52 protein-coding genes (2 of these 52 cut by a window edge) are annotated in these 57,671 nt (G+C 63.4%); 26 read left to right on the forward strand and 26 right to left on the reverse strand.

All coding sequences use genetic code 11. The features are described from left to right. The 6 genes from D4765_RS02915 to D4765_RS02940 form a co-directional block, all read left to right on the forward strand. On the forward strand, positions 1–234 hold the end of the coding sequence (locus D4765_RS02915; RefSeq protein ID WP_136640727.1) for an ABC transporter substrate-binding protein. The gene continues 1,041 nt to the left of window position 1, outside the view; 234 of the gene's 1,275 nt are visible here — the last part of the coding sequence; its start codon lies beyond the left edge, outside the window; it ends in the stop codon at positions 232–234. Positions 235–296: 62 nt separating this feature from the next. Further along, positions 297–1,250, forward strand: a complete 954-nt coding sequence (locus tag D4765_RS02920; protein WP_136640728.1) for a carbohydrate ABC transporter permease — start codon at positions 297–299, stop codon at positions 1,248–1,250. After that, positions 1,247–2,122: a carbohydrate ABC transporter permease gene (locus D4765_RS02925; RefSeq protein ID WP_136640729.1), complete on the forward strand. Its 876-nt coding sequence runs from the start codon at positions 1,247–1,249 to the stop codon at positions 2,120–2,122. The genes D4765_RS02920 and D4765_RS02925 overlap by 4 nt, the downstream gene beginning before the upstream one ends. A 65-nt stretch (positions 2,123–2,187) precedes the next feature. After that, positions 2,188–3,459, forward strand: coding sequence for a family 1 glycosylhydrolase (locus tag D4765_RS02930; protein WP_136640730.1), 1,272 nt, complete (start codon positions 2,188–2,190; stop codon positions 3,457–3,459). A gap of 5 nt (positions 3,460–3,464) precedes the next feature. Beyond that, positions 3,465–4,994 (forward strand): arabinosylfuranosidase ArfA, encoded by a 1,530-nt coding sequence (gene arfA, locus D4765_RS02935; RefSeq protein ID WP_136640731.1) that lies wholly within the window; start codon positions 3,465–3,467, stop codon positions 4,992–4,994. Next, positions 4,994–6,682: an exo-alpha-sialidase gene (locus D4765_RS02940; RefSeq protein ID WP_136640732.1), complete on the forward strand. Its 1,689-nt coding sequence runs from the start codon at positions 4,994–4,996 to the stop codon at positions 6,680–6,682. Before arfA ends, D4765_RS02940 begins: the two co-directional genes overlap by 1 nt. 73 nt (positions 6,683–6,755) lie before the next feature. Here D4765_RS02940 and D4765_RS02945 read toward each other — a convergent pair whose 3' ends face one another. From D4765_RS02945 to D4765_RS02955, 3 genes are all read right to left on the reverse strand, one after another. After that, positions 6,756–7,850: an ABC transporter substrate-binding protein gene (locus tag D4765_RS02945; protein WP_136640733.1), complete on the reverse strand. Its 1,095-nt coding sequence runs from the start codon at positions 7,848–7,850 to the stop codon at positions 6,756–6,758. 118 nt (positions 7,851–7,968) lie between these two features. Then, a complete protein-coding gene (locus D4765_RS02950; protein WP_136640734.1) occupies positions 7,969–8,871 on the reverse strand; it encodes an ABC transporter permease in 903 nt (300 codons plus the stop codon). Continuing rightward, positions 8,868–9,725 (reverse strand): ABC transporter ATP-binding protein, encoded by an 858-nt coding sequence (locus D4765_RS02955; RefSeq protein ID WP_136640735.1) that lies wholly within the window; start codon positions 9,723–9,725, stop codon positions 8,868–8,870. Before D4765_RS02955 ends, D4765_RS02950 begins: the two co-directional genes overlap by 4 nt. 216 nt (positions 9,726–9,941) lie before the next feature. On the opposite strand from D4765_RS02955, the gene D4765_RS02960 reads away from it, so the two are divergent. Both D4765_RS02960 and D4765_RS02965 read left to right on the forward strand, forming a co-directional pair. After that, entirely contained in the window at positions 9,942–11,519 is a 1,578-nt protein-coding gene (locus D4765_RS02960; RefSeq protein ID WP_161580328.1) for a sensor histidine kinase, read from the forward strand. Continuing rightward, on the forward strand, positions 11,516–12,211 hold the full coding sequence (locus D4765_RS02965) for a response regulator (protein WP_136640737.1): 696 nt from the start codon (positions 11,516–11,518) through the stop codon (positions 12,209–12,211). The genes D4765_RS02960 and D4765_RS02965 overlap by 4 nt, the downstream gene beginning before the upstream one ends. A gap of 35 nt (positions 12,212–12,246) precedes the next feature. Here the strand turns inward: D4765_RS02965 and D4765_RS02970 are convergent, their stop codons facing one another. The 3 genes from D4765_RS02970 to D4765_RS02980 all read right to left on the reverse strand — a co-directional run bounded on the left by D4765_RS02970 (position 12,247) and on the right by D4765_RS02980 (position 14,550). Then, complete coding sequence (locus D4765_RS02970) at positions 12,247–13,629, reverse strand: protein kinase domain-containing protein (protein ID WP_136640738.1); 1,383 nt, start codon at positions 13,627–13,629, stop codon at positions 12,247–12,249. A 5-nt stretch (positions 13,630–13,634) separates the two neighbouring features. Continuing rightward, positions 13,635–13,892: a DUF6458 family protein gene (locus tag D4765_RS02975; RefSeq protein ID WP_136640739.1), complete on the reverse strand. Its 258-nt coding sequence runs from the start codon at positions 13,890–13,892 to the stop codon at positions 13,635–13,637. 133 nt (positions 13,893–14,025) lie between these two features. Beyond that, positions 14,026–14,550, reverse strand: coding sequence for a MarR family winged helix-turn-helix transcriptional regulator (locus tag D4765_RS02980; protein WP_237280223.1), 525 nt, complete (start codon positions 14,548–14,550; stop codon positions 14,026–14,028). 90 nt (positions 14,551–14,640) lie between these two features. Between D4765_RS02980 and D4765_RS02985 the strand changes: the two genes are divergently transcribed. Then, the gene (locus D4765_RS02985) at positions 14,641–16,023 is read left to right on the forward strand and encodes a serine/threonine-protein kinase (RefSeq protein WP_136640740.1); all 1,383 of its coding nucleotides are present in this window, start codon (positions 14,641–14,643) and stop codon (positions 16,021–16,023) included. A 21-nt stretch (positions 16,024–16,044) separates the two neighbouring features. On the opposite strand, the gene D4765_RS02990 is transcribed toward D4765_RS02985, so the two are convergent. From D4765_RS02990 to D4765_RS03000, 3 genes are read right to left on the reverse strand one after another with little or no spacing between them, the layout of a single operon-like run. Then, complete coding sequence (locus D4765_RS02990) at positions 16,045–16,620, reverse strand: GIY-YIG nuclease family protein (RefSeq protein ID WP_136640741.1); 576 nt, start codon at positions 16,618–16,620, stop codon at positions 16,045–16,047. A gap of 52 nt (positions 16,621–16,672) precedes the next feature. Beyond that, positions 16,673–17,488: an NAD-dependent epimerase/dehydratase family protein gene (locus D4765_RS02995; protein WP_136640742.1), complete on the reverse strand. Its 816-nt coding sequence runs from the start codon at positions 17,486–17,488 to the stop codon at positions 16,673–16,675. Beyond that, positions 17,485–17,946: a MarR family winged helix-turn-helix transcriptional regulator gene (locus D4765_RS03000; protein WP_237280224.1), complete on the reverse strand. Its 462-nt coding sequence runs from the start codon at positions 17,944–17,946 to the stop codon at positions 17,485–17,487. Before D4765_RS03000 ends, D4765_RS02995 begins: the two co-directional genes overlap by 4 nt. Before the next feature lie 107 nt (positions 17,947–18,053). Here D4765_RS03000 and arfB point away from each other — a divergent pair, with 107 nt between their 5' ends. Next, on the forward strand, positions 18,054–18,476 hold the full coding sequence (gene arfB / locus D4765_RS03005) for an alternative ribosome rescue aminoacyl-tRNA hydrolase ArfB (RefSeq protein ID WP_136640744.1): 423 nt from the start codon (positions 18,054–18,056) through the stop codon (positions 18,474–18,476). A 95-nt stretch (positions 18,477–18,571) separates the two neighbouring features. Next, positions 18,572–19,216, forward strand: coding sequence for a TenA family protein (locus D4765_RS03010; protein ID WP_136640745.1), 645 nt, complete (start codon positions 18,572–18,574; stop codon positions 19,214–19,216). 145 nt (positions 19,217–19,361) lie between these two features. Here the strand turns inward: D4765_RS03010 and D4765_RS03015 are convergent, their stop codons facing one another. After that, a complete protein-coding gene (locus D4765_RS03015) occupies positions 19,362–19,673 on the reverse strand; it encodes an ArsR/SmtB family transcription factor (RefSeq protein WP_136640746.1) in 312 nt (103 codons plus the stop codon). Between the two features lie 77 nt (positions 19,674–19,750). Between D4765_RS03015 and D4765_RS03020 the strand changes: the two genes are divergently transcribed. Next, positions 19,751–20,857, forward strand: coding sequence for an SDR family oxidoreductase (locus D4765_RS03020; RefSeq protein WP_136640747.1), 1,107 nt, complete (start codon positions 19,751–19,753; stop codon positions 20,855–20,857). Here the strand turns inward: D4765_RS03020 and D4765_RS03025 are convergent. Further along, positions 20,847–21,875, reverse strand: coding sequence for a LacI family DNA-binding transcriptional regulator (locus D4765_RS03025; RefSeq protein ID WP_136640748.1), 1,029 nt, complete (start codon positions 21,873–21,875; stop codon positions 20,847–20,849). The genes D4765_RS03020 and D4765_RS03025 overlap by 11 nt on opposite strands. Before the next feature lie 131 nt (positions 21,876–22,006). Between D4765_RS03025 and D4765_RS03030 the strand changes: the two genes are divergently transcribed. Next, entirely contained in the window at positions 22,007–23,566 is a 1,560-nt protein-coding gene (locus tag D4765_RS03030) for a glycoside hydrolase family 32 protein (RefSeq protein ID WP_136640749.1), read from the forward strand. Here the strand turns inward: D4765_RS03030 and D4765_RS03035 are convergent. The 7 genes from D4765_RS03035 to D4765_RS03065 all read right to left on the reverse strand — a co-directional run bounded on the left by D4765_RS03035 (position 23,500) and on the right by D4765_RS03065 (position 31,466). Then, positions 23,500–25,035 (reverse strand): glycoside hydrolase family 32 protein, encoded by a 1,536-nt coding sequence (locus D4765_RS03035; protein ID WP_136640750.1) that lies wholly within the window; start codon positions 25,033–25,035, stop codon positions 23,500–23,502. The two genes, D4765_RS03030 and D4765_RS03035, sit on opposite strands and share 67 nt — an antisense overlap. Further along, the gene (locus D4765_RS03040; protein ID WP_136640751.1) at positions 25,032–26,042 is read right to left on the reverse strand and encodes a LacI family DNA-binding transcriptional regulator; all 1,011 of its coding nucleotides are present in this window, start codon (positions 26,040–26,042) and stop codon (positions 25,032–25,034) included. The genes D4765_RS03035 and D4765_RS03040 overlap by 4 nt, the downstream gene beginning before the upstream one ends. A 31-nt stretch (positions 26,043–26,073) precedes the next feature. After that, positions 26,074–26,976 (reverse strand): carbohydrate ABC transporter permease, encoded by a 903-nt coding sequence (locus D4765_RS03045; protein WP_136640752.1) that lies wholly within the window; start codon positions 26,974–26,976, stop codon positions 26,074–26,076. After that, complete coding sequence (locus D4765_RS03050) at positions 26,973–27,854, reverse strand: carbohydrate ABC transporter permease (RefSeq protein ID WP_136640753.1); 882 nt, start codon at positions 27,852–27,854, stop codon at positions 26,973–26,975. The genes D4765_RS03045 and D4765_RS03050 overlap by 4 nt, the downstream gene beginning before the upstream one ends. Positions 27,855–27,910: 56 nt before the next feature. After that, the gene (locus tag D4765_RS03055; protein WP_136640754.1) at positions 27,911–29,260 is read right to left on the reverse strand and encodes an ABC transporter substrate-binding protein; all 1,350 of its coding nucleotides are present in this window, start codon (positions 29,258–29,260) and stop codon (positions 27,911–27,913) included. Between the two features lie 47 nt (positions 29,261–29,307). Continuing rightward, positions 29,308–30,810 (reverse strand): glycoside hydrolase family protein, encoded by a 1,503-nt coding sequence (locus D4765_RS03060; RefSeq protein WP_136640755.1) that lies wholly within the window; start codon positions 30,808–30,810, stop codon positions 29,308–29,310. Between the two features lie 89 nt (positions 30,811–30,899). Next, a complete protein-coding gene (locus tag D4765_RS03065) occupies positions 30,900–31,466 on the reverse strand; it encodes a TetR/AcrR family transcriptional regulator (RefSeq protein ID WP_136640756.1) in 567 nt (188 codons plus the stop codon). Positions 31,467–31,634: 168 nt separating this feature from the next. Between D4765_RS03065 and D4765_RS03070 the strand changes: the two genes are divergently transcribed. Together D4765_RS03070 and D4765_RS03075 are read left to right on the forward strand one after the other, a co-directional pair. Beyond that, complete coding sequence (locus tag D4765_RS03070) at positions 31,635–32,105, forward strand: DUF1772 domain-containing protein (RefSeq protein ID WP_136640757.1); 471 nt, start codon at positions 31,635–31,637, stop codon at positions 32,103–32,105. Between the two features lie 48 nt (positions 32,106–32,153). Further along, a complete protein-coding gene (locus D4765_RS03075) occupies positions 32,154–32,525 on the forward strand; it encodes a DUF4267 domain-containing protein (protein ID WP_136640758.1) in 372 nt (123 codons plus the stop codon). Positions 32,526–32,574: 49 nt separating this feature from the next. Here the strand turns inward: D4765_RS03075 and D4765_RS03080 are convergent, their stop codons facing one another. Together D4765_RS03080 and D4765_RS03085 are read right to left on the reverse strand one after the other, a co-directional pair. Next, the gene (locus D4765_RS03080; protein ID WP_136640759.1) at positions 32,575–34,041 is read right to left on the reverse strand and encodes a sensor histidine kinase; all 1,467 of its coding nucleotides are present in this window, start codon (positions 34,039–34,041) and stop codon (positions 32,575–32,577) included. Next, positions 34,038–34,742, reverse strand: coding sequence for a response regulator transcription factor (locus D4765_RS03085; protein WP_136640760.1), 705 nt, complete (start codon positions 34,740–34,742; stop codon positions 34,038–34,040). Before D4765_RS03085 ends, D4765_RS03080 begins: the two co-directional genes overlap by 4 nt. Before the next feature lie 93 nt (positions 34,743–34,835). Between D4765_RS03085 and D4765_RS03090 the strand changes: the two genes are divergently transcribed. From D4765_RS03090 to D4765_RS03105, 4 genes are all read left to right on the forward strand, one after another. Next, positions 34,836–36,293 (forward strand): DUF2079 domain-containing protein, encoded by a 1,458-nt coding sequence (locus D4765_RS03090; protein WP_136640761.1) that lies wholly within the window; start codon positions 34,836–34,838, stop codon positions 36,291–36,293. A 164-nt stretch (positions 36,294–36,457) separates the two neighbouring features. Further along, complete coding sequence (locus tag D4765_RS03095) at positions 36,458–39,871, forward strand: alpha-L-rhamnosidase-related protein (protein ID WP_136640762.1); 3,414 nt, start codon at positions 36,458–36,460, stop codon at positions 39,869–39,871. A 288-nt stretch (positions 39,872–40,159) separates the two neighbouring features. Then, a complete protein-coding gene (locus D4765_RS03100) occupies positions 40,160–40,735 on the forward strand; it encodes an SRPBCC family protein (protein WP_136640763.1) in 576 nt (191 codons plus the stop codon). A 144-nt stretch (positions 40,736–40,879) separates the two neighbouring features. After that, on the forward strand, positions 40,880–41,254 hold the full coding sequence (locus tag D4765_RS03105) for a DUF1622 domain-containing protein (protein WP_136640764.1): 375 nt from the start codon (positions 40,880–40,882) through the stop codon (positions 41,252–41,254). 48 nt (positions 41,255–41,302) lie between these two features. Here D4765_RS03105 and D4765_RS03110 read toward each other — a convergent pair whose 3' ends face one another. The 3 genes from D4765_RS03110 to nirB are packed head-to-tail and all read right to left on the reverse strand — an operon-like array spanning position 41,303 to position 46,184. Next, on the reverse strand, positions 41,303–42,454 hold the full coding sequence (locus tag D4765_RS03110; RefSeq protein WP_136640765.1) for a uroporphyrinogen-III synthase: 1,152 nt from the start codon (positions 42,452–42,454) through the stop codon (positions 41,303–41,305). 20 nt (positions 42,455–42,474) lie between these two features. Beyond that, positions 42,475–43,569, reverse strand: coding sequence for a uroporphyrinogen-III C-methyltransferase (gene cobA, locus D4765_RS03115; RefSeq protein ID WP_136640766.1), 1,095 nt, complete (start codon positions 43,567–43,569; stop codon positions 42,475–42,477). Further along, a complete protein-coding gene (gene nirB, locus D4765_RS03120) occupies positions 43,566–46,184 on the reverse strand; it encodes a nitrite reductase large subunit NirB (protein ID WP_136640767.1) in 2,619 nt (872 codons plus the stop codon). The genes cobA and nirB overlap by 4 nt, the downstream gene beginning before the upstream one ends. Before the next feature lie 265 nt (positions 46,185–46,449). Between nirB and nirD the strand changes: the two genes are divergently transcribed. The 4 genes from nirD to D4765_RS03140 are packed head-to-tail and all read left to right on the forward strand — an operon-like array spanning position 46,450 to position 52,910. Beyond that, on the forward strand, positions 46,450–47,466 hold the full coding sequence (nirD, locus tag D4765_RS03125) for a nitrite reductase small subunit NirD (protein ID WP_136640768.1): 1,017 nt from the start codon (positions 46,450–46,452) through the stop codon (positions 47,464–47,466). A 55-nt stretch (positions 47,467–47,521) separates the two neighbouring features. Beyond that, a complete protein-coding gene (locus D4765_RS03130; protein ID WP_136640769.1) occupies positions 47,522–48,949 on the forward strand; it encodes an MFS transporter in 1,428 nt (475 codons plus the stop codon). 35 nt (positions 48,950–48,984) lie between these two features. Beyond that, positions 48,985–51,081 carry a molybdopterin oxidoreductase family protein gene (locus D4765_RS03135; RefSeq protein WP_136640770.1) on the forward strand — a complete coding sequence of 699 codons (2,097 nt, stop codon included), beginning with the start codon at positions 48,985–48,987 and terminating at the stop codon, positions 51,079–51,081. Then, positions 51,078–52,910 carry an FAD-dependent oxidoreductase gene (locus tag D4765_RS03140; protein ID WP_237280225.1) on the forward strand — a complete coding sequence of 611 codons (1,833 nt, stop codon included), beginning with the start codon at positions 51,078–51,080 and terminating at the stop codon, positions 52,908–52,910. The genes D4765_RS03135 and D4765_RS03140 overlap by 4 nt, the downstream gene beginning before the upstream one ends. Before the next feature lie 38 nt (positions 52,911–52,948). Here D4765_RS03140 and D4765_RS03145 read toward each other — a convergent pair whose 3' ends face one another. The 3 genes from D4765_RS03145 to D4765_RS03155 all read right to left on the reverse strand — a co-directional run bounded on the left by D4765_RS03145 (position 52,949) and on the right by D4765_RS03155 (position 55,438). Continuing rightward, positions 52,949–53,272 (reverse strand): hypothetical protein, encoded by a 324-nt coding sequence (locus D4765_RS03145; RefSeq protein WP_136640771.1) that lies wholly within the window; start codon positions 53,270–53,272, stop codon positions 52,949–52,951. Between the two features lie 5 nt (positions 53,273–53,277). Next, positions 53,278–54,450, reverse strand: coding sequence for an inorganic phosphate transporter (locus D4765_RS03150; protein WP_136640772.1), 1,173 nt, complete (start codon positions 54,448–54,450; stop codon positions 53,278–53,280). A gap of 199 nt (positions 54,451–54,649) precedes the next feature. After that, positions 54,650–55,438 carry a GntR family transcriptional regulator gene (locus D4765_RS03155; protein WP_161580330.1) on the reverse strand — a complete coding sequence of 263 codons (789 nt, stop codon included), beginning with the start codon at positions 55,436–55,438 and terminating at the stop codon, positions 54,650–54,652. Positions 55,439–55,477: 39 nt separating this feature from the next. Here D4765_RS03155 and D4765_RS03160 point away from each other — a divergent pair, with 39 nt between their 5' ends. The 3 genes from D4765_RS03160 to D4765_RS03170 form a co-directional block, all read left to right on the forward strand. Then, complete coding sequence (locus tag D4765_RS03160; protein WP_136640774.1) at positions 55,478–56,686, forward strand: MFS transporter; 1,209 nt, start codon at positions 55,478–55,480, stop codon at positions 56,684–56,686. Positions 56,687–56,752: 66 nt separating this feature from the next. Continuing rightward, entirely contained in the window at positions 56,753–57,103 is a 351-nt protein-coding gene (locus D4765_RS03165; protein ID WP_136640775.1) for a GntR family transcriptional regulator, read from the forward strand. Continuing rightward, positions 57,100–57,671 carry the 5' portion of a hypothetical protein gene (locus D4765_RS03170; protein WP_136640776.1) on the forward strand. The gene runs 406 nt beyond the window's last position, so the window shows 572 of its 978 coding nt (coding positions 1–572); it begins with the start codon at positions 57,100–57,102; its stop codon lies off the right edge, out of view. The genes D4765_RS03165 and D4765_RS03170 overlap by 4 nt, the downstream gene beginning before the upstream one ends.

Genomic DNA, 57,671 nt, shown 5'->3' on the forward strand with positions numbered 1-57,671 from the left:
GGCTGGCCACCGCTTCGCACCGACATCTCGTCGGCTGACGTCAACTCGAACGCAACCGTCGCCAGCCTGACCGAGATCGCGCCCAACACCGTGGCACTTCTGCCCGGAGTGGTCGACAGCGCCGACGTTCTGACCGCGGTTGACACCGCCACCCAGAAGGCCGTTGCCGGTGGTGACCCGAAGCAGCTCCTCGATGATGCCCAGACGAGCATCCAGCAGGCCTTGAAGGGTTAGAGCTCGCGCCCCAACTGTCACGTGGGGGCCCAACGGGGCCCCCACCAACCGTGGAGAGATTCATGACCACCGCACGTCTTCAGCGAACCCGCCCGTTTCGGCCACATGGCCAACTCGGTGGCCGCACGCCGCTCAACGGCACTTTCAAACGCCGCGCAACCATCGTGGGCTTTCTGGCCCCGGCGCTCGTCATTCTGGCGGCCTTCGTCGGCTGGCCGATGATCTCGGCGTTGCGGTTGTCGTTCACCGATGCCAGCGGTTTCGGCACCCCGACCTTCGTCGGACTCGACAACTACACGCGAATCTTCACCGACCCCGAGATTCTGCACTCCATGGGCAATACGGCGTACTACGCCGTCATGTTCACGCCGGTGTCGATCGCCGTCGCGCTCATGCTGGCTCTCGCGATCAACAGCCCGCGGCTGCCCTTTCGGAGCTTCTTCAGGTCGACGCTCTTTCTGCCGTTCATCATCTCCCTCGCCGTCGCCGCGTTCGCGTGGTCATACCTGCTCGACCCGCAGATCGGGCTTCTCAACTACTGGCTGGCCGCTGTGGGCATCCATCTCGGCAACGTGCTGCAAGACCCTGTGCTCGCCATGCCCACCGTCGTGCTCGTAGCCGTATGGAAGAACTTCGGTTTCTACATGGTGATCTTTCTCGCCGGCCTTCAAGAGATTCCGACCAGCTTGTACGAAGCGGCCCAGCTCGATGGGGCGAACGGGTGGAGACGGTTCACCAACGTCACCTTCCCGATGCTCAGCAACACGATGGCGTTCGTTGTCGTCGTCGCCCTGATCGCCGCGCTGCAGGCCTTCGACCAGATCTACGTACTCACCGGCGGCGGCCCCTATCGCAGCACAGAAACGATTGTCATGCAGATCTATCAGTCCGGATTCAAAGACCTCGACCTCGGATTCGCCTCCGCCCTTTCGTACGTGTTGCTGATCGTGACCCTCCTCCTCAGCCTCGTGCAGTTTCTGTTCTTCGGTCGTCGCGGAGAGGCGAACAACTCATGACAACTTTCGGCCAGCCCAAAGCGCTCACCCTCAGTGGCACGCACACCCGACGCCGGGGCGACCCGATGCGGTGGGCGTACTTCGCCGGATTTCTCATCGTCACTCTTGCTCTGATGCTGCCGGTCATCATCATCGTTCTCACTGCGTTCAAGCCCGCTTCAGAGGTGAACGCCTACCCGCCCACCCTTCTGCCCCACCAGTGGACGCTCGACAACTTCGCGGCGATCTTCTCCCAACTGCCCTTCGGCCGGCTGCTCGGCAATAGTTTCGCGTTCGCGGGCGGGGTGACCATCTTCGCCCTCGTCTTCGACTCGCTCGCCGCATATGCTCTCGCCCGGCTCGACTTCAGGGGCTCCCGGGTGCTTCTGATCGTGATCGTCGCGAGCCTGATGATTCCGTTCCAGGCCACACTGATTCCGATCTACCAGCTCGTGTCGCAGTTGGGCTGGGTGAACACCTTCGCCGGGCTCATCGCACCCCGCGCAGCCGATGCCTTCGGTATCTTCTTCCTCCGTCAGTTCTTCGTGTCACTCCCCCGCGATCTTGACAACGCGGCGCGAATCGACGGGGCGTCTGAGTGGCGCGTGTTTCGAAGCGTGGTTCTGCCGAACGCTGTTCCGGCGCTTCTCACCCTGGGCATCTTCACCTTCGTGAACAACTGGAACGACCTGCTCTGGCCGCTGGTCTTCACCACCGACCAGAACATGGGCACTGTCACCTCGGGGCTGACGCTTCTGACCGGCCCGGGTGGAATCATCCCTCAAGGCGTAATGATGGCCGGTGCTCTGGTGGCCGTGCTGCCGCTCGCGATCATGTTCTTGCTCGTGCAACGACGCTTCATCGAAAGCGTCGCCAGCACCGGACTCAAGTGACCCGCCGGCATTCGCACAGAGCCGCCCACCTGTCTTTTTTGATCGACCCTGAGACGAGCACGCCCATGAAATGGTTCGACGACGACAAATTGCACTTCGCGCTTGGAATCGAAGACACCTTCGTTCCGCAGACCCGCGAGGGTGAACGCGCAATCGACGAATACGAACTCACCGAGCACTACACCCACATCGACACCGATCTCGCACTGGCCACCGGCGTCGGTGCCGAGATGCTCCGTTGGGGAGTACCGTGGCACCGGGTGGCAGCGGCCCGCGGCCAGTGGGACTGGTCGTGGCTCGACCGGGCACTGAACAGGTTTCAGCAGCTGGGCCTCCGACCGATCGTCGACCTTCTGCACTACGGCACGCCGCTCTGGCTCGACGACCAGTTCGCGAACCCCGACTACCCGAAGCACATTGCCGAGTTCGCTGCCCGGTTCGCCGAACGGTACGCCGACATGGCGACCGACTACACGCCTGTCAACGAGCCGATGATTCACGCCCTCTTCTCCGGCGAGTACGCCTACTGGCCGCCGTACCGGCACGGGCCGACGGGCCTCATCACGATCGCCGCAGCGCTTGCTGAAGGGTTTGTGCTCACCCAACAGGCGATCGCCGGCGTGCTCGGTGACGAGGCGACCTTTGTGCACGTCGATGCCGGCATGCGGTACGTGGGAGACGTCGACGACCCGGAACATCGCGAGACCGTGGCGCGACTGCAGCAACAACGCTTTCTGGTCGAAGACCTCGTGACCGGAAATGTGCGGGAAGGCCACCCCCTTCTCGCGCAGCTGCGCCAGGGGGGCGTGACCGACAACCACCTGTCCTGGTTCGCCGACAACGCGGTTCAACCCGATGTGATGGGGGTGAACTACTACCCGCTGCACTCAACCGAAGTCTTCGAGAAGAATGTGCACCACGGCGGCGGGTTCGCTGACCCTCGCCCGTTCCGTGACGCGGGAACGGAAGGGCTCCGCGAGGTTCTCACCACCTACGCCGATCGCTACGGGGCGCCCGTGATGCTCACCGAAACCTGCGTGACCGGCACCGTCGCCGAGCGAATCTCCTGGCTCGACGCGTCGGTGGCCTGCTTGCACGAGCTTCGAGCCGAGGGGCTTCCCGTCGTCGGTTTCACCTGGTGGCCGCTGTTCGACATGTACGAGTGGACCTACCGGCACAGCACCAACCCCCGAGCTGACCACCTCCTGACGATGGGCCTGTTCGATCTGGTCGAGACCGGGTCGGGCGACCTCGAGCGCCGCCGAAACCCCGTCGCAGACCGATTCAGGCAACTTGCAACCGCGTCGGCACTCTCCCCGACCCTCATTCGAAAGTGACCCTCATGCTGCGCGCGCACCTCACCGCCAACCCCCGCACCCCCATTGCTCCCATCAACCGACGGCTCTTCGGCACCTTCGTCGAACACCTCGGCCGATCCGTCTACGACGGCATCTACGAACCCCACCACCCGAGCGCAGACCCAGAGGGGTTTCGCCGAGATGTCATCGAGCTCGTCAAAGAACTCGGGGTGAGCACCATCCGTTACCCCGGCGGTAACTTCGTCTCCGGATTCCGGTGGGAAGACAGCGTCGGACCGCGCGAGCAGCGACCGCAGCGCCTCGATCTGGCCTGGCACTCCACGGAGACCAATGAAGTGGGTCTGCTCGAATTCTCGAACTGGCTGAGCAAAGTCGGCAGCGAGCTGATGCTGGCGGTGAACCTCGGAACCCGTGGCACCCAAGAAGCACTGGATCTGCTCGAATACAGCAACCTTCGAAGCGGAACGACCCTTTCAGACCAGCGAGCCCACGACGGGCATCCGGAACCCTACGGGGTGAGCATGTGGTGCCTGGGCAACGAGATGGACGGCCCGTGGCAGCTCGGGCACCGCTCGGCCGACGACTACGGCAAACTCGCCGCCCAGACGGCCCGCGCGATGAGGGCCTTCGACCCCTCGCTCGAGCTGATGGTCTGTGGATCGTCGAGCGCGTCGATGCCGACGTTCGGCGAATGGGAACGCGTCGTGCTCACCCACACGTACGACGAGGTCGACTACATCTCGTGCCACGCCTACTACGAAGACCACGGCGACACTGCAGAGTTTCTCGCGTCGGGAGTCGACATGGACCGCTTCATCGAGTCTGTGATCGCCACCGCAGACCACGTCAAAGCCGTTCGCGGTAGCACGAAGACCATCAACATCTCATTCGACGAGTGGAACATCTGGTACAACGAACGCTTCGAGAAGGTCGACAAGATTCAGGGGAGCCAGAACTGGCCTGTCGCACCGCGCCTGCTCGAAGACGTCTACACCGTCACCGACGCCGTCGTGTTCGGAAGCCTGCTCATCTCGCTCCTGAAGCACGCCGACCGGGTGACGAGCGCGTCGCTGGCCCAGCTCGTCAATGTGATCGCCCCGATCATGACCGAGCCCGGCGGTGGCGCGTGGCGCCAGACGACATTCTTCCCGTTCGCTGCCACCTCGGCGCACGCCATCGGTTCGGTGCTGCCCATCTCCATCGAATGCGAGACCTACGACACCAGAACATTCGGATCGGTGCCTCTCGTTGACGCCACGGCGACGCACGACACCGAAGGCGGAAGCACCGCCGTGTATCTCGTCAACCGATCACAGACCGACGCCATCGAGGTGAGTATCGACCTCGGCGGGCTCGTTCTGCGCTCACCATCAGCTCGAACGCTCAGCGACACCGACCCGCTCGCCGCCAACACCCTCACCGATCCGAACCGGGTAACGCTGCAGGCCAACAGTTCACTCACCCAGAGCCACACCACGCTCACGATCGTTCTACCGCCCATCTCATGGACCGAGATTCACGCCCACGGCATCATCGAAACGAAGGAGATCTGATGAAACGCACACCCCGATCGGCACCGAACACACCCCGAGGTAAGACAGGCACGCGGCGGCTGATCACTGCTGTCGCGGTCATTGTCGCCGCGCTGATAGCGCCACTGACGCTGGCCGCGTCTGCTTCGGCCGTCACGACGGGAAACGGCGCTCTGGTCTACTCCCCCGCTGCCGGCACCTCATTCAACCCCGAGGGAGGCAAAGCGGCAGGAACCACCTATGCCAAAATGATCGTTCTAAAAAACAGTGGCACCTCCAACGGCACCCAGATTGTGACCTTCGACCAGCTCGTGCTCGAAAATGGCGTGCAGGTCTACCCGATCTATCGCAGCACAGACAACGGCGCGTCATGGAGCAGGATCGCCGCGATCAAGCCCAGCACCCAGTTCTCGGCCCTGACCAGAACCGCGCAGCCCTCTCTGTACGAGACACCCGTTCAGCTCGGAACCATGCCGGCCGGAACACTGCTGCTCAGCGGCATGATCATGCCAGCAGACCGGTCAAGCAGCCGACTCGTGATGTACAAGAGTCTCGATCATGGCGTCACGTGGTCATTCGTGAGCACCGTCGACACCGGCGGGCCTGCCACCTATGACCCCAGCCCCACCTCGACCACCTCCACGGTCTGGGAGCCCTCGCTCGCCGTCGACGCGAACGGTGGCCTCGTCACGTACTTCTCTGACGAACGACAGAAAGCGAACAACGTGCTCCAAGCCGTCAGCTATCGCCGGTCGACCGACGGTGGCCTCACCTGGGGCGCAGAGGTCAACGTCTCAGCACCAACGAACAAGAGCGACCGGCCCGGCATGATCACGGTCACGCGACTGCCCAACGGCAATTACATCGCAACCTTCGAGGTGGTGAATCGGCCCAGCCAGTCGAACAACACGGCCCCCGTCTACTACAAGATCTCACCAGACGGCCTGACGTGGTCTCCTGCTTCCAGCATTGGAACACAGATCACCCTCCCGAACGGTCGGAGCATCGGATCCTCCCCCGAAGTGCGGTGGATTCCCACCGCCGGTAACGCGAACGGCATGATCGTCGTCTCCTCCAAGTGGGGTCTCACCTCTGCCGGGGCTATCGACGGCGGGCAGAATTTCGTCGTCAACCGCAACCAGGGCAGTGGTTCGTGGGAGCAACTGCCCTACGCGGTCACCTACGACGCCGCCGATACGCAAGGCGGAACCTTCGCCGGGTTCGCCCAGAGCTTCGATAGCAGCGCTGACGGTAAGACGCTCTACCAGGCGACCAACGTCGAGAACCTCACCACCACCTACAACGACGTGCGTGTCGGATCCATCCCCATCAATGCCACCGCGTACGAGGCAGAATCGGCTTCCCTCACCGACACCTCACTGGTCAGCCAAGGCGATGCCGTCGGCGGTGTGAAGGTCGGCAACATCAACAACGCCGACAGCTCGGTACGATTCACCGTCACCGCAGCAACCGCCGGCACGTACACAATGAACGTGCGGTACGACAACGGCAACGGTTCGACCAGCACTCACAACGTCAGTGTCAACGGCGGGGCGAACACGGCCCTGTCGTACCCGGTGACGCCGAACTGGGGTCGTTTCGCCTGGGCGCAGCGCACCGTCACCCTCACAGCGGGCAGCAACACGATCACCTTCACCAAAGGCACCGGATTCGCCGAGCTCGACCAGATTCAGATCTACCAACCGTAAGCCAGAACAAGAACGATGGGCCCACGCGAAAGCTCGCGTGGGCCCATCGTTCTTTCTGGTGAACGTGTCTGACTCAGCCCGTCGTGGTGTCGGCCGCTTTCGTGGTCGGAGTGATCCCGAGCTGAGTGAGTGCAGCCTGGGCGTACTGCTGAGTGAAGGTCGATGCAAACGGCACCTTGGTGACGTCGGTTCCGATAGCGTTCTCCATGGCGAAGATCGTCGTCGGGCCTCCGGCGGGCATCAGGCCGTCTGGAAGAAACTGCCCGTAGTCCGCTTGCAGAGCTGCGACGTACTGATCTTTTGACACGGTGCTGTTCTGCACGAACTCCTGGGGCAATGCGTCAGCAACATCTTTCGCAGTATGGGTGTGCATCCACTCCATCGTGGCGACGAGCGCAGTGACGACTTTCTGCACGGTGTCTTGGTTCTGGCTGACCCAATCAGCATTCGCAAGCAGACCGGCTGCCGGCCACGCACCGCCCAGATTCTGCTGCGCACCCTGAGTGGTTGCGAGGTCGAGCGCAGAGACGGCTATGCCCTGCGATTCGAGAGCGGCGACCGTCGGCTGCGTGGTCATCACGCAGTCGGCCTCACCCCGTTGCAGGGCCGCGATGGCCGTCGCGCCGGCGTGCACAGCGACGGTCGTGTAGTCCGACTTCGAAACACCACCCTTGGATGCGACGAATTGCGTCAGTTGGTCGGTGCCGGAACCCAGGTCTGTCACCCCCATCTTTTTGCCGCGAATGTCGGCGGGTGTCTTCACGTTTGCCGCGGGGGTGCACATGATCCGTTCTCCGGGAGCACCAGCGAGCTGCACCAGATTGATGATGTTCTTGCCCTTGGACTGAAAGTCGGGTGCGTGAATGTACCAGGCGCCAGAGAAGTTGACCTGGCCGGAGACCATCGCCTCCTCTGCGCCGACGCCCCCGTTCTGTTCGGTCGACAATTGCATGTTGACGCCATATTTCTTGTAGAAGCCGAGACTCTCTGCCAGCTGATAGGGCAGGTAGATCTGCTTGTCGATGCCACCGACCATCATGGAGACAACCGGTAGTGCTGCCCCATCGGAGCCTGTTGCGTTGGGGGTGGCGTTGCCGCTGCATCCCGCGAGTACCAGCGACAATGCTGCTACTGCGGAGGCGGCAGCGACGATGCTGCGCTTTTTCATCTTGAGTGCGTTTCCTTTCGGTATCGCCGGGAACGGATGCTCTCGGCGAGGTTCGTGACAGATGGCAGAAGCTGAGACATCCGGTCTCTGCCGCTTCGGGGAGTTCGAGTGCTTCAGATCAGATCGCTTGCGTATCTGATCGCACCGGCGGGCGCCACTTCAGCACCGAACGCTCGAGAAGAGTGATGAGATATTCCGCGCCGAGAGTGACGACGGCCATGATCACCATGCAGGCGAACACGGTGTTCGGATCGAATCGGCCCTGGGACTGGCTGATGATCAGGCCGATGCCTTTCTGGGCTCCGAGCACTTCGGCGACGAGCGCCCCGATGATGGCGAAACCGAACGCGGTGTGCAGGCTCGCGATGATCCACGTCATCGCAGAGGGAATGGTGACGTGGCGTGCCACCTGCAGGGGTGACGCGCCCAGAACCCGAACGTTTGCGACCAGGTTCTGGTCGACCTCCCGCACGCCTTGGTAGGCGTTGAAGAAGACCGCGAAGAACACCAGCACGGCAGCGAGCAGAATCTTCGGAAAGATGCCGAGCCCGAACGCGACAATGAAAATCGAGCCGAGCACGATGCGGGGGATCGAGTTCAACACCTTTATATAGGGGTTGAACACGTTCGACAGGTACCGGTTCGAACCGAGAAGAATCCCGAAGATCACACCAGCGATCGTTCCGAGAAGAAACCCGAACAGGGCCTCTTGCACGGTCACCCAGAGCTGATCCCAGATCGATCCGAACGCCGTGCCCGCCGTGAAGAGCGTGACGAGGGAGTCCCAAATGAGCGTGGGCTCCCCGTAGAAGAAGGGGTCGAGTATCTTGTTCTGCGCGAGCAGCTGCCATCCACCGATGAAGATGACGGCAACGGCGATGCGGCCAACCCAGACCCAGGTTCTGTTTCGGCTGCGGGAACGCCGGGCGGATGCCTGAAGTTCCGCCTCAGACTGCAGCGCCGGTGTACCTGTGGCACGGGCGGCCGCGGCGCCTCTGTTGTGCTGAATCAGGGTGCTCATGCTGCCACTCCCGTTGTGCGCTGGTATGCCCGCTGAACTTCGTCGCGCAGCGACTCCCAGATCTGCGTCTGCAACTCGATGAACCTTTTCTCGTGGCGCAGCGTTTGAACATCTCCTCGCGGTCGCGGCAGGTCGATGTCGAAGATGTCTTTCACCGTGCCGGGACTGGTGGTCATAATGACGACGCGGTCAGAAAGCGCTACAGCCTCGTCGAGATCGTGGGTGATGAACAACACCGAAGGCCGAAGCTCCTCCCACAACCCGAGAAGTTCGGTCTGCATGATGGCTTTGGTCTGCACGTCGAGCGCACCGAACGGCTCATCCATGAGCAGGATGCGCGGGTTGTTGATCAGCGCCGCTGCCAACGCGACCCGTTTGCGCATTCCTCCAGAGAGTTGATGAGGGTATCGATCCTCGAATCCGCTCAGGCCCACCCGGCGCAACCAGTCGAGCGCGAGCACCATCGCTTCTTTCTTCGATGTTCCCAAAAGCACCGGGCCGATCATCACGTTCTGCAGAACGGTCTTCCAGGGAAAAAGCGAGTCTGCCTGAAACATATAGCTGACCCCGTTGGTGATGCCGTCGACGATGTGCCCGCCCACCTGGACGGATCCACCGCTGGGCCGCTCCAGCCCTGAGACCTGCGCGAGTGTCGTCGACTTGCCACAGCCGGTCGGACCGACGATCGCGCAGAACTGACCCGGCTCGACCGTGAGGGAAACGTCTCGAATAGCCGTGAAGGGTTGACCCTTCGGCGTCAGAAATCTCTTCGTCAGCCCGACGATGTCGATTTGCGCTCCCTCATCAGCCACTCCGGGGGCAACCGGGGTGCGCTTGGGGGTGTTGTCACCCATGTGCTTGACCTCTCTGTCTTTGCACTTCGTCAGTGCTTCTGCGTGATGATGCTCGCAGGAGGCCGAAGTGCTGTCTCGTTTCTGCGCCATGAGCGCGTTGTGCGCATGAGAAGCCGGTTGTGCGCATTAGAAGCCGGTTCTGCGCATATTGCTCACGTGATCCAGTGCGACAATCAATGCATGATGCGACGGCGGATCAGAAAACTTTCGACCCAGATGTTTCTTGCACACCTGGCGATTCTGACGACCTCCACCGCTATCGGATTTCTTCTGTTCGCCGCCACAGCCCGAGGCCATCTTGATGACGAGTACCAGTCGAGGGCTGCCTCGATCGCACAGACCTTCGCGCAAGACGACTCAGTTCAGACCTGTCTCTCTGCACGAAACGCATCGTGCGACGCGCGCATCCAGGAGCTCGCCACGGTCACCGCGGCCGAAACGGGCTCAGCCTTCGTCGTCGTCATCGACGCACACTCTGTTCGCGTCTCACACCCCAACCCCGCGCTCATCGGCAAGCCCGTCTCCGAACCGCTGATCGCAACCGACGGTCAAGTTCACCTGCGGGTAGACAACGGAGCAACGGGAACCACCGCCAATGCGATTGCACCCTTGTATTCCGCAGAGGGTGCCTTCATCGGCGAAGTGTCTGTGGGCATCAGAGAAGACTCTGTTTCGAACGCACTGCTCGCCCAGCTGCCTTCCTATGGCGTCTGGTTCGTCGTCATGCTGCTGCTCGGCGGGCTGGCCTCGTTCGGCCTGTCCGCTCGCCTGAAGAGACGCACGTTCGGGTTGGAGCTGGATGAGATCGCCCGTCTTCTGCAAGAAAGAGAAGCGACACTGCACGGAATCCGCGAAGGCGTCATCGCCATCGACCCGGCAGGCCGGATCAGCGTCAACAACGACGAAGCACAGCGGCTGCTTCACCTCGCCGACAACGTCGTCGGCCACCGGGTAGAAGATGTGCTCCCACCCGGCCCGGTACGCGACGCTCTCACAGGCACGAGCGTCGTAACCGATCAGATCGTGCTCACCGAAGATTTCTGGCTTGTTGTGAACAGAATGCCGGTGATCCTGTCTGGCCATCCGCACGGCGTGGTGGTGACGCTACAAGACAGAACCGTCGTTGAGGCGCTCAGCCGAGAACTCGACGGTGAACGCAGCCTGACCGAATCGATGCGCGCCCAGCAGCATGAATTCAGCAACCGCATTCACGGCATCGCAGGGCTCCTCGAGCTCGGCCGATCTGAGGAAGCGCTCGAGTACGTCAACGAGATTCGCGGCACCGCAGCAGATCTCGACCAGACCCTCCGAACTCGTATTGCCGCGCCCCAACTCGTCGGTCTCATGCTCGGCAAAGCCGCCGAGGCGAACGAGCGCGGAATCCAACTGACACTCGATCCGGCGACCTCCGTAGGAGCAGCGCCAGACCGTGTGCAAGCTCTCACCACCATCGTGGGCAACTTGATCGACAATGCCTTCGATGCCGTAGCTGAAACTGCGGCACCCCGCCGGGTAGAGGTCGGCATCGTCGAGACCGACGATGAGCTGCGGGTCACGGTCAGCGACAACGGCCCCGGGGTTTCGGATGCAGCACTTCCGCAGTTGTTCCGAAACGGTTTCACCACCAAGCGAGGCTCATTTGTGCGACACAGTGGGCTTGGGCTCTCCCTGGTACAGCGTTCCGTGACAACTCTGGGCGGCAGCATCACGGTCTCCGAAGGGCCGGGGGCCACCTTCACCATCGTGATGCCGCGATCGACGGCCCCCAGCAAGAACACCGAGGTGACAGCATGACGGCCGACCCGCTGACCGTGCTCATTGTCGACGACGACTTCCGTGTCGCCTCGGTTCACCATGGCTTCGTCGAAAAGGTACCCGGGTTTGTCGTGGTGGGCGAAGCACACACAGCGACCGAGGCGCTGGAGATGGCTGAGCGACTGCACCCCGATCTTGTTCTCATGGACATCTATCTGCCCGATGGAGACGGGCTAGACGTGACACGCGCTCTTCTTGACAGCGCACGCGCCCCGATCGTGTTCGTCATCTCCGCCGCAACAGACGTCGAGGCGGTGCGCACGGCGATTCAACTCGGCGTGGTGCACTACCTCGTCAAACCCTTTGGTTTCGCAGCGCTCGCCGAGCGTCTGGGCGCAGTCAGAGCGGCCCGCGCGCAGATCGCCGATTGGCCCTCTGACGCCAGCCAGCAACACATCGACCACTTGTTCGACCTCCTTCGCCCGGCGCGATCAGACCATGATGCTGCCGACGTCGAGCACCTCGCACCCACCCTGCAGCTCGTCTACAAGTCGATCGGCAATCAGAAGCCAGGCCTCTCGGCATCTGAGATCGCAGCGCTTGTCGGTATCAGTCGAGCTACGGCGCAACGCTACCTGGCCCAGCTCGAAAACCTCGGAGCCGTCTCGCTCGAACTTCGATACGGCCAAACGGGCCGCCCGGAGCATCGATACTCGCTTCGTCATCGCTGACGACATCTGAGTTCGTCACTGACGCCGTACGGAGCTCAGGTCAGGGGGCGCACTGTCGGTGTCGTCATTTCAACGGTGGTCTGAAGGCTGAGTTGCCGCAACTCGAGCTGGGTGACGATAAGTGCGGCGAGGTCTTCGAGGTTCGCCAGTTCTACGGTGCTGACACCGCGAGGAATGAAGTCGAGCACGCTGAGGGTGCCGATCACGGTGCCATCCTGACGACGAAGCGGCACCCCGACGTAGAAGCGCAGGCCCAGGGGGCCCGTCACGAGTGGACTGTTTTTGGCACGGTCGTCGAGACGCCCGTCTGTGATGATGACCGGCTCATCGCTCGGCGCGGGTGTGCCCGTGAGATCGATCTGCCGGGCGATCTGATCGACGGCGTCGCCATAGTGCGATCGGAACCATGTCTTGTCGCGGTCGACGACGCTCACGATCGCGATGGGAGCAGAGAACACCCGTGCGGCCATTGCGGTGGCCCGATCCAGTGCCTCGTTGGGCAGCGTCTCGAGGATCGCTGAGCGAGCCAGAGCGGCGGCGCGGGATGCCTCATCAGGAAACAGCGGGTGCAGAACCTCCTCCTTGTGCCGGCCGCTTTCGGCGATGACAATGTGGCGAAGGGCGGCCACGAGTTCGTGGCGTTGCGGCCGGTTGTTGGGGTGACGGTCGGTCATCGCCGCGAGTAACCCCCGCCAGAGCTCGGGTAGCTTCTCCGGTACGACCGGATCGCGCTCGAGGCGCGCCATGGCAGATTCGACGATGCTGCCGGGGTACTCGAGCTGACGGGTGAAGCACTGCAACAGCACCAAGCCGAGAGAGTAGACGTCGGTGGCAGCAGAGATGGTGGTACCCGATGCCTGCTCAGGGCTGAGATAGCCCGCAGTTCCTGTTGTCACACCCTGAGCTGTGAGTCGTTCGAGGTCGTGTGCAAGGGCGATACCGAAATCGGTGAGCTTGGCGCGCGCACGCGACGACCCATCCTGATAGTCGACCAGAAGGATATTCGACGGTTTGACGTCTCGATGAATCACGTTGCGGGCATGCATGTAGTCGAGCGCCTCTGCCATGTCATACCCGATCTCGGCGATGTGCCTCGCGGAGAGCCGGGGCCCGCTGGTGAGGTGCACATGAAGATCTGGCCCGTTGACGAGAGCCATGACCAGGTATCGGTTCGCTCGGCCATACTCGTCATACTCGGCACCAGCATCGAACAGCTGAACCAGAGCGTGATGGTCTAGTGAGGCAAGCACGGCAAGCTCTCCGTCGACCCGACCAGACTGCGCCTGGGCCGTGTGAAAGAGTTTGATTGCAACATCTCGGCCGAGTACTTCGTCGCGCGCCCTGAACACGGTGGCCATACCGCCGTATCCGATGGGTTCGAGCAACCGGTAACGATCGCCGAGCATCTTGTCGATCATGAACCCTAGACGAGAGGGTCGTCGCGATCGATCGTTCGTCGGGACACCTGCTCGCCGCTCACGGGGTCAACAGCCGAGCGCGTGGTCATTGTGCTTTGGCGGCGCCGTGTGATGAGCACTATTCCGATGATCATGCCGAGCACACCGGCAGCCATCAAGATGTATCCGACAAGATGCAGGTCGATGAAGGAGACCTGCACGTTCACGGCGAAGGCAAGAATTGCGCCGACAACAAAAAGGAAGATGCCCGATCCAAGGCTCATGATAATTTCCTGCTTTCGAATGCTCGTGGTGAAAGCGGCAGTTGCCGACAAGAGTCTCATGACGATAGCAACTAGTTCATTGGTCTAGCAATCGGCTTGACATGACGATTGCGGCGAGGCTATAAGCAGCTCGCTACGCGATGCCGATCTGGTCGACAGTCGCTTTCATCGTCGTCAGAAAACGCGTCACGATGCGCACCTCATCTGCGGTGAGATTCTGGGTTGCTTCGGCCATGTGCTGCTGTGCCACGGCTAGCATGGGGCCGGTGTCACCCTCGGCGTTTGCCGTCGGAACGATTTCACTTGACCGGCGGTCGGTGAGGCTCTCGCGACGCTCGATGAAACCGCCGGCCTCAAGGCGCTGCAGAAGCACGCTCGTCGAGGCGCTGGAGATGCCCAGATACCGGGTGATGTCTTTCGACGCGACGGGGATGCTCGCCGCCCGTTGATCGAGAACGAACCGCAACGCCAGCAGGTCATTCTCCCCGAGCCCCATCGCTGTGCCGGTGCGCCGTCGCATCGCGGCCTCGGCTGCTCGGTACATGTGCAACGCTTCGAGCACATTCTCACTGCCCCCCGCTTGCTCAACGGGCGCCACTGAACCTTGTGGGTGAGCGTTGGCTCTGACCAGGTCGCTGTAGTCAAATGGGTCAGTCACACCAACCAGTGTGTGCCATCATTTGCTAGTTTGGCTAGCGATTCGCCTGATCTGCGGCGAGAATCAAGTTTCAGCAGCAGAAAGGGCGTCATGGAGTCTGACGAAAACGTGTGGGTCGGCAGGGTGCTCGCCGGCCGCTACACGGTGACCTCGCGGATCGGCTCGGGCGGCATGTCGACCGTGTACCAAGCCTCAGATCAGCAGTTGGGTCGCAGTGTTGCAGTCAAACTCTTCAACCCCGGCGAGGCACGAGACGATAGCAGGCGTCGAAGCGAAGTCGACGTACTGGCACGCCTGAATCACCCGAATCTGGTCACCATGCATGACGCCCATCTCGCGTCTGGTGACGAAACCACCCCGAGCTTCCTGGTCATGGAGCTCGTCAATGGGCCCGACCTCCGCTCGACGCTTGACCATGGCCCGCTCCGCGGGATGGTGGCTGCGCAGATCGCGTCAGACATCGCCGAGGGTCTGGCGGCCATGCACGCCCTCGGTATTGTGCATCGCGACTTGAAGCCGGCGAACATCCTGCTGGCACCGACCGGCCTCCCGTCACCGACCCACCGAGCAAAACTCGCAGACTTCGGTATCGCGCATCTCATCGGCGCCGACAGGATGACCACTGTCGGTACCGTCATCGGAACGGCCGCGTACCTCAGCCCGGAACAAGCGTCAGGCGCAGATCCCGGCCCTGAGGCCGACGTCTACGCCCTCGGGCTCGTGATCCTCGAGGGCCTCACCGGGCATCGGGAGTACCCCGGCACCATCGTTGAATCCATGGGCGCCCGAGCCACCCGCGACCCTCGCGTCGACGGCAGCCTGCCGGCCAGCTGGGTATCTCTGATCACCCAGATGACAGCCCGAGACCCAGCCGCACGGCCCAGCGCCCTCGACGTCGCCATTCGCGCACGAGACATCAGCGCCGACCTTGCCGGATGGGAGGGCGCGACCGCTGCTCCGTCACGCTCGGATGCCACCGTCGCGATGGTCTCCCCCACGCTCAGAATGCCTGCGGTGCCTGAAACCACAGAGGCTACCTTGCCTCTTGCGGGCTCAGTGGCCCCCGCGATACCGCTCAGCTCGCACCGAACCAGCGGCAAGCGCCGCACGGTGATCGCCCTTGTTGCTGCCGCACTGCTGGTCGCAGGCATTGTGTGGGCCGGTGGATCATGGTTGAACGCTCCCACGACCGATCCGGCCGGGCCACGCCCCATTCCCAGCCAAACAGACACGACAATCGATGTTCCCGCAGACGCCACTTCGCCAGCACCCGCGCAGCCCTCGATTCTGCCCGACCAAACGCCACAGACCGCGACCACCGCTTCGCCAACCCCCTCGACAACATCGACAGCATCGACACCAGCAGTCCCAGCAGTGACGCCCACCCCTGCGACATCGACCAACGGAAACGGAAACGGCAACAACGGAAACGGAAACGGAAACGGGAAGGGAAAGGGAAAAGGAAACGGGTAGAGCAGTCGTTGCTCCGCGAGGTCAGCCCTGCAGGGCGATGGCTTGGCTGAGCCAGAGCGCGTACTGATCCCACGGGTCATCGACTCCGGCCTGCAACAGAGAGATATGGGCATCCAGCTCGGGGTGATTCGTGAACCATTCGCTGTGCGGGATGCGGTGGGTGGCGAACTGCAGGTGCCTCAGGTGTTCCCGGTGCCGATTTCCGCGCTCGAACGCGACCAGTTCGTCGTAATGCAGTTGCGCGAGCCGCGCGCGCGGGTTGGCCGAGGTGCCGATCTTCACCGTGTCGCGGTAGCGCACGTAGTAGACGACGTCGACGCGAACGGGGCTCGTACCGCTGTCGCGAATGTCGCCGAGCCGCCACTCGCAGATGGCGCACAACCAGCCCGACGGGTACCGCACGCCCAGCCGAGACCCGCACGCGGCGCACGCGGTAGGGAGCAGATCGGTCACGCCGACGCCTGCCGCAACGTGGTCGTACGCGGCCAGAAGGTGCTGTTCGCACAGGTTCAGCCCGGTCGCGGGGTCGGCGAAATTCGAACACCGTGCACCTTCGGGCGTCGCGAGTGAACACTTCGCGCCTGGGGCAGTGGTCATGGCGGCCAACCTACGGCAGGCCGCCGACACCGGTCTGCAGTGCGGCGCTACCTCAGAGCAGCGCCTTGCGCGCGGCCTCGTAGATGGTGCCGATTGTGGGCGCGAATCCGAGGCTGCGGGCGAGGCTCACATCCATCTGCCCCTTCCACGGTTGGGCAAGCGGCTCGGCCGACGAGCCGTAGGGGTAGCCGACGATCTGCGACATCTCGTAGATACTGAGGGCTGCGTTGTCAGCGATGTTCACCGTGCGCCCGTCAAAGGCACCCGTCAGCGCCAGAGTGAATGCCGTGGCGATGTCGGCATGATGAATGACGCTGAGCCTCTGTGCCGGATGCCACGCCATGCCCGTGGCGAGTTCGGGCAGGGCCTCGAGGTGCCCGTCTTTGTCGCCGTAGATGAACGGAAGCCGCAGAATGCCCCACGTGAGAGAGCTGGCACGCAGCAGTTTCTCTGCTTCGACCTTGCTGGCGGGGTAGGCGAGGATTGGTTTAACAACGTCATCCTCGCGGCCGGGGTGAGGGCTGCCGGCGTCGTAGACGTTGGAGGTGCTGGCCAGAAGAAACCGCGCATCCGGAGCGTGCTGCTCAACGGCAGCGATCAGGTTGCGGGTTCCCTCGCGGTTGACCGACCAGATCTGCTCTTCGTCGCGCGTGCGGAAGACGGCGGCGAGATGAATGACGGTCGAGACCCCCTCGACGGCAGCCTCGAGAGCTTCGGGGCTCAGAACGTCGCCCTCGGCGCGTTCGACGCCGACGGGCAGCTCCTTTCCGGGGCGAACGAGCGCGCGGCACTCAATGCCCGCCTCGGCGAACCGTTTGAGCAGGCGGGGGCCGACGAGGCCCGTTCCTCCGGTGATGAGAATTGTCATGATCTGTTCTCTTTCTTGTAGTCGGTGAGTCGTTTGGTGGCGCCGCTGAGAACGCGGTTCATGGTCGCGATGTCGGCAGGGTCGACCCCACCGAAGGCGACCTCGGCGATCAGGGCCATCGGGTCGGGCAGTGACGCCCAGAGCGTTCTGCCCAGAGGGGTGATGAGCAGCAGCTTCTGCCGCTGGTCGTGCGGGGCGGCGATCTGCTCGATGAGCCCCTTGCGGACGAGCGCCGCGATGACCGCGCTGAGGGTCGCTCGTTCGACCTCGAGTTCGCGTGTGAGGTCGCTCTGGCCGACCGATTGCTCGTCGCTCAGCCGGTACAGCACGTACCACTGGGTGGTTCCGAGATCGTAGGGGCGCAGCACCGATTCCATCAGGGCACGACTGGCCAGAAAGTATTTCTTCGCCCACTGGCCGGGAACATCGAGCTCGAAGTCGTTCGCATCGTTAGGCACCTTACAACTATGTATGGTGCCTAACAATATGTCAACGCTGGCCTGTGGAGTCGCGCTCGTTCGCGCACCCGTGCCCACAACACATCCACCCATGCCACCCTTGAACCATGGACCTCGTCGTGTCACCCGCTCTGACGATCCCGTCGTCTGAGTTCAGCTGGCGGTTCTCGCGCTCATCGGGCCCCGGCGGCCAGCACGTGAACACCTCCGACAGCAGAGTCGAACTGATCTGGAATGTCGCCGGCTCGACAGCCCTCACCGAAACCCAGCGGGCACTTCTCCTGGCGCGGCTTTCCCGGCGTCTGGTCGCCGGCTCGGTCACGGTGATCGCCTCAGAGCGCCGCTCGCAGTTGCGCAATCGCGAGACCGCGCTGGCCAGACTCTCTGACATCATCGTCTCGGCACTGGCTCCGGATGCCGCCCCCCGCCGCCCCACCAAAGCCACTCGCGGATCGAAACTCCGCCGGCTCGCCGCGAAGGGCCAGCGCTCGGAGACGAAGCAACACCGGCGGCGCCCCTCGGCGGAGTGATCTGCGTTTGGCACTCTGCAGAGCGCAGTCTGCGTTCCGTGGTCTGCGCACCACGATCGCCGAGCGCTCCACAGCACCGCGGTAGGCTTCTGCAAATGACGCCTGCGGTACCTTCTCCAGCGAACCGGATGCTCGACGACTGGTGGATTCGCATCGAACCACTCCGCACTGCCATCGATGGGCTACCGTTCGTTCGCGGTCTTGCCGAGGGCACCCTCGAGGCCGCCGTCTTCCGCAACTACCTCGCCCAGGATGCGCTCTACCTGCGTGAGTACTCCCGCGCGCTGGCTCGGGCCAGCCAGCTCGCACCCACCACCGCCGAGCAGTCATTCTGGGCCACGTGCGCTGCCGGCGCGCTGGTCAGCGAGCTCGAACTGCACCGCTCCTGGCTGGCCGTCGACGAGCGCTCTGTCGAGGCATCCGATGTGACGCTGGCCTACCTCAACCACCTCGCGGCCGCAGAGGCCCGGGCCACCTATCCCGTGCTCATCGCCGCCCTGTTGCCCTGTTTCTGGCTCTACCAAGACCTGGGCACCCGGCTCGTCACGTATTCACACCCTGCGCACGCCTATGCCAGCTGGCTCAGCACCTACGCCGACCCTGCCTTCGATCTCTCGACCCAGCAGGCCATCGAATACGTGGATGCCGCGGCCCAGGTCGCCCTGCCCGCCGAACGTGAACTCATGTGGCGGGCTTTCACCGTCTCGTCGAAGCACGAGCTGCACTTCTTCGACCAGTAACCGCCAGCTAGGTAAACAACAATTCGTGAGCGATGCCGTGCGTGGCCCCGCTTTGCACCCGGCTTGTCCCAGTAGTACGCGGTGAGGCTGTCCAACTTGAGCCGTACGCGCTGAAAGTCCAACCGCTCCCGACGAAGTCCTCACGTCAGCAGATGGCGACCGATCGCGCGACGGCCGCAATGGCCTCCTCGTTGCGTTGGTAGTGCGAGAACTGCCCCACCCGCGTGCACGTGACGAGACCCGCGCGCTGCAGAGTCGCCATAAACTGTGACGCCGTCGACTGCGACACCTCAGCGCGAGCCTGAATATGCTTCAGACACACGCCGACCTCGTGCGCCGGGCGATCTTGCGGAGGGAAAGAATCGGGCTCTTTGAGCCAGCCCAGAATCGCCAGCCGCATCGGATGACCGAGCGCTTTGAGCGCAACCACCAGATCGGGATTTTCTGATTCCACCACACGAAGATCATATCGCAATATTGCGATTTAACGATATGGTGACGCATCGGTAAATCGCGATCTAACGATGGGACGTCATGAATAAGCAAACTGCACTGGTCGTCGGAGCCAGAGGAGTCATCGGAGGCAACCTGATCACACACCTCCAGAACACGGGCGGATGGGAGATCATCGGCCTTTCGCGCCGCGGGGGCGTTGGGGGCACAGCGGCCACAGGCGACACAGACGACATAGCGGGCATAGCGGGCACAGCGGGCACCGCGGTTACACACATCGCCGTCGACCTGCTCGATCGAGACGCAACAACCGCGGCACTCGCCGGGCTCGAGTCCGTCACTCACATCTTCTACGCCGCGTACCAAGATCGAGCGACGTGGTCTGAGCTGGTGCCCCCGAATCTCGCCATGCTCACCAACGTGGTCGACGCCATCGAACCCATCGCGAACGATCTCGTTCACATCAGCCTCATGCAGGGATACAAGGTCTACGGCGCTCACCTCGGGCCGTTCAAGACTCCGGCCCGAGAGGATGACCCACCCCACATGCCACCAGAATTCAACGTCGACCAGCAGCAGTTCCTCGAGCACCGGCAGGCAGAAGCCTCCTGGACATGGTCAGCGTTACGCCCGTCCGTCGTCGCGGGAGTGGGTCTCGGCAACCCGATGAACCTGACCATGGTGATCGCCGTCTACGCTTCCGTGTGTCGGGAGCTCGGCATCCCCTTCCGATTCCCCGGCAAACCGGGTGCGTACACGAGCCTGATCGAGATGACAGATGCCGACCTGCTCGCCAAAGCCACGGTCTGGGCCGCAACGAACCCGGCGGGTGCGAATCAGGCGTACAACATCACCAACGGCGACGTCTTTCGGTGGGAGTCGATGTGGGCCACCATCGCGAAGTTCTTCGAACTCGAAGTGGCGCCCCCGCTGCCGATGAGCCTGGCCGACGTGATGGCCGACAAGGGGCCGCTCTGGAACACGATGGTTCAGAAGTACGACCTGCTGCGCACGCCGTATTCGGATGTGTCCTCCTGGGCCTTCGGAGACTTCGTCTTCGGCTGGGACTACGACGTCATCGCAGATACGTCGAAGGCACGCCGAGCCGGGTTCCACGAGTACGTCGAGACCGAAGCCATGTTCGCCGACATCTTCACCGCGCTGCGTACGGCACGCATCATCCCATGACGGCCAGCGAGCTGCGTGCCCTGAATTCGCACGGCACGATATGCCGCAGCGGCGCGTCGCCAGCCAGAAGCAGCATGCCCGCGTCGAAGCCCATCTGCTCGTGCGGCAGCGCCACCGTCGCCAGCGGCGGGCGCATCTGGTCTGCAAGGTCGGGCTGGTCGTCAAAACCGACGATGCTGATGTCAGCGGGGCATCGCAACCCCAGGGCGTGCGCTGCCATCAACGCCCCCACGGCCATCCGGTCGTTGCCGCACAACAGTACGGTCGGACGAGTTTCAGCCAGCACGGTCATGGCCAGGTCATAACCTGAGCCCACCTGATAATTTCCGAACTCGAGACGAATGGTCGCGGGGTCGATGTCGGCCTGCCGTGCGGCATCGGCCAGGCCGCGCACGCGCTCCCGACACGCGAAGTCGTCTGCGGGGCCACCCAGAAACGCGAGGTCTCGATGCCCCGCCGCAAAGGCGGCAGCGGCGGCATCTTTACCACCCTGGTACTCATCGGCCAGCACCACGATGGCATTCGACGCGTCGGCAGGAAAGCAGTTAACGAAGACAACGCGAGTGTCAGAGGGCACGGCGATGGGGTGGATGACTTCAGGGCCGGGCGCGGCATAGATGAGGCCGGCGACTCCTTGGCGAATGAGATTCTCGACTGCAGCCTTGCCGCCGTCAGGGGTCTGTTCCGTTTCCACAACGAAGCAGACGTACCCCGCATTCTGCACGGCGCGCTGGATGCCCGTGATGATTCGACCGGCGTAGGGCTGAGACACAATACGGTCGGCTATCACACCAACCGTGTACGAGCGATTCGAACGCAGCGCCTGGGCCGCCTTGTTGGGCTGAAAGTTCAACGCTCGCGCCGACTGCAGAACCCGGGTTCGGGTGCTTTCGGCGACAGAGACGTCTCGCCGGTCGTTGAGAACGAAAGAGACGGTGGGCTGCGACACGCCCGCGTGCCGGGCCACGTCTTTCATGGTCACACGTCTCGCTGGTTGTGCGTCGTCGCGGCTTGCCACGGGGCCTCCTCGCCGTTTTCATCATGGCAGAAACAAATACGTATTGCATATTGGTGTCGACGTGGGTAAATTCACCCTTACCAATACGTATTGGTTACGATCGCTTCATTCAGTGCAGAAAAGAGATCATCATGACACCCCACCTCACTCGCCGACAGCTCATTCAGGCCGGTGCCGCCGGGGCCGCGGCTCTGGTACTGGTCGAAGCCGCGCCACTGCCTGCCCTCGCCGTCACCTCGTTGCGGGCGCACTTTCACATGACGCCGCCGTCAGGTTGGCTCTGCGATCCCCAGCGCCCCGTGTACACCCGAGGTGCGTACCAGTTGTACTACCTCCACTCGGCCATAGACAACGGAGACGGCGGGTGGGATCACACCACCACGACAGACGGTGTCAAGTTCACCTACCAGGGCCCGGTCATCCCGTTGCAGACGAATTTTCCCGCGTGGACGGGGTGCACCCTCATCGACACGAACAACACGGCCGGGTACGGCGCGGGCGCCGTTATCGCCCTCGCCACACGCCCCACCGGCGGCGTGCGCAAGTACCAGGAACAGTACCTGTTCTATTCGACTGACGACGGATTCACCTTCACCGCCAGGCCGAACCCTGTGATCGTGAACACCGACGGCAGGTCGGCCACGACTCCGGCGCAGGTCGAGAACGCCGAATGGTTCCGCGACCCCAAGGTCGCGTGGGACTCGGTGCACAACCAGTGGGTCTGCGTCATCGGTCGGGAACGCTACGCGGCGTTCTACACCTCGACGAACCTCATCGACTGGACCCTGCGGAACAACTTCGACTACCCCGACCACAACCTCGGCGGTATCGAATGCCCCGACCTCTTTCAGATGACCGCCGACGACGGAACACAGCACTGGGTTCTCGGAGCCGGTATGGACGCCTATAACGAAGGTCTGCCCTGCACCTACGCGTACTGGACCGGAACCTGGAACGGAACCGCGTTCACTGCCGACAACGTCACCCCCCAGTGGCTTGATTGGGGCTGGGACTGGTACGCCGCAATCACGTGGCCTTCAGTCGATCAGCCCACCACCAAACGGTATGCCATGGCCTGGATGAACAACTGGAAGTACGCCAACCGAACGGTTCCCACCGACTCATCCGACGGCTACAACGGGCAGAATTCGATCACTCGCGAACTGACGTTCGCCCGCCAGTCAGACGGGCGGTATCAGCTTCTCAGCCAGCCGATCAGCGCGCTCGCCTCATACGCCACCAGCACGACCACAATTCCCACTCAGGTCGTCAACGGCAGCCTCGTGCTGCCCTGGAGCGGGCGGGCGTATGAACTCGACATCGACATCAGCTGGAGCGCAGCAACAAATGTCGGCGTCTCCGTCGGCCGCTCCGCGAACGGCACTCGGCACACCAACATCGGCAAATACGGGTCAGACCTGTACGTCGACCGAGGCCCGTCAGACCTCAGCGGGTACTCTCTTCAGCCGTACACCAGGGCGGCCGCTCCCATCGATTCGGGTGCGCGCACGGTACACCTGCGCATTCTGGTCGATCTGCAGAGCGTCGAAGTGTTCGTGAACGCCGGCCACACCGTGCTGTCGCAACAAGTGCAGTTCACCGACGGCGACACCGGCATCTCGCTCTACTCCGATGGCGGCCCCGCAACGTTCTCCAACATCAGCATTCGCGAGTTCGCCACCGTGATCTGAGTCAGATCGTAGAGCTCGACCCGGGCACGGATGGGCGCGCGGCCGTCAGCCGACAAGACGATCTCGCGTGCATCCGGAGCAGAAAAGGCCTGCATCGTCAGGGTGTCCGCCCCACGGTTGGCGAACACCTCGATGATGCACCCATCGACGAAGATGTCGAGCTCGAGACGATGAGACAGCGACTGTGACAGCGACTGTGGCGACGACGAAGGCGAAGGCGACGACGACGACGGGAGCCGTACCGAGCTGACCTCTGCGAACCGCGGGTGAAACTCGTTGCGGCCCGACCGTGTTCGCTCGAACGACAGCGTGTGGGTGCCGGCGGCGTAGTGGAGAACAGCCGCCGGCATCCCAGCCCCCGAGAGCAGGCCGACGGAGACTTCTGCGGCATCGTCGAGAGTGCAGGTGAGACGGAATCGGTAGTGGCGACCCGCATCGAAGATGACGGGGCCCTCGAGGTGGTCGGCCTGGTAGGTCTGGCTTGGCTCCGCGGGCAGGGCTTCCTCTGTCACGGCGGGGAGGTTCTGGGTGATGCCGGTTTCGGTGAGTTCGAGCTGCCGAGGCAGCGTCATGGCGCCTCGCCACGGGTATGTGGGAGCGTCGGCGGCGTACTGCCAGTTGTTGGCCCAACCGAGAATGATGCGACACGCGTCGGGTGTGTTTGCGAACGAGACGGCCGCGTAGAAGTCACGGCCGTAGTCGAGCGGGCGCCAGGTCTCGGCGTCGTCGGCCACGAAGACGTGCCCGTCGAAGTGCCCCGTGAAGGAGAAGGCAGCAGAATCGTGATCGGGTACTTTGTTGGTGCTGAGAACCAGAACCCACCTCGGGTGCGACGGGTCTCCATTCAGGTTCAGCGCAAAGAGGTCGGGGCATTCCCAGACGACCCCCTCGTCACCGAACGGCCCGAATGTGCTCTCGTAGGCCCACATGATGAGGTCGTGCGAGCTGTAGACGAGGAGCATTCGCTGCTCGGCTTCGACCGCCACCATCACCCAGCGTTCGCGGCCGTGTCTGTCGGCCGCGCGAAACACTTTCGGGTCGCGGAATGCGCTCGAGTTGCGGTCGAGCACCGGGTTGGCGTGGTACTTCTGCCACGTCATGCCGCGGTCGAGGCTGAACGCGAGAGCCTGGGCCTGCACGGCGTTCGAGGTGACACGCGTGTAGATCGCCACAAGAGGTACGACACCGTCTTGGCCGAACCCGGTGGTGTTGTCGTGGTCGACAACGATCGAGCCCGAGAAGATCTGCTCATCCTGCGTGTACGGCAGCGCCAGAGACTGCTCTGCCCACGACAGCAGGTCGGTGCTCGTCGCATGCCCCCAGCTCATGTTGCCCCAGTCGTTGCCGTCGGGGTTGTACTGAAAGAAGAGGTGATAGACGCCGTCGAGGTACACCAATCCGTTGGGGTCGTTCATCCAGTTTCTCTGCGGAGTGAAGTGAAAAACCGGTTTGTCGGCATCGTCCGTCATGCGATGGATGCGCGGATGACCGGCGGGCAGGGAATCAGAATGGGCTTGCCCGACGGGTTCGGATCCCCCAGGAGCCTCCGGATGCCCGCCGCCCCGAGCTCGTAGTGAGGCAGCGCAACGGTGGTCAGTGGCGGGCGGAGGTGCGCCGCAATGACCTCCTGGTTGTCGAACCCGACAACCGCGAGGTCGCCGGGAATGGTGAGGCCTCGTTCGTGAGCTCTGTCATAGAGCCCCATCGCCATTCGGTCGTTGTGGCAGAAAACGGCGGTCGCGTCGAGCGTGAGCACATGGTCGAGTGCGGCGTATCCCCCTTCTTGGTCTGAGGGGGCGTTCAGCACCAGATCGGGGTCGTAGGCGATCGCGGCAGCCTCGAGTGCTGAGCGGTAGCCGACGAGTCGCCCCTCCTGGGCCGGCGAGGGTGAAGTGGTGTTGATGAACGCGATCGTGCGGTGCCCCGCCTGAATCAGCAACTCGGTGGCCGTTCGACCACCCTGAACCTCGTCGGGAACGACGGCGGGGGCAGTTGATCCGGCCTCGTAACAGTCGACGAGCACGTAGTCGGTTTCGCGCAGTGCCTCGGGTACCGTGACAGCCCGGTGAAACCAGGTGGAATAGAGGATGCCCCGCACCTGGTGTTCGAGCATCATCGTGATTGCGGCGTCTTCTGCGGCAGGGTCGCCCTCGGTGTTGGCCACCAGTAAGACGTAGCCGTGTTTCCACGCTTCGTCTTGGGCGCCGTGAATGATCTGCCCGGCGAAGGGAGTGGTTGCGATCGCGTCGGCGACGAGGCCGATGAAGTTCGAGGTGCCGCTCGAGAGCGTCTTCGCCAGTGCGTTCGGTCGATAGCCGAGTTCGTGAATGGCATCCCTGACCCGCTGGCGCGCGTCTTCCCCGATGCGGGCGCCCTCTTTGTTGTTCACGACGTGTGACACAGTGGCAACCGAGACACCGGCGGCGTCGGCCACCTCTCTCATCGTCACCGGTTGCCTGGCGTGTTCCGAGCTCATCGTCGCTTCTCCACGTACGTCATTGTCACGGTCATCCTTTGGTCGCCCCGCTGGCCAGACTGTACGTCATGGCCCGGTTGAGAATGAGGAAGACCAACAGCAGTGGTGTGATGCTGACACAGACGGCGGCGAACGTTGCCGTCCAGTCGACTTTCCCCATTGCTCCAATGTAGTTCTGCAGCCCCAACGGAATGGTCTTGAGACCATCGGTGAGAACGAAGGTGTTGGCGAAGATGAAGTCGTTCCAGATGAAGATACTGTTCACCATCGCCACCGTCACCATCGTGTTCACCGACAGCGGCAGGGTGATCTGGCCGAAAATGCGGTACGGGCCGGCCCCATCGAGCGAGGCAGCTTCGTAGATCTCGCTTGGAATGTACTCGTAGAACGACGAGAACAGGTACACCGACGTGGGCAGCGCGAAGCCGGCGAGCGGGATGATGATCGACTGGTACGTGTTGAGCAGGCCCGCCTGCGCGTAGTCGACGAACAGCGGCACGAGTGCCACCTGCACGGGCACAATGATGCCGATGAGAAAGAGCCCGCGAACGAATTTGCTGAACCGGAACCCGAGCACCTGCAGCGCGTACGCGCCCATCATGCCGAGAAACACGATGACAACGATGGCTCCGACGGTGACAATCAGGGAATTGAGGATGTTCAGACCCAGGTTGCCGTTCGCGAATGCCCTGGCGTAGTTGTCGAACGTGATCTGGGTGGGAAAGGCAAAGGGGTTGCCGCCCGCGAAGTCTTGTTCGGTTCGCACACTCGTGATGAAGAGCCACGCCAAGGGGTAGACCTGCACGATGACGATCGCGGCGACGATGATGCCGGTGATGCGTGACTGCAGGTTTCGCTTCGGGCGCCGTGACGTGGGCTGAGGTCGTTCTGTTGCGCTGGCCGAGGTGGCTCGGTGCAGTGAAAGGGTGCTCATGCGTCGGCCTTACGTCGAAGGATCAGAAAGATGATTCCAACAGCGACCAGGCATTCGATGACCACGAACACCGAGATCGCGCTGGCGTAGCCGTAGTTGGTGCTGGTGAATGCTGTTTTGTACATGTAGGTCGTCAAGAGTTCTGACGATTGGCCCGGGCCACCGTTGGTCAGAAGGTAGGGGATGTCGAAGCCGCGCAGCGCGTTCGTTGTAGCCAAGACGGTGGTGGTGATCCACACCGGGCGAATGTAGGGGAACCGAATACGCCAGAACGTCTGCCACCACGATGCCCCGTCGATCTTTGCGGCCTCTTCGAGCTCGGCCGGCACGGCCAGCAATGCGGCGTAGATGATCAGCATGTAGAGCCCGGTGAAGCGCCACCCTTCGGGTATCGACACCGCGGCGAGAACGGTGCTCACGTCAGAGAGCCAGGCGTGTTGCACGTTGCCGAGACCGATGAATGCGAGCACCTGGTTGATGAGGCCCACGGGGTCGAGTGAGTAGACCCTCTGAAAGAGGAACGCGATGGCCACGGTCGAGATGACCGCGGGCAACAGGTAGAGGGTCTTGACGACTTCGCGCCCGCGGCGGAGCAGGGTGAGCAGGCTCGCCACGATCAGCGCCCCTCCGAGCTGAAGCACCAGACAGATCGCCACATACCCGAGCGTGTTGCCGAACGCCTTCCAGAACACGGTGTCACCCGTGAGCATCGTGATGTAGTTCTCGGCTCCGACGAACGTCATCGGGCTGATGCCGTCCCAGTCGAAGAAGCTGAGAAACAGAGACTGGAAGATCGGCAGCAGTACGGCAATGCCGTAGAGGGCGAGTGGTGGTATCAGGAAGATCAGCACGGAGAGGCGTGATCGTTGGGGAAGCATCTGCGTCCCTTTCTAGCAGAACCGGGGTTCTGCGTCAGGAGTGAACGGTTTCGGTACTACTTGAAGGCTTTCGGACCGTTCTCGCCGATGACCCCATCCATCGTCGAGATGAACTCGTCTGGCTTCGTTTCACCCTGCAGAAGCAGTGTGAGCTCCTGCTGCAGTCGGGTGTTCGAGGTGGGGTCGAGTTGGGTGTCCCACGGCATGGCTGTCTTGTCTCCCACAGTGTTGGCCTGGTCGACGGCCCGCTGGTAGAGCGGTGTCGCATTTGCGGGAATCGTCGTTGAGACGTTCGTTGTGGGCGACAGAGCACCGGTCGCCGCGTACACCGCCGGGTAACGCTTCAGAGCGAACGAAAGAAAGTCACGCACCAGGGGGTCATACGTTTTCGAGTTCACGGCCATCCCGATACCCGACGGCGACACGTATTCGTTCGCGTCGGTCACCGAACCCTTCGTCACGGGCAGGGTGAAGTAGTCGATATTGTCCCGAATGGCGGGGTCGAGCTTGTCGGTTGCGAGGCTACCGAGCTCCCACGTGCCGATGTTGTAGACGGCCGCCTTACCGGAAGTGAAGGAGGCCTGGGCATCTGAGTAGCCGGTCGACGAGAAGCCGTCTTGAAAGCAACCCGCCGTGCCGAGAGTGCTGAGCCAGTTGACCGCAGCGGTGCCGGTGGAGTCGCTGAGCTTCGCGTCACCCTTCTTCAGGCTCTGAATGTAGTCGGGGCCCGCCGTTCTGAAGGGGTAGTACGACATGTACCGTTCGAGCGGCCACTGGTCTTGCCCGTCGAGCGCGATGGGGGTGATGCCCGCTGCACGGAGTTTGGTGCACATGGCCGGGATATCATCGAGCGAGGTGGGGATCTGAACGCCAGCCTGCTGAAAGAGAGCCTTGTTGTACCAGAAGAACTCCAGCTGAAACTCGAACGGCACCATGTACAGCGAGCCGTCGTCGAACCGCTGGTAGTTCAGAGCCGCCGGCCGATAGTCGTCGTACACGCCGAGGTCTTTCAACAGCGCGGTCGCATCCATCATCTTGCCCTGCTTCGCAAGCTTCTGCGCGAACGGGGTTGCGTCGGTGTCGAACAGCTCGGGCAGCTGGTTCGCCGCGGCGAGGGTCTCGTACTTCTGGATGTACGAGGGCCTGTCTGGCGTGCTGATCAGGTTGAGCGAGAACCCGGGGTGATCTTTGGCGTACTCGTCGGCGATCTGCTTCATGGCAGTGATCACCCCACCATCGGCCGGTCGCGACAGCAGCCACGAGATCTCCCGCGGTTTGATGTCACCTGTCGGGTGGATGTTCGTCGGGTCGGCGCTGCCCGATGAGCCTCCAGCGCCGCAGCCGGTCAGAAGCAGGGCGAGAGCTGCGGTGGTGGCCGCGGCGGCAAACAGTTTTCGGTGTTTCATGATTTCTATCTCCATTGATCGAACAGTAAAGGAAGGTGAAGCTGGGGTCAGGAGGGAATGAGAAGCGATTCGCTTGAAACGCTGCCGGGGGCGGAATCCGCGACAGCGCTGCTGTCGGAAGCGGTTGAGACCGTCAGCTCGTGAACATCGATGGAGCCGTCTCCGACAAACACCCCGATGGTTCCGTCGATGTGGTCGTAGAGGCGGGTGCTGAGCATCGTTGAGCGATCGAGGTTTGCAACGCAGAGGTCGCCGTCGACGACGACCTCGAGGGTGTGACGCCCAGGCTGCAGGTCACAGGCCCGCTCTAGTTCGATCACGTAGGGTACGTCTCCCGAGACTTCCCACTGCCCCTCCCCCGTGACCTTTCGCGGCCACCGGTCGAAGACCATGCGGCCACGGCGCGGCTCGAGCCGCACCGCATAGGCGCGGTCGCCGTCGGCGCTGGCCCTCAGAAGCAACCCGCATTCGGCGGTGTCTGCCGCGATGTCGAACGAGAACGAGGCAAAGAACCGGCTCGGTATCTCTGTCGAAGAGAGAGCCGTCAGATAACCGTCCCCGGCATCGAGCGTTCGATTCTCGATTTCACCGTTGACGAACTCCATCGGCACGGTCTCGGTGAAGTGCCGACGCAGTTCCGAGGCGAACGAGAACGCCAGAGTGCCGTCAGGGCGCTGACTCGCTTCGGTGACAGCAAGCGTGCCGGCCCACTGCCACGCCCCGTCGTCGTGGCCGTCGACGCGGCTCGCAATCCAGCCGAAGAAGAAACGCCGCCCGTCACGCTCGGCAGACTTTGCCGCGTAGAAAGCGCGCCCGTCGAGGCTGTCGTGTGCCGGAGCGATCCATGGCCCATCGAGAGTCTTCGACATGCGGTAGCGGGTGACAAAAGAGTCTGAGAACTCCGAGTAGACGAGGTACCACCAGTCACCCCACTGAAACACTTCGGGGCACTCGTGTGCAATGTAGCGTCGCGGATCCCAGAACGGCTCCACCGACGTCCACCTCGCCAAGTCGGTCGACACGCATTGGGCGATGACCCCACGCCGCCGAGACGGGCCCTCCACATGACGGGCAGCTATCAGCATGCGCCACAGCTCTGCCTGGGCATCCCAGAACACAAACGGGTCACGCCAGTCGGCACTCTCGTAGCCTTCTGCCGCCCCGAACGTGTGCTCCGGATGCCGCACCCACGTCTCAGCGCCATCTGAACTCGTTGCGTGCATGACGACCTGCAACGGCAGCCCGTCGATGCCCAGACGGTTCGGATTCTGGCCGGTGTAGAACATGTGGTGCTCGCCGTCACGGCCCCGCACAATGCTCCCGGTGTAGACGTTGTAGTCGACGTCGTCTGCCGAGCCGTGGTCGAACGCCAGCCCTTCATCTTCGAAGGCCACCAGATCTTTCGTGCTGACAAGGTGCCACGGAGTACCCGGCTTGGGGCAGGCGCGCTGTTCGTGGAGGTAGAACAACCGAAACTCGCCGTTCTCTGCGAACGGGATCACATCCCCCACCCAGGCACCCTCAGGCTGAAAAAATATGTGTTGTGGCATCGTCGTTGACATCCTTTGATTAACCGCTTGATCAGAGAATATACGCGTCAATCCTCTTGGTCAAGCGGTTAATCAAATAGAACCTGTCGTCAGAGACTCAGGCTCTCAACCAGGAGCCCGAGTCGGCCGTCTTCGGCACCGTGCCGAAGACGACCGCCGCGCTGCAACGAAACGAGACCATGAAGGGCCGCCCAGAACACCTCTGTCAGAGTGTCGACGTCTCTGCCCTGGGCCACCGAGGCGATGCCCGCGCGCAACTCAGCAAAGGCCGCCGTCAACGCGGCAGGCGTTTCTGAGTCACCGAACGGTAGCCGAGTACTTCTGGTGAACATCGCCTCGTACAGTGCCGGATGCTCGTCGGCAAAGTCGAGATACGCCTGGGCAACCGCGCGTACGTCGTCGAGACCTGCCACCCCCCGAGCCTCTCGCAACGCGTCACTCAGCTCGGTGAAACTCTGCAACGCGACAGCCTCGTACAGGTCATCGAGTGACGCGAAATGCTTGTAGATCACCGGCTGGCTGTATTCGATCTCGGCAGAGAGCCGGCGGGTCGTCACCGCATCCCAGCCTTCGCTCTCGGCCACTCTGCGGGCGGCGGAGGTGATGAGCTGGCGTTGCGCCAGACGTTCTCGGAGTCTTCGATCAGCGGTAGTCACTCTCAAACCATAGCATCGCTAGTTGTTATAGCAACGCTTTGACAAATGGATCGAGCGGCATTATCGTTGTGGCATTAGCATCGCTAACCCAGATGGAGGATCTCCTATGCACGTCAAACCAATCGACCCAGCGACCTCGTCAGCACTCATGCGTGCGGAGGTGACGTTGTGAACGCCCTCGTGAACAGTGCGCTGATTGTGGCACTTCTCGGAACCGCCCTCGTGTTCGGCACCGATGCCTTCTCCGCGCTCGTGTTGCAGCCCGCGCTGAAACGGGTCGATGACCCGACGCTGACCTCGACGATGGGCAACGTGCATCGGTACGGCGACAAGCGAATGCCTGTACCCGGTGTCATCGGTTTGATCGCCTCGGCGGCCGCGGCGGTCTTACTTCTCCTCTCTGGCACCCTCGGTGGGGCGATCGCCGCCGGGCTCGCGACGCTCATCTGGGTCACCTGGCTTGTGCTCTACGTGCGTATCAGCGCGCCGATCAACCGCGTTCTCACCGCCGCTGCCGACAGCCACGAGACACCGGCCAACGCCCGGGCGCTGCAGCGCGACTGGGACAAGATCATCTGGCTCCGCGCAGCCCTGCTCGGTCTGGCCGTTCTTGCCCTCGCCCTCGCCCTCATCGTCTGACCCCAACAGCACCAGCTTCCCGCTCAGCCACTCACCAGAAAGAAGATCATGATCCTCATCATCGGCAACATTCTTGCCCTCCTCATCAGCGTCGCGCTCGGCGCGATCGGGGTGCGTTTCCTCCTGAACCCCCGCGTCGCCGCTGAGGGCTACGGCGTACCGGCCGGGTCTGACGGCGGCTCGGCATATCTCAGCGCCAAAGGCGCCAGAGACATCAGCGTCGCACTTCTCGGTGTCGTGCTGGTCTGCTTCGGCGGGGCACACGCGACGGGGTTGTTCATGCTCGTCATGGCTCTCATTCCCCTCGCCGACGCCGTGATCGTCACCAGAAACGGTGGCAGAAGATCCATCGTTCTCGGAGTCCACTTCTCGACTGCCGTGCTGGTTCTCATTGATTCAGTCCTGTTGCTGTTGAGCTGACGACTGTGCTGACCGGGTTCCGTCTCTCTGTCGCCGCCGGGGCTTCACCTCACGAGACGTCGGAATCTTCGCTGCACGGGAGGCTGACGGTGAACACCGTGCGCGACGGTGTCGATGCCACGGTGAGCGACCCCCCGGCCCCGGCTGCGATCTCGAACGCAATCGCCAGCCCCAACCCCGCGCCGCCAGTGTCTCTCGAACGAGATTCGTCGAGCCGAACGAACGGTTCGAAAATTCGTGCCAGATCGTCGTTCGGGATGGGTGCGCCATCGTTCGCGATGTGAATGCGCGCCATGGAGGCGTCGACATCGACTGTCAGCTCACTGTCGACAACGGTGCGGGCGTGACGAGTCGCATTGTCGAGAAGATTGACGAGAACCCGGCGCAACTGCCGCGGTGGGAGCCTCACCAGAACGGCCCCGGTCAACGCTGGTTCCAGCATCCGGATACCGACGCCGGGAGATCGGGCCTCGACTTCACTGAGGGCGTCGCGGAGAACGGCCCGAACATCGCAACGCCCTTCGGTTTGCGCCGGTTCTGCACTGCTCGCTGCCGCGAGCTCGAGCAGGTCTCGGGCGAGGCCCTCCAGCCGTCGGGCTTCGCCGTGAACGTGCGACAGTGTGGATTCTGCCGACACGAGACCGGGGTGGGCCTCAGCAATCTCGAGGGCGGTGATGAGAGACGTGATGGGGCTGCGCAGCTCGTGAGCGGCATCGGCAGTGAAGCGCTTCTGGCGCAGCGCCGCCTCATCGATTCTGCTGAACAGCGCATTGAGGGTCGCCGCGAGCGCGCTCAGTTCGTCGTCGGAGTCGGGCACACTCAGCCGCGCTCCGTCAGGCGCTCCCGCGATCGCGTCTGCCGCCCGCCTCATCTGATCGACCGGCCGCAGAGACCGTTTCGCGGTGATCGCGGCAGTACCGGCCAGGAGTACGACTGCGAGAACCACACCCGCCCAGAGGTAGGGATCGATGGTCGCGACGGCCCGGTCTGCGGCGGTCGTTGTCACGAACACATACGCGCGATACGCCGTCATATCCACGTCAGCGACCGAGCCGCCGGGAATGTCTCCTCCGGGCTCAACGAGAATGCTCGAGGCGCGAAGCGTGCTGCTCACCGCGGTCAGGGTCTGACCCGACAACGGCCCTGAGGCGATCGTGGCCGTGAAGACTTCTCCGCCGATCTGTGACGCATCTTCGGGCGGGGGCGGCACGACCGGGCGGTCGCTCTCAGCGTTGACGAATTCTGGCGACGACGAGATCAGCGCCCCATCGGTGCGAACGAGTTCGTACGGCAACGACCCGAATTCGCCGAACAGGCGCACATTCTGGCGTGTCGCATCGATGATCTGCGAGGCCTGAACCCCAGCCAATTGCTGCGTCGCGGTCATCTGGGCCGAGTGCAGGGCCGCACGCACGAGCAGCGCTCCGCTCACCAGCAGTACCGATGCCAGCATCCCGGCGATCAGTGCAATACGAACCACAATCGTGACCCGGGCGGGCACACGCACGACTCTCACGTGTGCACCTCCGCCCGACTATCGGGCGTGGGTCGATCGTCGACGAGGCGGTAACCGGCACCGCGCACAGTTTCGAGGGAGCGCCGCCCGAAGGGCACGTCGATCTTGCGGCGCAAGACGCTGACCCGCGCCTCGACGAGGTTCACATCATCGGCTTCGTTCGGCCACACTTCGACGAGCAGAGTTTCTTTTGAGACGACGGTACCTGCGGCCCGCGCAAGTGTCTCAAGGATGTTCCATTCGCGGCCGCTGAGCTCGATGAGCGTAGCCCCACGCTGAACACGGCGACGGGCGGCATCAATCACGAGATCGCCGATGGTGACCACACTGTCAGAGATCGAGGTGGGGCGACGAAGCAGCGACCGGATGCGCGCCACCAGCACCGGGTAGCTGAACGGTTTTCGAAGGTAGTCATCTGCCCCGCTTTCGAGAGCTTCAACCTCGTCGAACTCGCCGTTCTTGGCGGTGAGCACGATCACCGGCGTCATGACTCCGTCGGCGCGCAACCGGGCACACACGGCGAACCCACTCAGGTGGGGCAGCATCAGGTCGAGAACAATCGCAGAATAGGCCCCGGTCGCCGCCATCAGGTATCCCGTGCGACCGTCGTAGACGGTATCGACCACGAAACCTTCAGCGGTGAGCCCGGTGGCCAGAACTCGGGCGAACGCTCGCTCATCGTCGACGACCAAGATGCGCATGGCCCCAGTCTCGCACCCCCGCTCCGCGGGAATCTGACGAAAACGTCAGGGTACATCAGGAGGCGGTCAGCCGCCGGCTCGCACCATCAGTGCATGGCTCACCACACACTGCTTGCCGATCGGCCCGAACACCACACCGGTCACCCTCTGGCGCATCGGGGGCGTGTGGTGCACTCGTTCGGTGGCGCCCACCGTCTGGGCTGGGGCAGCGCACTGGTGCTCGCCGCGATCTTCGCCACACTGGCACTGCAGCGACACGCGCAGTTGCTGACCACAGGGTATGACCTCGGAATCTTCGATCAAGGGGTACGTGCCTACTCTGAAGGAAAGCTGCCCTCGTCGCTGCTGAAGGGCATCGACTATTCGTTGCTGGGCGACCATTTCTCCCCGATCCTGGCCACACTAGCGCCCCTCTACCTCGTCTTCAACGGCCCGCAGGTGCTGCTGGTCGCCCAAGCCGTTCTCATCGCCGTCGGGGTCGTACCGCTCACCATCTGGGCCGCCCGCAGCCTGGGCCCGAAAACGGCGATAGTCGTCGCGATCAGCTACGGGCTCGCAGGCGGCCTCGCCCATGCCGTCGCGTTCGACTTTCACGAAATCGCTTGTGCCGTACCCCTCCTTTCGTTCTCCCTCACTGCGCTCGGCAATCGACGCCTCAGGGCTGCCGCACTGTGGGCCGCGCCATTGGTTCTTGTCAAAGAAGACCTCGGGCTGACCGTGGCGGCGATCGGTGCACTCATCGCCGTGCTCGCCGGCCGTTCCAATCGGCCCGTTCGACGCCTGGGCATTGCGACGGTCATGTTCGGTCTCGCTGCCACTGTCATCGAGAGCTACGCCCTGATTCCGCTCTTCAACCCCGGCGGTCAGAACAGCTACACGGGCCAGATCGGGCTCGACGGCGCGATGTACCAGCTGATGACTCTGATGTTCAACAACCTCAAGGTCGAGACGGTCATTCTGTTGCTGTTGCCCACCGCGTTCATCGCGCTCCGCTCGCCGATCGTGCTTTTGGTCATCCCGACTCTGGCGTGGCGGTTTCTCTCTGACAACCCCGGCTATTGGGGCAACGCGTTTCACTACGATGCGGTGCTCGTGCCCATTGTGAGCGCTGCCTTCGTCGACGCGCTCGTGCGGCTCAGGCGCAGAGGAGGGGGTTCTGCCAGACACCGACTCGTTCTGCTGGTGAGCCTGGTGACCACGACGGCACTGCTCACGGCGTCTCCGCTCGCGCAGCTGTTCTCCCCCGCCCTGTGGCAGCCGAGTGAGCACGTGACCGCGGCTCGGAGCGTCTTGGCGAAAATCCCCGACGGAGCCAGCGTCGCGGCGTCGAACTCCCTCGCTGCACAACTCACCGGCAGAGCAGAGGTCAGTCTCTTCGGTATCCTTCCGATCGAGACCAACAGGCCCGAATTCATCGTCGCCGATACATCCATCCCCCACCAGTTTCCGCTCGACGCAGGCGCGCTCGCCCGCCTCGTGGACTCAGCGGAGGGTTCTGGTTACCGCATGGTCGATGCCGCTGACGGGGTGGTACTTCTCGCTCGGCAGTGACCTGGCTGCTCAGACCATCTCGCGGTGTTCCGTTGCCATCGGAGGGCGGCGCGTTTCAGTTGCGCGGACTCTCCGCCATCGTAAAAAGTTGCGTATTCTGAAACGATTCATATAGTCTTCGAAGGCTCTCCTCAGGCGCTGCCTGTCGAACCAAAGGACTCTCAATGTCGATTGATCCATCTTTCCGACCGCGCGCACGCCGTGCCGCTGTCATCGCCGTCGCCGCAGCGACAGCGATCGGCAGTCTCGCTCTCGCCGGGGGTTCTGCTTCGGCAGTCGTCAGAAACAACGCAACTACTCCGGGGTGGCCTGTATCAGCCGACTGGCAGAAATACGTGCAATCACCGACGTCGAGCGACGTGCGACCGGTCTCGGTTGTGCGCACCTCGGGCGATGTGACGAACGCCGGAGCTCTGCTCGACCCGAGCTCTGGGCAGTCGACGACTCTGACGGCCACACCGCAGACCATCCAGTCCAGCCCGGTCAGCATCGACGTCGCCACACAGGCCCGGTACCTCAGGCTCGATGTCACAAAACTGGGGCTCCCGGCATCGAACGACACGGGGGGTCACTACACGCAGCTCGCCGAGGTGCAGGTCTTCGGCGCGGATGGCTCCGTCGATCTCGCCCAAAACAAGCCGGTGACGGCCAACGATTCGCTCGAGAACTTCGGCTGGGGCTCGAAATATCTGACCGACGGCGTCACCGACACTCAGAGTGGTGTCGCGCGCGGCTGGACCACGAACATCCATACCGATGCCGACCTGGGCAGTAACTCGGTGTGGGCGACAATCGACCTCGGCTCCGTCACAGATATCAGCACAGTTGTGCTCTGGCCACGCACCGACACACTGTCGACCGACGGGCAGACGGCGTCGTTCCCGGTCGACTACACGATCAAGACCAGCTCGACCGACGCGAGCGATTCGAGCTTCGCGACCCAGAAGACCGTCACCGATCAGGCTGATCCGCCGGCGCCTGTCATGAAGGGCGCCGCAAGCATCGTGCTCGACTATGGGCACGACGTCGGAGGGTTACCGATCTTCGATGTGAGCGCGTCAGAGGGCGACCCCACCCTGCAAGCCGGGTACAGCGAAACGCTGGCCCAGATCGGCCCGGAGGGAGACGGAGTCTCACCCTGGGCCAGCGGGGACAGCAAGCGTTTTGATACGTATCACGTCACCGGGCCAGGGCGAATCACCAACCCCGACATTCAAGGTGGCGAACGGTACGAGCAGATCACGCTGACGACCCCGGGCTCTCTCACGCTCACCGGTGCGGGCATCCAGTTCACCCCACCGAGGATCACCGCCGATACCCTCACCGGCAACTTCGAGTCGAGTTCGGATGCACTCAACAAGTTTTGGTACAACGGCGTCTACACGGCTCAGCTCAACCAGGTGCCGGCCAACAGTATTGGTCAGCACTGGACGACCAGCGCTGAGGGGCTCGATGTTCCCGGAACGAGTGCGGGCGTCGGGCTGCTTACCGCGGGCTCCGGCTGGACTGACTACACCGCCTCGTTCAGCGCGAAGATCGTTACAACGCAGGCTGGTTGGATGGTGCGTGGTCACGCCGCTCAAAAGGGCGGCTATCTGATGATTCTCGGCTCGGCCGGAAACACGAATGTTCTACAGGAGGTGTACCAGGGCGCCGACGGCGGTTACCAGACGATCGCCACTGTGCCACTGCCCATGACGATACAACTCGGGTCCTGGTACGACATCACCGAAGTCGTCAGTGGGTCGACCGTGACCACCTCCATCAACGGCACAGAAGTGGCCTCGTTCGATTCGTCGACCTTCGGCGCCGGTAGACCGGCTTTCTCTGCAGGTTCAGTGGGCTTTCGCCAATTCAGTGGTGAAGAGGGCATGTTCAAGAACCTCACGGTCACGGGCCCTGGCGGCGACCTGTATTCGAACACGCTGACCGACTCATCTGCGGTTGCCGACTTCGACGTACCAGGAAACAATGCCGTGCCTCTGATTCTCGACGGCGCCAAGCGAGACCGGGCGGTGTGGTCTGGCGACCTCGCAGTCGAGGGGCCGACCCTCTACTACTCGTCAGATTCGGCCGACTACATACGCGGCTCGCTGGAACTATTGGGCAGCTGGGCGGGCAGCAACGGCTACATGCCGGGAAGCATGCCGCCCCAGACGCCGCTCAACACCGAACCACCGTCGAGCACTCGTGGCGGATATTCGGCGAACTACTCGATGTATTTCGTTCGCGCACTCGCCGACTACTACCAGTACACCGGTGACACGGCGTTCGTTCAGAAGGAATGGCCGTTGGTCGTCAACGAGCTGGCCTGGAACGCCTCACAAATGGGCCCGAACGGACTTTTCGTCACCGATAGCTCAACCGGAGCCGACTGGGACTATTACGACGGTTCGAAGACCGGAGAGGTGACTGCGTTCAACGCGTTGTACTACAAGATCTTGACCGACGGCGCGACGCTGGCTGCCGCGGTGGGCCAACCCGCCCAGGGTCAGACCTACTCCAACCAGGCTGTTGCTCTCAAAGACGCCATCAACTCGAAGCTGTTCAACAGCCAGACGGGTGTCTACAACCTCAGCAGCTCGGTCACGAACGTCGTTGCGCAAGACGCGAACGTGCTGGCGATCGATTTCGGTATCGCTCCGGCTGACAAGGTGCAGGGCATCCTCGACTCCATCAAGTCGAGCCTCTGGACCCCGGCTGGAACGCTGCCCTTCTCGAGCGGCTATCAAGAGACAATCAGTCCGTTCGTTTCTGGGTTCGAGTTGAACGCACGATTCGGCTCGGGCAACACCTCTGATGCTCTGCAATTGCTCTCGAATGAGTGGGGCCCGATGATTGCACCCGGCGACCTCTATACGGGTACCTTCTGGGAGAACCTGAACACGTCGGGCACGCAGGCGGCGCCGAACACGAACATGGCGCACGGATGGTCGACCATGCCGGTCTCTGCGCTCTCGAAGTACGTGCTGGGCATCCAGCCGGTGTCAGCCGGCTACGCGACCTGGCTCGTTCAGCCGCACACCGGCGACCTCGCTTGGACAAAGGGCCAGGCCCCCACGCCGCACGGCCCGGTTGTCGTGAACTGGAGCCATGGCACCGGTTCAGACTTCGCGATGCACGTCGAAGCTCCTGCCCAGACGTCGGGAACGATCGCCGTGCCGACGTTCGGCGGCGACGCCGACATTCGGGTGAACGGTCAGACCGTCTTCAGCCACGGAGCACCCGTTGCGGGAACCTCGGCCGTTCAGTCGGCCGCTCTCACGGGCGACTACGTGAACCTGACCGTTGCGGCCGGAACCTACGACATCGCGACCGCTCCGGCATCAGACGGCACCGGTGTCACAACCCCTCCGGTAGACCCGAGCACGCCGGGTGACTCGGCTGGTTCAGGTTCGACGATCACTCCTGGCACGGCCGGTAGCTCGGGGGGTTCGAACAGTTCGACCACGGCGGGAGGCTCGAACCTGGCCAATACCGGGTTCACCCCGTGGCCCTACCTGGCCGGCGCCGTTCTGCTGTTCGGTGCTGGCGCGGTGCTGGTGGTATCGATGCGGAGGCGTCGCCGCCGTGCCTGAAGCAGGCTTGGGACTGTGTGTCGAAGGTGGCGACGCCGCCGTGATGCGGGCAGGCGCCGCGGTGATGCGCAGCCGAGTTCGCCTACTCGATCGCTGGGTTCGAGTCGCCGGGTGAGACCGGCCGCAGCCGTACTCCTATGCAGGTGTCGACACAAGCCGGAGCGCTTGCCCCGGGTCGGCCCCTACGCTGTCAGTGCAGCAGCCGACAACTGTGTTCGAGGAAGGCCTCGGTGATGGTTTCCCGTTCCAGTCGATCGTCGGCGGGGGCCGCGAAAGAGGAGGAGAACGATGTCTACGAATCACCGAACCGTGAACTGTACACCCGAAGACGTATTCGCGGTCATCGCGAACGGGTGGTTCTTTCCCAACTGGGTGGTGGGCGCCTCGCGTATGCGTGACGTCGACACGTCGTGGCCGCATGTCGGCTCGCGCTTGCATCACTCGTTCGGCGTCTGGCCGGTGCTGATCAACGACGAGACCACGTCACTGCAGTGGAACCCACCGCACCGTGCCGTGATGCAGGCCAAGGGGTGGCCGCTCGGTGAGGCGCGAGTGACGGTCGAGGTGCAGCCGCATCCGAAAGGATGCCGCGTGACCATCATCGAGCGACCGGTGAAGGGTCCCACCACCCTCATTCCGCACACACTGCTCAATCCGGCGCTGTTCATCCGCAACATCGAGACGCTTCGCCGACTGGCGTTCATGGCGGAAAACCACGCCGGCGGCAACCTGACAGCGCAGCTTCAACCCACCGGCGCCGACCAAGCGCTGCCCGATCGGCCCTCGAATCGAGGCGCCCTGCGTATCGCGCTGATCGGTGTCGTCGTGGGTATCGTCGTCGGAGCAGCCAGACGCGCCGCGTGATTCGAGTGCGTTGGGCAGAGTGCTGTGACGTACTTCGATGCCGAATAGATGGCCACCAAAATGCCGACGACTGATGCCCGCAAGGCCGGGGGCGCAGAGCCGTGGAGGGTTGCGGACGAACCCGGTTGCGTCTTGTCTTAGTGCATGGACTTTCAGAACGTGGTCGAAATTTGCGGGAGCCTCCTCGACGGTGCCGGCGTACTCATAATCCTCGGTGGCGCTGCGATATCCACAGCGCTCGTCATCGCGCGAATCATCCAGCAGAAGGGCCCTGTGTACCGGGCCTACCGCCAGTATCTGGGCCGGTCCATCCTTCTCGGCCTCGAATTTCTGGTCGCGGCCGACATTATCCGCACGGTCGCGGTGACACCCACACTCGACAGCGTGGCGGTGCTCGCAGCGATCATCCTGATCCGCACCTTCCTCAGCTTCTCGTTGGAGCTCGAAATAACCGGGCGTTGGCCGTGGCAGACCCAGAAGACGCCGTCTGCTGAAACAGACCCCACCCTGGGCACGTGAATTCCCGGTGAAGGGTGGCTGCACCCCCGGTGACGTCAGCTGCGGGGGTCAGAGCAACTGAGTCGATATGCGGTAGCCGCGCTTGACTACGGTTGAGATTGCGTGCGGGTGTGGCAGGTTTTGGCGCAGTCGGCTGATTGCCACGTCGACGCCGTGATCATCGAGTGTTTCGGCAACAGAACCGGCGAGTTCAAGGCGAGACACCGTTGCCCCTCGCGCGTCGAGAAGACTGCGCAGAAGCGCAAGCGAGACCGGGCTGAGTGTCGCCTTCACATTGTTCACGATCACGGTTCGGCCCCGGAGTTCGATCTCACCGTGTTCGAATGCGAGCCGTCTGATCTGGGTCTCCACGAGATGTTCGCAGAGCAGCCTGATGAGGGCACCCATCCTGAACCTATCGGGCACGATGGGCAAGATACCAGCCTGAACGAGCGGTGCCGCGGTGACAGGGCCAACTGCGGCCGCGACGACGTTCTCGCGGAATGCCGCCTGCAGAGCGTCGAGCTTTCCCGCGGCTTCCGCCGTGGTGAAGAGCGATTCGACCGCTGGTGCGCTGGTGAATGTGACGGCATCGATCGATGACTGGCAAATCGAGTCGACGAGGCGAAGCACCCGGGCCGAGTCTTCGTGTTGTGTCCACCGGTATGGGGCGGCGGTCAGTACGGTGGCGCCGGCCGCGGTGAGGCGCGCCAGTTGTACCGGGTCGGTGAACCCGTGCAGTTGCACGGCGACGGTTTGGCCCATCACGGGGCTTCGCAGAACGAGATCCACCAGCGATGTTGTGGTCTCTCGCTCGCTCATGCCGTCGTCGTCGAGGCCTGCTGCGCGGATCGCGCCACGCGCTTTGGGGCCGCGCACGAGGATGCGGGTGTTCTCCAACTGTGCCGCCAGCTGGTCGCCGAGACCGGCCGCGTCAGCCGACTCGAACCAGCGCCTGACTCCGTATGACGTGGTCGCCAGTAGAACGTCGGGCTTGGCTTCGATGATCGCCCGGGTCTCTGCATCGAGAGCGCTGTCGTCGGTCACCCCGGTCATCCGGATGGTGGGCGCGTGTGTCACATCTGCTCCGCGCCGTTCGAACGCGGCAATGAGGTCTTCCGATCGCCGGTCAGAGGTGATGCCGATACGGAACCCCTCCAGTTGGTCGCTTCGAAAACCCGGAAGGACAGCAGCATCGAGCGGAGGCAGACTGTCAGTCATTGAACATCACTCCTCTTCTGTCATGGCGCTGGCAGCGAATTTACGATCAGGTCGACGGCCCCCTGGTTCGGCGTCTCCCCTGAGGCTAACCGAACGACTTCGCCGATGATGATGACGGCCGGCGAGCGGAGGCTGATTGCTGCGAGGTGCGAGGTGATTTCGCCGACTGTGCTGAAGGTCGTGCGCTGATGAATGCTGTACCCGCGTTCAACGATCGCAAGTGGCATGCTGGAACGCATCCCATGGGTCTGGAGCCCAGCAACGGTTTGCACCAGCGTGCCCACGCCCATCAGCAGCACGATGGTACTGCCAAGCCCGCTCAGGTGTGTCAGTTCATCCGGGCTGAGTGGTGCGTGACCCGAAATGACGGTGAACGCCCGGCTCACGTTGCGATGGGTCACAGGGATGCCTGCCGCCGCCGGTACGGAGATCGCGCTGGTGACGCCGGGTACGACAGTGACAGGGATCTGATTGTCGCGACAGGCCTGCACCTCTTCGCCACCGCGGCCGAAGACGAACGGGTCTCCGCCCTTCAGACGGACGACGGCCAAACCCCTCAACGCCCTTTCGACGATAATCGCCTCGATCTCCTGTTGCGGCACCGCGTGGTGGCCGGGCGCCTTACCCACGTCGATGAGCTCGGCGGCCGGCGCCCACGCCGCGAGGATTTCGGTGGGCGCGAGCCTGTCATAGAGAACAACGTCAGCCTCGAGAAGAGCTTGTCGCCCGGCTACCGTGATCAGGTCGAGCTCACCGGGGCCTCCGCCGACCAGCGTCACGGAGCCACGCGGCAGGTGCGCGGCGGGGTGTTCGGTCGTCATTGAGACTCTGAGCCTGCGAGCGGCTGACAGAAGATCGATGCGCTGCGATTCGCGACCCTCGACCCACACGATCAGGTGCGGCATTGCCGACCGCCCAGCAGCCTCATCGCCGGGAAGTCCGCCTGGAATGGTGCCGATGCCGGCCGCCGAAGCCAGCGATACTCGGGCTCTTCCCGCTGACAACACGGTGACTTCTGCCCCGGCCGCCTGATAGCGTGCCCTTACTCGCCGGGTGGCTGATTCCGCGCCGACGATGATGACACGGCTGCCTTCGAGGTCGAGGGAGACATTCATGGCCGCGACGACCTCACTGGGATGGACGGGCCCGAGAGCATCACGGTGCCCGCGGCCTTCTCGGAAGGAAACGCCGGCCTGTTCTGGCCGCGCTCTGAGACCTTCACGATGGAGGGGTCGGGCGTGTTCGGTGCGTTGACGAACGAGTGAAAACGACGCAACCGTTCAGGGTCTTTGAGCGTCGCCGCCCATTCGTCTTCGTAGTTCTCGACGTGCAGTGCCATAGCCGCCTCGAGATCTGCCGCGATACCGAGGGAGTCTTCGCAGACGACCTCGCGCACGTGATCGAGCCCACCGGGCAGCTCTTCCTGCCAGCGTGCGGTGCGTTGCAGGCGCTCGGCGGTTCGAATGTAATACATCACGTAGCGATCGATGTACGAGATGAGGGTCTCATCATCAAGATCCTGCGCGAGGAGCTGGGCATGCGCGGGCTGGTATCCGCCGTTGCCGCCGACGTAGAGATTCCAGCCGTTCTCGCTGGCGATGATGCCGATGTCTTTGCCTCGGGCCTCAGCGCATTCCCGCGCGCAGCCCGACACTCCGAGTTTGAACTTGTGAGGTGAACGAAGTCCCCGGTAGCGCAATTCGAGGCGCACAGCCATGGCGACGGCGTCCTGAACTCCGTAACGGCACCAGGTGGAGCCGACGCACGATTTGACGGTTCGAAGTGACTTGCCGTACGCCTGTCCAGACTCGAATCCGGCGTCGACCAGCAGCTTCCAAATCTCGGGCAACTGTTCAAGCCGCGCACCGAACATGTCGATGCGCTGGCCGCCGGTGATCTTCGTGTACAGGTCGTAGTGCGCGGCGACATCGGCGATGACCTTCAGTTTCGCGGGGGTGATCTCGCCGCCGGGAATGCGGGGTACAACCGAGTACGTACCGTCTTTCTGCATGTTCGCGAGAGCTCGGTCGTTTGTGTCCTGCATATGTCCGGCACCATTGTCGAGAATGTAGGCGGATGTCTGTGTGGCCACGACCGAGGCGATGACCGGTTTGCAAACGTCGCAGCCGAGCCCTGCACCGAACCGTGTCATCACGTCTTCAACCGAACGTAGACCCAGGATCCGCACTGATTCGAAAAGTTCACTTCGGCTGAGACTGACGTGCTCACACAGAGCGGTCGACACCTCGAGACCGGCCGCGAGAAGCTCGGTTTCGAGGATCTTCTTCACCAACGGCACGCACGACCCGCACTGGGTTCCGGCGCGAGTGCACGTTTTGAGTTCGCCGAGGTCGGTGCAACCGAGCCCAGGGCCGCCGGGCCCGTGGATGGCCGACCGCACGGCACCGACGGAGACGTTGTTGCACGAGCAAAGTTGAACATCATCGGGGAGGTCTGCCCCGGCCGGCACCTCACCTCCTGCCGAGGAAAGGTATGCACCCGGTTCGGCCGGCAGTTCGCGCCCGAGGAGGGGGCGCAGGCTGGCGTACGGGGCCGCGTCGCCAACGAAGATGCCTCCGAGCAGCGTTTTCGCGTCGTCGCTGACGACAATCTTCTGGTAGAGGCCGCGAGCGGGATCTGCGTAGACGATCTCGAGCGAGTGCTCGGTCGCCGCGAACGCATCGCCAAAGCTCGCGACCTCTACGCCGGAGAGCTTGAGTTTCGTGGCATCGTCGACACCGGGAAACAGGGCTTGGCCGCCCCAGATTCGATCTGCGACGACCTCGGCCATGGCGTTGGCTGGCGCGACCAGTCCCACGCACGCACCGTTGATGTTCGCAACTTCGCCGATGGCCCAGACATGCGCTGCAGAGCTCTCGCAAGCGGCGGAAATGACAACTCCCCCGCGTTCGCCGGTCGAGATGCCGGCATTTCGGGCCAGCTCGTCACGGGGAGTGATACCAATGGAGAAGATGACGATGTCAGCGTCGAGACGCCGGCCGTCGGTCAACTCAACGCCGACCACTTCACCGTGGCTGTCGAGCAGAATCTCGGAGGGCCTGACGGCGAGGTTCAGGCTGATTCCCTGGTTCTGGATGATGCGTCCCAAAGCTTGCCCTGCGCCCTCGTCGAGCTGGGATGACATCAACCAGCGGCCCGAGTGCACCAACGAGGCGCTGGCACCGAGGCGATTCAGTCCTCCTGCTGCCTCAAGACCCAGCAGACCACCGCCGACCACGACCACATTGACCGCGCGTGCATGCCGTGCTGTGAGGGTTTCGGCCTCAGCGACGAGGTCGTCGACATCGTCGACGGTGCGATAGACACGGCCAGCGAGAGCGTTCGCGATGGCCGGCACTGTTGCAAATGACCCCGTGGCGAGCACAAGTTCGTCGTAACCGACGAGTTCACCCGATTCGAGGGTCACGGTCTGCGCCGCAGGATCGACCTGCACAACGGCGGTGCCCGGTCGGTGCTCAACTTCACTCTGCAACCACAGGTCTTCAGACCCCAGGGCCAGATCGATCCGGCCACTCAGTCGTTTCGACAGCGCGACCCTGTCATAGGCGCGGTGCTGTTCATCGCCGAAGACCGTGATGCGAATAGGGGGGCCGCCCGCGACGAACCGGGAGGCAAGCGACTCGGTAAACCGGTGTGCAGCCGGGCCGGCACCCACGACCACTATGTGCCGAGCTGTGATGGGCGCACCGGCCTGATCGGATTCCTGCATGCAAATGCCTCCCTTGTGTCTAGGCTCACGCTACAAATCGGTGGTTTCAGCCCTGTTGCGGCTTCGTAACGTCTTGTGACGTAAGCCTCTCGACGCGTCGAAGCCGTTGCGAGGTGTTTGTTACGCGGCGGACTTCACTGACGTCACCTCTGGAAACCTGGGCTGTCTAGCCTGAGGTTCACCCGGGCCAGAAACAGTGCCGGGCAGAGCTGCGCACTCACCTGAGTGCGCACGTCTACACCGAGATCAGTAGAGAGGAGCAACAGTGTGCGACAAGTGGAATCCCGTCTGCGAGTTCGATGCCCTCGAAGCCCTCTGGGGTGAGGCTGCGCTGGTGGGCGATGAGCAAGTCGCACTCTTTCGCCTGCCTGACTCTCGAATCTTTGCCGTGTCGAACGCCGACCCCGCTACCGGCGCGTATGTGATGTCGCGAGGCATCGTGGGGTCAAAGGGTGAGCGCGCCACGATTGCGTCGCCGCTACACAAAGACGTCTTCGATCTGGAGACGGGCGCCTGCTACACCAAGCCAGCCCTCACCCTGCCCACGTGGCGCACACGCATACGCGACGGTGTTCTGGAGATCGCAAAACACCCCGTAATGGTCGCTGCCTCGCACGGCACATCAGACCCGGCCGGCCAGACGTGCATCGCCAGCCTCGTTCAGGCCGTTCGTGAATCCAACACCGGGGTCACCGTCGTAGATTCGTACGTAGATGTGCAGTCACCTGACGTTGCTGCATCACTGGAATCGATTCCTGCCGGTTCGAGCGCGGTCGTCGTGCCGCTCTTGCTCTCGGCCGGCTACCACGTGCACGTTGATCTCGCCGAGGCCGCCCGCTCTCGCCACGGGGTCAGCGTCAGTGGTGCTCTCGGACCTGACCCGCGGCTGGTCGTGATCCTGGCCCGGCGCCTCGACGAGGCCGGGCTTCGACCAGACGACCAGGTTGTGCTGGTCGCAGCCGGTTCGAGCAACGCCTCGGCAGTATCAGACTGCCACGAGGTCGGTCGCCTCCTCTCAGCACACCTGCGCCGAGAGGTCACCGTGTCGTTCCTGTCGGCTGCATTTCCGCGCGCCGCCAGCGCTGTCACGAGCGTTCGTGCTTCACACCCGGCCTCCCGCGTGATTGTCTCCAGCTATCTCCTCGCCCCCGGCTACTTCGCAACGCTCGCCGCCGAGACCTCGGCAGATGCAACGAGCGCGCCCCTGCTCGAAGAAGGTGAGCCACCGCCTCCGGAACTCGTCGCCATCGTCACAGATCTTTACCGCTCAATGCTCGCCTGACAACCCTCGTACCCCTTACCGGCTACGGCTTTGCCGATTTCCCAGGAGGAAACAGATGACTGCACAGACCAGCACCACCAGCCCCGCTCACACCCTGCCCGGCGCCGCAGCTGCCCCAGAACCAATCGGCTCACCGCCGGGCCTGGTGTTCCGGCCCGGTCGCGTGATCGATGGCTGGAACCCGGAAGACCCTGCGCAGTGGGCGGGTGGAGGCAAAGACATTGCCGCCCGAAACCTCCGCTGGTCGATCTTCGCCGAGTTTCTCGGCTTCGTCATCTGGCAACTCTGGAGCATCGTGGTGGTCTCGCTGCCCAAGGGCGGGTTCACGTTCGACACCGGCCAGATCTTCTGGTTGATCTCCATGCCGAGCCTTGTCGGCGCGACGCTCAGGTTTCCGTACACCTTCATGGTGCCCAAGTTCGGCGGCCGCAACTGGACGATGATCTCCGCTGCGCTGCTGCTCATCCCCAGCATCGCTCTCGCTGTCTGCGTCAGCAACCCCCACACTCCCTTCGGCGTGATGCTGTTCGTCGCAGCTCTGGCCGGCTTCGGCGGCGGCAACTTCGCAAGCTCCATGGCGAACATCACCTACTTCTACCCACAGAGCAAAAAAGGCTGGGCGCTCGGGTTGAACGCGGCCGGCGGCAACTTGGGCGCATCCGTCGCCCAGTTCCTCGTACCGATCGCGATCACCATCGGTGCCGCAGCCACGCTCAACCTGCCGCTGGCCGGCTGGATCTGGGTGCCCCTCATTCTCGTGGCGGTGTTCGGCGCCTACAAGCGAATGGACAACCTCTCAAGTGCAAAGGGAGACTTCAGTGCATCCCTGGCCGCCATAAAGGAGCCGCACCTCTGGATCCTGGCGTTTCTCTATATCGGCACCTTCGGATCCTTCATCGGCTTCGCCGGCGTGTTTCCGAAGCTCATCGCCGACACATTCCCGAGCTATTCGACCTTCGCGGTCGGCAGCGCCAGCCTTTCGCTCGCCTTCCTCGGGGCTTTGGTCGGTTCACTTGCCAGACCGTTCGGTGGGCGCCTCGCCGACCGCTTCGGCGGATCGGTCATCACCATGATCTCCTTCGTCGTCATGGGTGTCGGGGCGCTCGTCGTCATCCTCACACTCCCTCTCGGCAACTTCTGGCTCTTCCTCGTCAGCTTCTTGGTGCTGTTCGCAGCCAGCGGAGTGGGCAATGGGTCGACGTATCGGATGATTCCCACGGTCTTCGCCCTTCGGGCGGGCACCCCGAACGCCAATGAGACCGGAGCCGACATCTCAACCCAGCGCAAAGCGGCAGCAGCGCTCGGCATCATCTCTGCCGTCGGCGCCTACGGCGGCTTCGCGATCCCGCAGCTGCTGAGCCTGTCGAAGACCTCTTTCGGCACATACACGACCGGTTTGGGCTGGTTCGTCATGGCGTACGCGGTGATGCTCGCCGTCACTGCGACCTTCTACCTGAAGAAGCGCGAAGGCACACGAATCTGACCCAGGCATCGAGCAGACGAGCAGAGAAGACCACGATGCCTGAGGGAACCGCCAGTCACTGCCCATATTGTGCGCTGCAGTGCGCCATGAGCCTGACCGGCGGCCCAGCAGGCCGCGCCGGCTCTGTGACGATCGAAGGCAGAATGTTTCCAACGAACCGTGGCGGCCTGTGCAAGAAGGGCTGGACCGCTGCCGAGCTTCTTGACGCAGGCGACCGGATCGTGCATCCGCTGCTCAAGCAACCCGACGGAACGTTCGAAGAAACCGCGTGGAGTGACGCGCTCGACTTCATCGCCGCCAGGCTCAGAGACAGCCGCGAACGGTTCGGCGCCGACTCTGTCGCCGTGTTCGGAGGCGGCGGCCTCACCAATGAGAAGGCCTACCAGCTCGGAAAATTCGCCCGGCTCGCTCTCGGCACCACCCGCATCGACTACAACGGTCGGTTCTGCATGTCGTCTGCGGCGGCCGCCGGAAACCGTGCGTTCGGTCTCGATCGCGGTCTCCCGTTTCCCGTCGAAGACCTCGACCAAGCGGAAACCATTGTGCTGTTCGGCTCGAACGTCGCCGAGACCATGCCGCCGTTCATCGCTCACCTCGCCGGTGCACGCCAGGCCGGCGGCCTGATCGTCGTCGACCCACGGCGCTCCTCGACCGCTCGCCTCACCGACGATGGCGGTGGGATGCATGTGCAGCCCGCCCCGGGCACAGACCTCGCGCTGCTGCTGGGGCTGACGCACATTGTGATCGCAGAAGGCCTTGCGAACACCGACTACGTCGAATCCCGAACGACGGGGTTCGAGGCGCTCCGCGTCAGCACAAACGCGTGGTGGCCAGAACGCGTGCAAGCCACGACAGGAGTTCCCGTCGCCCAGTTGCGCCAATTCGCACGGCGCCTGGCGAATGGCGCAGGCACGTACATCCTCACAGGACGAGGCGTGGAACAACACGTCGATGGAACCGACACGGCCACAGCCGCCATCAACCTTGCCCTGGTGCTCGGCCTGCCGGGGTCAGAACACTCGGGCTATGGCACCATGACCGGGCAGGGCAACGGGCAGGGCGGTCGCGAACACGGCCAGAAATGCGACCAGCTTCCCGGGTACCGCAAGATCACCGATCCCGATGCTCGTGCCCACGTCGCGAAAGTCTGGGGAGTGCACCCTTCGCTCATACCCGGCCCCGGTGTGCCCGCTGTCGAGCTGCTCGCAGAACTCGGCAAGCCCGGAAAGGTGCGCTGTCTGCTCGTTCACGGATCGAACGTCGTGGTCTCGGCCCCCGACGTCACCGCGGTGAAGGCCGGCCTTCAGAGCCTTGACCTCCTCATCGTCTGCGACTTCTTCTTCTCAGAGACCGCGCGCTTTGCCGACGTCATTCTGCCCGTCACCCAGTGGGCCGAAGAAGAGGGCACGATGACATCGCTGGAGGGCCGTGTGCTTCGGCGACGACGCGCTCTGCACCCTCCCCTCGACGTACGCAATGAACTGTGGATCTTGCGGGAGCTTGCTCTGCGTCTGAACGCACCGTCGACCTACAGCACCTCACCGGCCGAGGTCTTCGATGAACTGGCCCGAGCCTCAGCTGGCGGGATCGCCGACTACTCCGGGCTGAGCCACGACCTGCTCGATACCGGAATCGCTGCCTTCTGGCCGTTCACCCCCGGCTCGGCGGGAACACCGCGTCTCTTCAGAGACCGGTTCGCCCACGCCGACGGGCGCGCCCGGCTTGTCGCGGTGAAGGCACACCATGGCGACGGTGGGCCCCTCGCCGGTAACACCCTCACTCTGATCACTGGCCGGCTCCTTGAGCACTATCAGTCTGGCGCGCAGACACGCAGGGTGCCCGAGTTGCAGGATGCCCGGCCCAATGCCCGCCTGCAGATACACCCTGCCACCGCCGACCGTCTCGGCATCGTCGCCGACGGGCCCGTCACGATAACGAACGCTCGGGGAGCAGTTCACGCGCACGCCGAAATCACCTCATCCATCAGGCATGACACTGTCTTTCTGCCCTTTCACTATGCAGACGAAGAAAGCGCAAACCTCCTCACCGAAAGTGCTGTCGACCCCATCTCAGCGATGCCGGAATTCAAGCGCACTATCGTCAGTGTGCAGGCCGGCGGGAGCAACCAGTGACGATTTCACCCCAGCGTGTCGTTGTGATCGGGTACGGGCCTGTCGGTGCTCGTCTCGTCGAAGGTCTGCTCGGGCCGGTCGCCGACAAGCGAATGACGCTGACGGTCGTCGGCGCCGAACGCAGCGACGCCTACAACCGTGTTCTCCTGGCCGAGTATGCCGTCGGCCGCTCGGCACGGCATCGGCTCGACACGACCGACACAGCAGCAGCCCGCATGGCCGGAGCGCACATCCGACTGGGTGAAGCTGCCGTGCGAATCGACCGACGCCGGCAGCTGGTGCACCTCGACTCAGGCGACGAACTCCCCTACGACCAGCTCGTGTTCGCCACCGGCGCCAGAGCGAACATCCCCACCATCGACGGGCTGCAACGCTCCCGACGCGACAAGTTCAGCGCGCCCACATCCGCCGCACGTCTCGACGAGGGCGCCAAACCGTTGCCCCACGGGGTCATCGCCCTCCGCGACCTGCACGACGCAGCGGTACTGCTGAAAGCCGTCAGTCAGAAGCAGCGGCTCGTCGTGCTGGGAGCGGGCGTGCTCGGAATGGAACTCGCGCTGGCGGCGGCAGAACAGGGCGCCAAGGTCGTTGCCGTGTATCACGGCGATATTCCGATGGCACGAAACCTCGACAGGGGCGCGGGCCGCGTGCTTGCTGCGGCGGCCCGAGGCGCCGGTGTCTCGATGGCATCTCATTCGCGTGCAGAGAGCATCCTGTTTCGGTACGACACCGAGGGCGAACAGGTCTTTGATGCCCTGGTCTGCGCCGACGGCAAACAGATCCCGGGTGACCTCCTCGTTCTGTCGTGCGGAGTGAGCGCGCGCACTGAACTGGCCGCCGCGGCCGGGCTGACCGTTTCAGCCGGCATCGTCGTCGACGAGAAGCTGCAGGCCTGGAACGACCCGGCGGTGTTCGCGATCGGCGACTGCGCTCACATCGTGGCGCAGAACACGCACAGCGGTGGCCAGCGAATCTCGGGCGCTCCCTCTGGGCTGATCGGCCCCGGCTGGAAGCAAGCCGATTGGCTGGCCATCCAGCTCGGCAGAATGCTCGACGACGGAGCATCAACAATCACCCCCGACCCTGGCACGGGCACACCGATGCCGCCCGAGCGTCAGCATGTGGTGATGCTGAAGGCCGAGGGCATCGACGTGGTCTCCGGCGGCGACCACTCCCCCGAACTGTGGGACGAAGGACACGAGGTCACACAATGGGCAGACCCGGCCCGCGGCAGCTGTGTGAAAATGGTGACCCAGAACGGCGTGCTCACCGGCTTCGTCTCCGCAGGCATGCCCCGACTCGGCGCAGAGCTGACGCTGCTCTTTGAAAGCAGCGGCGAGCTGCCGAGGGACAGGTCGTCGCTGCTGCAGCTGGACAGCACCGCGGGAGGCGAAGTATCCACGACCGATCCGTTCGCACCAGGCGCGACCGTCTGTTGGTGCAATGGCGTCACCGCCTCCACCATCATGCACGCTGTCGCCGCAGGTCAGAACAGTGTCGACTTCGTGGGCAAGGCCACCCGCGCGGGTACCGGATGCGGGGGATGCAAAGGAAGAATTGCCGAGATCATTGCCCGTACGAGCGCCGAGATACCAACCAGCAGACTCGTTTCGAGCCTGGAAACGAACGAAGACTGTTCTCTCGCCGAGTCGTCTGTGCCAACTTCTGCTGATGCTGAATCTCAGCAAGAAACCCCCGGCGATGAGCCATCTTTTACTTCCCCCCGTTATGAAAATGTCGATCACAAACACCCTACTTCCACCGACGTCACGGCATCATCAAACCGACCGACCCGGATGACGATTGTCGCTACATCCCAGCGGCGATAGAGTGCGGCTCGACCACATCATCGGAGCGGCGCCCGTGGTCAGTGAAACTGCGGGATGATCAGGTACAGGCTGTACAGCACCGCGGCGACACCGATCGCGATAAAGAGACAGCCGCCCACCGTCGCGGCCGCGGAACGTGTGCCGCGGCCGCTCGAGATCACAGCCCCATCATTGCCGGTGTCGTCGGGCGAGCCGGAGGCCAGCAGTCGAAGTCCCACTGCGTAGAAAACCACGACGATGAGTGCCGCTGCGAAGGAGATGGCGAAGACGAGCACGAATGCTCCCCAGTCGATGCCGAGCCACTGATCGGAGGCCGCAGCCGTCACTCGAGGGCTCGAAAAGAGTGTGTCAAGGATGCTCATGGTCGTCAGGCCTTCTCTGCGGAGAGTTCAGGTTTGCCAGCGTTCTGGGTCGCGGCACGGTCGTTCTCGTCTACCTCGTTCACGTTGCCTTGGGTGACCGGGTGCCGACGAGCGAGAATGAAGAACCCGACTCCGAACACCATCGCCACAACGGCGACGGCAATGAGCCCGATGGTGCTGGTAGACGCCGCCCAGGCCGCGAGCCCTCCGACGATGGCGGCGGCCGGGAGAGTGAACACCCAGCCGAGCGCGATCCTGCCCACGATGCCCCAATGTACCGTGGCCAGTCTCTTGCCGAGCCCCGATCCGACAACGGCTCCGGAGGTGACCTGTGTCGTTGAGAGGGCGAAACCGAGGTGCGAGGAGATCAGGATGGTTGCGGCCGAACTCGTCTCTGCGGCGAAGCCCTGTGCGGGCTGAACATCGGTGATTCGCTTGCCGACGGTTCGCATGATGCGCCAACCACCAAGGTAGGTTCCGAGCGCGATCGCGAGTCCGCACGAACCGATCACCCAGAGCTGCGGACCGGTGTTGGAGTTTTGGTAGCCCGCCGCGATGAGGGTGAGAGTGATCACACCCATCGTCTTCTGAGCATCGTTGGTTCCGTGGGCGAGGGAGACCAAAGATGCGGACACGGTCTGGCCGTGACGAAAGCCCCGGTCAGAGCCTCGCGCTCTGGCCTGCCGGGTGAGGCGGTAGGCGGCGTAGGTGGCGACGAGCGCGACGAGGCCGGCGACGAACGGCGAGAACAGCGCCGGGAGTACGACCTTCGAAAGCACGACTCCGAAGTCGACGGAGTTGACGCCTGCTCCGATGATCGCTGCCCCGATCAGCCCCCCGAACAGCGCGTGGGTAGAACTCGATGGCAGGCCCAGGTACCACGTGCCGAGGTTCCAGAGCACGGCACCGACAAGTCCGGCGAAGATCATCGTCGGGGTGACCTGAATGCCGCCGTCACCCTCCTTGATGATTCCCTGCGAGATCGTCTTGGCTACCTCAGTGGAGATGAACGCTCCGACGAGGTTGAGTACGGCCGAGATGAGAACGGCGACCTTGGGTTTCAGGGCTCCGGTCGCCACAGACGTTGCCATCGCGTTCGCGGTGTCGTGGAACCCGTTCGTGAAGTCGAAGACGAGCGCTATCGCAATGACCAGCGTGACGGTAATCAACACGTCCATGGGGGTGCCCTCCTGTCGTTGTGGAGGAGCGCGCGTCGCACGGCACGGTGACGGCGCACGCTCTCTCAGACGCAGACGCTAGGAGCGGTGTCTTAACGCCGGGTGAACGAGCCCAGGGGGTTGACAGCTCCGTCGAGCGTGCGTTGTCGTCTCAACCGGTACCACCGCCGTGCTCTCCTCCGCATCGGGGGGCACCGCTTCACGCCGACGAGTGCCCTCGAGCCGCAGAGTGAGCGATCTCGAGCGGCCCGGCCTCCGGTCGCAGGATGACCTTGGCCAGGTAGAGCGGCCGGGAGCCCACGTGAACCGTCAGCGTCACGATCAGAACAGGCGAGGTGGGCCGGATCTTCAGCAGCTTCGCGCGAACCACTCCGGGCGTGCCCACACTCAGTTCTGAGCGGCCTGTGCCGAAGGCCGGCCCGAGCTCAGCTGTCAACGCGCCCAAGCACGTGGCCGCCGGGTCGATGTCTTCGACGATCCGCTGCACCCGTGTGCCGAAAGCGTGCAGGTTCTCCCCCGCCGGGAGGTGTTCCTGAACCAGCGCGAGGGTATCGCCGTTGCTCGAGAGCACAGATTCGATGAACAGGCTCGGTGACGCCGAGGTTATGCCGAGGCCTTCGGCGATGAACAGCGCCGACTCCTGCTGCAGCGTCACCTCGGTGCGGCTGACAGAGAGATCGTGAAACCGGTCCGAGAGAATCTGCTCCATCGGGCGCAGGCGCTCAAAGCCCACGGCTGGCTGGGAGGCGGAGACGACCCGGCCGATTCCTCGGCGTGAGCGGAGGAGCCCGTCCTCCTCGAGCAACAACAGTGCTTCGCGCACGACGGTACGGCTGACCGCCATCGCCTCGCCCAGCTCGCTCTCGCTGGGGAGCAACGAGTGCGGCGACAGAGCACCGACACGAATGGCACCCGCGATCCGGTCGTAGACCTCCACCCGTAGCGGCACTCCCGGTCGTGGAGTGATGGGGCCGTGCAGAACTGTCACGAAGACATCCAATCACACTCATATGTCAGACTGACCTGTATGACAAGCTCGTCTTACCCGTTGGTTTCCGTGCTTCGCACCCGGCATACCGGGTATCTGCTGCTCACCTCCCTCGTCGGGAGACTCCCCGGCGCGATGGCCGCTCTCGCGATCGTGCAGCTTGCGCGTTCGACCAGCGGCGATTTCGCCTTTGCCGGGCTGATCACGGCGGTCTACATCGTGGCGGGCGCCGCGGGGCAGCCGATTCTCGGCAGGCTCATCGACCGGCTCGGCCAGGTCGCTATTCTCGCCGTCAGCGGCATCCTGAGCTTTCTCGCGTTCACCGGGATGGCGTTGACTCTCGAGCCGGCGCCGGGTGCGGCGGTTGCGCTTGCGGCAGCCGCGGGACTCTTCACACCTCCGCTCGAACCGGCGCTTCGTTCACTGTGGCCGCGTCTGGTGAGCCCCGGCGCCCCATTGAAAGCGGCCTTCAGCTTGGATGCTGGCGCTCAAGAGATCATCTTCATCGTCGGCCCTCTGCTGACCGTCGCCGGCATCGCCGTGTTCGGTGCAGTCGGCAACCTGCTGTTTGCGGGCGCGCTCGGTCTGATCGGCGCACTCGCCTTCATCGTCAACCCCGCCCCGCGAGCTGCCTCGAGAAAGCGACACAGCGATGTCGGCTCACCCGGCGGCGCTCGGTCGCCCATTCTCATGCCCGCCGTCATGCGAGTCGCCGCATTCACATTCGGCATCGGTGTTCCCGTCGGGGCCCTCACTATCGTTGCGACCGCCTCAGAGGCGGCTCGGGCCGACCCCGGGCTGGCAGGGTGGATTCTTGCCGTGAACGCCGTCGGTGCTCTGATCGGCGCAACCGTTGTCGGCATCCGGCCCCTCGGCTCCACACCAGAGCGCCTGCTCGCCCTCTGCGGCGTGCTTCTCGCTGTCGGATATCTGCCACTCGCCATCACCTCTCTTCCGACCTGGGCGTACGTCGTCGCGGCGGGCATCGCCGGGCTGATGCTTCCTCCGACGCTCGGTCAGGTCTTCGAGCGCATCTCGCAGTTGAGCCCGGCCGCTGTTCTCACCGAGGCGAACGGCTGGGTCGTCAGCGCCATGACGCTCGGAGTCGGCGCTGGCACGCTCGTGGCAGGCGTCATCGTCGGCGCGTCGGGAACAGCGGTGGTGGTCTGGATCGTTCTCGGGGCCTCCACGCTCACGGCGCTGCTGTCGCTGATCGCCCTGCCGAGCAGGCCACTCCCAGCCCGCTGACGTCGCGGGTAGGACAGTCGGATTTCACAACCAGCCATCACTGCATTGTGTGCATATAATACAAACATGCTTATTCGATTGAGAGAAGGGTCATCGGCATCGTTTGCCGAGCAGGTTGCGTCTCAAATTCGGCAGGGTGTGGCACGCGGTGAGATCAGAGTCGGTGAAAAGCTCCCGTCTGCGCGCGAACTCGCGGCGTCGTTGAACGTGAACATGCACACCGTGCTTCGCGCGTACGACTCCCTTCGGGAGGCGGGCGTGATCGAGCTCGGTCGCGGCCGCGGGGCGACAGTCGTCAGCGGCGACGCACCGGGCATCAGAAGCGTTCTCGACTCAGCGGCAGCCATCGTTGCAGATGCCGCTGCCGCGGGTATCACTGCCCGCGAGCTGTCTTGGCTGATCAAAGGAATGGCATGACCGCGACGCCCGCCAGAAACTCGATGCCGCTCCTGAGGCGGTCAGCCGCAAGTGCTGTCGCGTGCCTGCCGATTGCCGCACTCCTCGTCACAGGCTTGCTGCTTCAGCCGGTTTTGGGTTCGGAGATGGCGATTCATTGGTCTGGCGACGCCTCTGCGCCCGATGGGCTCTCTGCCACCTGGGAATTGTTCTGGGCATTCGCGGGCATCACCCTGGCTCTCACGCTTGGCACGATCGCGCTGATCATGGCGGGCCCACACTTCCGTTCCGGCCGGTTATCGGCCATGATCACGTCGCTCACTGGCGGGATTCTGGCGACGGCATGGATCGCCTCGGCGTGGGCGACCGTCGATGCACCAGCCCCAGCCGAGGCTAGTCTGGGCGCGCGACCCATCATTTTGGCCGCCGCTGCTGTCGTCGCGGCTCTCGTCTTCCTCCTGACACCCCCGGGGGCCTCTCGTGCGATCGAGGGCGAGTCAGAAACTGACGCGCTCGAATTAGCGCCCGGGGAACGCGTGGCGTGGTCCACACGAATCAGTAGCCCTCTCTTCACGATCATCGCGGTAGC

The organism is Subtercola vilae (assembly GCF_004923255.1).
GTDB classification, from domain to species: domain Bacteria; phylum Actinomycetota; class Actinomycetes; order Actinomycetales; family Microbacteriaceae; genus Subtercola; species Subtercola vilae.

Coding starts and splice junctions, on each gene's coding strand:
- D4765_RS02920 (WP_136640728.1), top strand. CDS start 297: ATGACCACCGCACGTCTTCAGCGAACCCGCCCGTTTCGGCCACATGGC.
- D4765_RS02925 (WP_136640729.1), top strand. CDS start 1,247: ATGACAACTTTCGGCCAGCCCAAAGCGCTCACCCTCAGTGGCACGCAC.
- D4765_RS02930 (WP_136640730.1), top strand. CDS start 2,188: ATGAAATGGTTCGACGACGACAAATTGCACTTCGCGCTTGGAATCGAA.
- arfA (WP_136640731.1), top strand. CDS start 3,465: ATGCTGCGCGCGCACCTCACCGCCAACCCCCGCACCCCCATTGCTCCC.
- D4765_RS02940 (WP_136640732.1), top strand. CDS start 4,994: ATGAAACGCACACCCCGATCGGCACCGAACACACCCCGAGGTAAGACA.
- D4765_RS02945 (WP_136640733.1), bottom strand. CDS start 7,850: ATGAAAAAGCGCAGCATCGTCGCTGCCGCCTCCGCAGTAGCAGCATTG.
- D4765_RS02950 (WP_136640734.1), bottom strand. CDS start 8,871: ATGAGCACCCTGATTCAGCACAACAGAGGCGCCGCGGCCGCCCGTGCC.
- D4765_RS02955 (WP_136640735.1), bottom strand. CDS start 9,725: ATGGGTGACAACACCCCCAAGCGCACCCCGGTTGCCCCCGGAGTGGCT.
- D4765_RS02960 (WP_161580328.1), top strand. CDS start 9,942: ATGTTTCTTGCACACCTGGCGATTCTGACGACCTCCACCGCTATCGGA.
- D4765_RS02965 (WP_136640737.1), top strand. CDS start 11,516: ATGACGGCCGACCCGCTGACCGTGCTCATTGTCGACGACGACTTCCGT.
- D4765_RS02970 (WP_136640738.1), bottom strand. CDS start 13,629: ATGATCGACAAGATGCTCGGCGATCGTTACCGGTTGCTCGAACCCATC.
- D4765_RS02975 (WP_136640739.1), bottom strand. CDS start 13,892: ATGAGCCTTGGATCGGGCATCTTCCTTTTTGTTGTCGGCGCAATTCTT.
- D4765_RS02985 (WP_136640740.1), top strand. CDS start 14,641: ATGGAGTCTGACGAAAACGTGTGGGTCGGCAGGGTGCTCGCCGGCCGC.
- D4765_RS02990 (WP_136640741.1), bottom strand. CDS start 16,620: ATGACCACTGCCCCAGGCGCGAAGTGTTCACTCGCGACGCCCGAAGGT.
- D4765_RS02995 (WP_136640742.1), bottom strand. CDS start 17,488: ATGACAATTCTCATCACCGGAGGAACGGGCCTCGTCGGCCCCCGCCTG.
- arfB (WP_136640744.1), top strand. CDS start 18,054: ATGGACCTCGTCGTGTCACCCGCTCTGACGATCCCGTCGTCTGAGTTC.
- D4765_RS03010 (WP_136640745.1), top strand. CDS start 18,572: ATGACGCCTGCGGTACCTTCTCCAGCGAACCGGATGCTCGACGACTGG.
- D4765_RS03020 (WP_136640747.1), top strand. CDS start 19,751: ATGAATAAGCAAACTGCACTGGTCGTCGGAGCCAGAGGAGTCATCGGA.
- D4765_RS03030 (WP_136640749.1), top strand. CDS start 22,007: ATGACACCCCACCTCACTCGCCGACAGCTCATTCAGGCCGGTGCCGCC.
- D4765_RS03035 (WP_136640750.1), bottom strand. CDS start 25,035: ATGACGGACGATGCCGACAAACCGGTTTTTCACTTCACTCCGCAGAGA.
- D4765_RS03040 (WP_136640751.1), bottom strand. CDS start 26,042: ATGAGCTCGGAACACGCCAGGCAACCGGTGACGATGAGAGAGGTGGCC.
- D4765_RS03045 (WP_136640752.1), bottom strand. CDS start 26,976: ATGAGCACCCTTTCACTGCACCGAGCCACCTCGGCCAGCGCAACAGAA.
- D4765_RS03050 (WP_136640753.1), bottom strand. CDS start 27,854: ATGCTTCCCCAACGATCACGCCTCTCCGTGCTGATCTTCCTGATACCA.
- D4765_RS03055 (WP_136640754.1), bottom strand. CDS start 29,260: ATGAAACACCGAAAACTGTTTGCCGCCGCGGCCACCACCGCAGCTCTC.
- D4765_RS03060 (WP_136640755.1), bottom strand. CDS start 30,810: ATGCCACAACACATATTTTTTCAGCCTGAGGGTGCCTGGGTGGGGGAT.
- D4765_RS03075 (WP_136640758.1), top strand. CDS start 32,154: ATGATCCTCATCATCGGCAACATTCTTGCCCTCCTCATCAGCGTCGCG.
- D4765_RS03085 (WP_136640760.1), bottom strand. CDS start 34,742: ATGCGCATCTTGGTCGTCGACGATGAGCGAGCGTTCGCCCGAGTTCTG.
- D4765_RS03090 (WP_136640761.1), top strand. CDS start 34,836: ATGGCTCACCACACACTGCTTGCCGATCGGCCCGAACACCACACCGGT.
- D4765_RS03095 (WP_136640762.1), top strand. CDS start 36,458: ATGTCGATTGATCCATCTTTCCGACCGCGCGCACGCCGTGCCGCTGTC.
- D4765_RS03100 (WP_136640763.1), top strand. CDS start 40,160: ATGTCTACGAATCACCGAACCGTGAACTGTACACCCGAAGACGTATTC.
- D4765_RS03105 (WP_136640764.1), top strand. CDS start 40,880: ATGGACTTTCAGAACGTGGTCGAAATTTGCGGGAGCCTCCTCGACGGT.
- D4765_RS03110 (WP_136640765.1), bottom strand. CDS start 42,454: ATGACTGACAGTCTGCCTCCGCTCGATGCTGCTGTCCTTCCGGGTTTT.
- cobA (WP_136640766.1), bottom strand. CDS start 43,569: ATGAATGTCTCCCTCGACCTCGAAGGCAGCCGTGTCATCATCGTCGGC.
- nirB (WP_136640767.1), bottom strand. CDS start 46,184: ATGCAGGAATCCGATCAGGCCGGTGCGCCCATCACAGCTCGGCACATA.
- D4765_RS03130 (WP_136640769.1), top strand. CDS start 47,522: ATGACTGCACAGACCAGCACCACCAGCCCCGCTCACACCCTGCCCGGC.
- D4765_RS03135 (WP_136640770.1), top strand. CDS start 48,985: ATGCCTGAGGGAACCGCCAGTCACTGCCCATATTGTGCGCTGCAGTGC.
- D4765_RS03145 (WP_136640771.1), bottom strand. CDS start 53,272: ATGAGCATCCTTGACACACTCTTTTCGAGCCCTCGAGTGACGGCTGCG.
- D4765_RS03150 (WP_136640772.1), bottom strand. CDS start 54,450: ATGGACGTGTTGATTACCGTCACGCTGGTCATTGCGATAGCGCTCGTC.
- D4765_RS03160 (WP_136640774.1), top strand. CDS start 55,478: ATGACAAGCTCGTCTTACCCGTTGGTTTCCGTGCTTCGCACCCGGCAT.
- D4765_RS03165 (WP_136640775.1), top strand. CDS start 56,753: ATGCTTATTCGATTGAGAGAAGGGTCATCGGCATCGTTTGCCGAGCAG.